At 64.6% G+C, this 55,618-nt stretch carries 55 protein-coding genes, 3 tRNA genes and 1 pseudogene (1 of these 59 cut by a window edge); 22 read left to right on the forward strand and 37 right to left on the reverse strand.

Going from position 1 to position 55,618, the window contains the following annotated elements; all coding sequences use genetic code 11:
* Position 1: 1 nt before the first annotated feature.
* From AWB72_RS15605 to uvrC, 3 genes are all read right to left on the reverse strand, one after another.
* Positions 2-77, reverse strand: a tRNA-Gly gene (locus AWB72_RS15605).
* Positions 78-241: 164 nt separating this feature from the next.
* Positions 242-838 carry a CDP-diacylglycerol--glycerol-3-phosphate 3-phosphatidyltransferase gene (pgsA, locus tag AWB72_RS15610; protein ID WP_040051419.1) on the reverse strand — a complete coding sequence of 199 codons (597 nt, stop codon included), beginning with the start codon at positions 836-838 and terminating at the stop codon, positions 242-244.
* Between the two features lie 135 nt (positions 839-973).
* On the reverse strand, positions 974-3,067 hold the full coding sequence (uvrC, locus tag AWB72_RS15615; RefSeq protein WP_040051418.1) for an excinuclease ABC subunit UvrC: 2,094 nt from the start codon (positions 3,065-3,067) through the stop codon (positions 974-976).
* 122 nt (positions 3,068-3,189) lie between these two features.
* Between uvrC and earP the strand changes: the two genes are divergently transcribed.
* The 4 genes from earP (at position 3,190) to AWB72_RS15635 (ending at position 7,305) form a co-directional block, all read left to right on the forward strand.
* Positions 3,190-4,368 carry an elongation factor P maturation arginine rhamnosyltransferase EarP gene (earP, locus tag AWB72_RS15620; RefSeq protein WP_052449977.1) on the forward strand — a complete coding sequence of 393 codons (1,179 nt, stop codon included), beginning with the start codon at positions 3,190-3,192 and terminating at the stop codon, positions 4,366-4,368.
* 173 nt (positions 4,369-4,541) lie between these two features.
* Complete coding sequence (gene efp, locus AWB72_RS15625) at positions 4,542-5,099, forward strand: elongation factor P (RefSeq protein ID WP_040051417.1); 558 nt, start codon at positions 4,542-4,544, stop codon at positions 5,097-5,099.
* A 302-nt stretch (positions 5,100-5,401) separates the two neighbouring features.
* Positions 5,402-5,734: a BON domain-containing protein gene (locus AWB72_RS15630; RefSeq protein WP_040051416.1), complete on the forward strand. Its 333-nt coding sequence runs from the start codon at positions 5,402-5,404 to the stop codon at positions 5,732-5,734.
* A gap of 185 nt (positions 5,735-5,919) precedes the next feature.
* On the forward strand, positions 5,920-7,305 hold the full coding sequence (locus AWB72_RS15635) for a sigma-54-dependent transcriptional regulator (protein WP_040051415.1): 1,386 nt from the start codon (positions 5,920-5,922) through the stop codon (positions 7,303-7,305).
* 78 nt (positions 7,306-7,383) lie between these two features.
* Here AWB72_RS15635 and nagZ read toward each other — a convergent pair whose 3' ends face one another.
* From nagZ to AWB72_RS15745, 22 genes are all read right to left on the reverse strand, one after another.
* Complete coding sequence (gene nagZ / locus AWB72_RS15640; protein ID WP_040051414.1) at positions 7,384-8,412, reverse strand: beta-N-acetylhexosaminidase; 1,029 nt, start codon at positions 8,410-8,412, stop codon at positions 7,384-7,386.
* A gap of 47 nt (positions 8,413-8,459) precedes the next feature.
* Positions 8,460-8,864: a holo-ACP synthase gene (acpS, locus tag AWB72_RS15645; protein WP_040051413.1), complete on the reverse strand. Its 405-nt coding sequence runs from the start codon at positions 8,862-8,864 to the stop codon at positions 8,460-8,462.
* 10 nt (positions 8,865-8,874) lie between these two features.
* Positions 8,875-9,648: a pyridoxine 5'-phosphate synthase gene (gene pdxJ, locus AWB72_RS15650; RefSeq protein ID WP_040051412.1), complete on the reverse strand. Its 774-nt coding sequence runs from the start codon at positions 9,646-9,648 to the stop codon at positions 8,875-8,877.
* The gene (recO, locus tag AWB72_RS15655) at positions 9,645-10,550 is read right to left on the reverse strand and encodes a DNA repair protein RecO (protein ID WP_040051411.1); all 906 of its coding nucleotides are present in this window, start codon (positions 10,548-10,550) and stop codon (positions 9,645-9,647) included. The genes pdxJ and recO overlap by 4 nt, the downstream gene beginning before the upstream one ends.
* Positions 10,551-10,566: 16 nt before the next feature.
* Complete coding sequence (gene era, locus AWB72_RS15660; protein WP_052449976.1) at positions 10,567-11,466, reverse strand: GTPase Era; 900 nt, start codon at positions 11,464-11,466, stop codon at positions 10,567-10,569.
* 60 nt (positions 11,467-11,526) lie between these two features.
* Positions 11,527-12,594, reverse strand: coding sequence for a ribonuclease III (gene rnc, locus AWB72_RS15665; protein WP_087128179.1), 1,068 nt, complete (start codon positions 12,592-12,594; stop codon positions 11,527-11,529).
* 141 nt (positions 12,595-12,735) lie between these two features.
* The gene (gene lepB, locus AWB72_RS15670) at positions 12,736-13,629 is read right to left on the reverse strand and encodes a signal peptidase I (RefSeq protein WP_040051409.1); all 894 of its coding nucleotides are present in this window, start codon (positions 13,627-13,629) and stop codon (positions 12,736-12,738) included.
* A 63-nt stretch (positions 13,630-13,692) separates the two neighbouring features.
* Positions 13,693-15,483: a translation elongation factor 4 gene (gene lepA, locus AWB72_RS15675; protein ID WP_040051408.1), complete on the reverse strand. Its 1,791-nt coding sequence runs from the start codon at positions 15,481-15,483 to the stop codon at positions 13,693-13,695.
* Positions 15,484-15,606: 123 nt separating this feature from the next.
* Positions 15,607-15,864 (reverse strand): glutaredoxin family protein, encoded by a 258-nt coding sequence (locus tag AWB72_RS15680; protein WP_087128180.1) that lies wholly within the window; start codon positions 15,862-15,864, stop codon positions 15,607-15,609.
* Positions 15,865-15,873: 9 nt separating this feature from the next.
* A complete protein-coding gene (locus AWB72_RS15685) occupies positions 15,874-17,409 on the reverse strand; it encodes a DegQ family serine endoprotease (RefSeq protein ID WP_040051406.1) in 1,536 nt (511 codons plus the stop codon).
* Between the two features lie 22 nt (positions 17,410-17,431).
* Entirely contained in the window at positions 17,432-18,418 is a 987-nt protein-coding gene (locus AWB72_RS15690; RefSeq protein WP_052449975.1) for a MucB/RseB family sigma factor regulatory protein, read from the reverse strand.
* 57 nt (positions 18,419-18,475) lie between these two features.
* Entirely contained in the window at positions 18,476-19,126 is a 651-nt protein-coding gene (locus AWB72_RS15695; RefSeq protein ID WP_040051404.1) for a sigma-E factor negative regulatory protein, read from the reverse strand.
* Positions 19,127-19,210: 84 nt separating this feature from the next.
* A complete protein-coding gene (rpoE, locus tag AWB72_RS15700; RefSeq protein WP_040051403.1) occupies positions 19,211-19,810 on the reverse strand; it encodes an RNA polymerase sigma factor RpoE in 600 nt (199 codons plus the stop codon).
* 95 nt (positions 19,811-19,905) lie between these two features.
* Positions 19,906-20,310 (reverse strand): protein YgfX, encoded by a 405-nt coding sequence (locus AWB72_RS15705; RefSeq protein ID WP_244285647.1) that lies wholly within the window; start codon positions 20,308-20,310, stop codon positions 19,906-19,908.
* 91 nt (positions 20,311-20,401) lie between these two features.
* Positions 20,402-21,640 (reverse strand): beta-ketoacyl-ACP synthase II, encoded by a 1,239-nt coding sequence (fabF, locus tag AWB72_RS15710; protein WP_040051402.1) that lies wholly within the window; start codon positions 21,638-21,640, stop codon positions 20,402-20,404.
* Between the two features lie 146 nt (positions 21,641-21,786).
* Positions 21,787-22,026: an acyl carrier protein gene (gene acpP, locus AWB72_RS15715; protein WP_004197638.1), complete on the reverse strand. Its 240-nt coding sequence runs from the start codon at positions 22,024-22,026 to the stop codon at positions 21,787-21,789.
* Between the two features lie 239 nt (positions 22,027-22,265).
* Positions 22,266-23,006 (reverse strand): 3-oxoacyl-ACP reductase FabG, encoded by a 741-nt coding sequence (fabG, locus tag AWB72_RS15720; protein ID WP_040051401.1) that lies wholly within the window; start codon positions 23,004-23,006, stop codon positions 22,266-22,268.
* A 17-nt stretch (positions 23,007-23,023) separates the two neighbouring features.
* Positions 23,024-23,956: an ACP S-malonyltransferase gene (fabD, locus tag AWB72_RS15725; RefSeq protein ID WP_040051400.1), complete on the reverse strand. Its 933-nt coding sequence runs from the start codon at positions 23,954-23,956 to the stop codon at positions 23,024-23,026.
* Between the two features lie 130 nt (positions 23,957-24,086).
* The gene (locus AWB72_RS15730; protein WP_040051399.1) at positions 24,087-25,076 is read right to left on the reverse strand and encodes a beta-ketoacyl-ACP synthase III; all 990 of its coding nucleotides are present in this window, start codon (positions 25,074-25,076) and stop codon (positions 24,087-24,089) included.
* Positions 25,076-26,224, reverse strand: coding sequence for a phosphate acyltransferase PlsX (gene plsX / locus AWB72_RS15735; protein WP_040051398.1), 1,149 nt, complete (start codon positions 26,222-26,224; stop codon positions 25,076-25,078). Before plsX ends, AWB72_RS15730 begins: the two co-directional genes overlap by 1 nt.
* Positions 26,225-26,362: 138 nt before the next feature.
* On the reverse strand, positions 26,363-26,542 hold the full coding sequence (rpmF, locus tag AWB72_RS15740; RefSeq protein ID WP_040051397.1) for a 50S ribosomal protein L32: 180 nt from the start codon (positions 26,540-26,542) through the stop codon (positions 26,363-26,365).
* Between the two features lie 133 nt (positions 26,543-26,675).
* Positions 26,676-27,293, reverse strand: a complete 618-nt coding sequence (locus tag AWB72_RS15745; RefSeq protein WP_040051396.1) for a DUF177 domain-containing protein — start codon at positions 27,291-27,293, stop codon at positions 26,676-26,678.
* A gap of 324 nt (positions 27,294-27,617) precedes the next feature.
* Between AWB72_RS15745 and AWB72_RS15750 the strand changes: the two genes are divergently transcribed.
* Positions 27,618-28,229 carry a Maf-like protein gene (locus tag AWB72_RS15750; protein WP_087128182.1) on the forward strand — a complete coding sequence of 204 codons (612 nt, stop codon included), beginning with the start codon at positions 27,618-27,620 and terminating at the stop codon, positions 28,227-28,229.
* Positions 28,226-28,945, forward strand: a complete 720-nt coding sequence (locus tag AWB72_RS15755) for an SAM-dependent methyltransferase (RefSeq protein WP_040051394.1) — start codon at positions 28,226-28,228, stop codon at positions 28,943-28,945. The genes AWB72_RS15750 and AWB72_RS15755 overlap by 4 nt, the downstream gene beginning before the upstream one ends.
* A gap of 3 nt (positions 28,946-28,948) precedes the next feature.
* Here AWB72_RS15755 and AWB72_RS15760 read toward each other — a convergent pair whose 3' ends face one another.
* From AWB72_RS15760 to rluC, 4 genes are read right to left on the reverse strand one after another with little or no spacing between them, the layout of a single operon-like run.
* Positions 28,949-29,917 (reverse strand): S49 family peptidase, encoded by a 969-nt coding sequence (locus AWB72_RS15760; protein WP_087128184.1) that lies wholly within the window; start codon positions 29,915-29,917, stop codon positions 28,949-28,951.
* A gap of 45 nt (positions 29,918-29,962) precedes the next feature.
* Positions 29,963-30,358, reverse strand: a complete 396-nt coding sequence (locus AWB72_RS15765; RefSeq protein WP_087128186.1) for a Rieske (2Fe-2S) protein — start codon at positions 30,356-30,358, stop codon at positions 29,963-29,965.
* The gene (locus tag AWB72_RS15770) at positions 30,355-31,014 is read right to left on the reverse strand and encodes an HAD-IIIA family hydrolase (RefSeq protein ID WP_087128187.1); all 660 of its coding nucleotides are present in this window, start codon (positions 31,012-31,014) and stop codon (positions 30,355-30,357) included. Before AWB72_RS15770 ends, AWB72_RS15765 begins: the two co-directional genes overlap by 4 nt.
* The gene (gene rluC / locus AWB72_RS15775) at positions 31,015-32,010 is read right to left on the reverse strand and encodes a 23S rRNA pseudouridine(955/2504/2580) synthase RluC (RefSeq protein WP_087128189.1); all 996 of its coding nucleotides are present in this window, start codon (positions 32,008-32,010) and stop codon (positions 31,015-31,017) included.
* A gap of 893 nt (positions 32,011-32,903) precedes the next feature.
* On the opposite strand from rluC, the gene AWB72_RS15780 reads away from it, so the two are divergent.
* The 6 genes from AWB72_RS15780 (at position 32,904) to AWB72_RS15805 (ending at position 40,502) form a co-directional block, all read left to right on the forward strand.
* Positions 32,904-36,281, forward strand: a complete 3,378-nt coding sequence (locus AWB72_RS15780; protein ID WP_087128190.1) for an Rne/Rng family ribonuclease — start codon at positions 32,904-32,906, stop codon at positions 36,279-36,281.
* Between the two features lie 220 nt (positions 36,282-36,501).
* Positions 36,502-37,608: a GTP 3',8-cyclase MoaA gene (gene moaA, locus AWB72_RS15785; RefSeq protein ID WP_087128192.1), complete on the forward strand. Its 1,107-nt coding sequence runs from the start codon at positions 36,502-36,504 to the stop codon at positions 37,606-37,608.
* Between the two features lie 14 nt (positions 37,609-37,622).
* Positions 37,623-38,243 carry a molybdenum cofactor guanylyltransferase MobA gene (gene mobA, locus AWB72_RS15790; protein ID WP_087128193.1) on the forward strand — a complete coding sequence of 207 codons (621 nt, stop codon included), beginning with the start codon at positions 37,623-37,625 and terminating at the stop codon, positions 38,241-38,243.
* Between the two features lie 112 nt (positions 38,244-38,355).
* A complete protein-coding gene (gene moeA, locus AWB72_RS15795) occupies positions 38,356-39,672 on the forward strand; it encodes a molybdopterin molybdotransferase MoeA (protein ID WP_087128195.1) in 1,317 nt (438 codons plus the stop codon).
* A 69-nt stretch (positions 39,673-39,741) separates the two neighbouring features.
* Positions 39,742-40,017 (forward strand): hypothetical protein, encoded by a 276-nt coding sequence (locus AWB72_RS15800; protein WP_040051385.1) that lies wholly within the window; start codon positions 39,742-39,744, stop codon positions 40,015-40,017.
* A gap of 56 nt (positions 40,018-40,073) precedes the next feature.
* On the forward strand, positions 40,074-40,502 hold the full coding sequence (locus AWB72_RS15805) for a GNAT family N-acetyltransferase (RefSeq protein WP_052449994.1): 429 nt from the start codon (positions 40,074-40,076) through the stop codon (positions 40,500-40,502).
* Between the two features lie 7 nt (positions 40,503-40,509).
* Here the strand turns inward: AWB72_RS15805 and AWB72_RS15810 are convergent, their stop codons facing one another.
* The 5 genes from AWB72_RS15810 to pncB all read right to left on the reverse strand — a co-directional run bounded on the left by AWB72_RS15810 (position 40,510) and on the right by pncB (position 46,353).
* A complete protein-coding gene (locus AWB72_RS15810) occupies positions 40,510-41,967 on the reverse strand; it encodes a DNA recombination protein RmuC (protein ID WP_087128197.1) in 1,458 nt (485 codons plus the stop codon).
* Positions 41,964-42,944: a 2-hydroxyacid dehydrogenase gene (locus AWB72_RS15815; protein WP_087128198.1), complete on the reverse strand. Its 981-nt coding sequence runs from the start codon at positions 42,942-42,944 to the stop codon at positions 41,964-41,966. Before AWB72_RS15815 ends, AWB72_RS15810 begins: the two co-directional genes overlap by 4 nt.
* A 9-nt stretch (positions 42,945-42,953) precedes the next feature.
* Positions 42,954-44,321, reverse strand: a complete 1,368-nt coding sequence (locus AWB72_RS15820) for a sodium:proton antiporter (protein ID WP_087128378.1) — start codon at positions 44,319-44,321, stop codon at positions 42,954-42,956.
* A 47-nt stretch (positions 44,322-44,368) separates the two neighbouring features.
* Entirely contained in the window at positions 44,369-45,040 is a 672-nt protein-coding gene (locus tag AWB72_RS15825; RefSeq protein ID WP_087128200.1) for a LutC/YkgG family protein, read from the reverse strand.
* Between the two features lie 122 nt (positions 45,041-45,162).
* Positions 45,163-46,353, reverse strand: a complete 1,191-nt coding sequence (gene pncB / locus AWB72_RS15830) for a nicotinate phosphoribosyltransferase (protein WP_040051380.1) — start codon at positions 46,351-46,353, stop codon at positions 45,163-45,165.
* A 269-nt stretch (positions 46,354-46,622) separates the two neighbouring features.
* On the opposite strand from pncB, the gene fdxA reads away from it, so the two are divergent.
* The 4 genes and pseudogenes from fdxA to lpxO all read left to right on the forward strand — a co-directional run bounded on the left by fdxA (position 46,623) and on the right by lpxO (position 48,396).
* Positions 46,623-46,946 carry a ferredoxin FdxA gene (gene fdxA / locus AWB72_RS15835; RefSeq protein ID WP_040051379.1) on the forward strand — a complete coding sequence of 108 codons (324 nt, stop codon included), beginning with the start codon at positions 46,623-46,625 and terminating at the stop codon, positions 46,944-46,946.
* A gap of 137 nt (positions 46,947-47,083) precedes the next feature.
* Positions 47,084-47,159 (forward strand) — tRNA-Asn (locus tag AWB72_RS15840).
* A 75-nt stretch (positions 47,160-47,234) separates the two neighbouring features.
* A tRNA-Asn gene (locus tag AWB72_RS15845) sits at positions 47,235-47,310 on the forward strand.
* Positions 47,311-47,494: 184 nt separating this feature from the next.
* Positions 47,495-48,396: pseudogene (gene lpxO / locus AWB72_RS15850) on the forward strand (lipid A hydroxylase LpxO).
* A gap of 3 nt (positions 48,397-48,399) precedes the next feature.
* Here the strand turns inward: lpxO and AWB72_RS15855 are convergent.
* The 3 genes from AWB72_RS15855 to AWB72_RS15865 are packed head-to-tail and all read right to left on the reverse strand — an operon-like array spanning position 48,400 to position 51,112.
* Positions 48,400-48,984 carry a LutC/YkgG family protein gene (locus tag AWB72_RS15855; protein WP_087128201.1) on the reverse strand — a complete coding sequence of 195 codons (585 nt, stop codon included), beginning with the start codon at positions 48,982-48,984 and terminating at the stop codon, positions 48,400-48,402.
* On the reverse strand, positions 48,981-50,372 hold the full coding sequence (locus AWB72_RS15860) for a lactate utilization protein B (RefSeq protein ID WP_087128203.1): 1,392 nt from the start codon (positions 50,370-50,372) through the stop codon (positions 48,981-48,983). The genes AWB72_RS15855 and AWB72_RS15860 overlap by 4 nt, the downstream gene beginning before the upstream one ends.
* A complete protein-coding gene (locus tag AWB72_RS15865) occupies positions 50,369-51,112 on the reverse strand; it encodes a (Fe-S)-binding protein (RefSeq protein ID WP_087128205.1) in 744 nt (247 codons plus the stop codon). The genes AWB72_RS15860 and AWB72_RS15865 overlap by 4 nt, the downstream gene beginning before the upstream one ends.
* Positions 51,113-51,236: 124 nt before the next feature.
* Here AWB72_RS15865 and AWB72_RS15870 point away from each other — a divergent pair, with 124 nt between their 5' ends.
* The 6 genes from AWB72_RS15870 to AWB72_RS15895 form a co-directional block, all read left to right on the forward strand.
* Positions 51,237-52,007 (forward strand): FadR/GntR family transcriptional regulator, encoded by a 771-nt coding sequence (locus AWB72_RS15870; RefSeq protein WP_087128207.1) that lies wholly within the window; start codon positions 51,237-51,239, stop codon positions 52,005-52,007.
* Between the two features lie 286 nt (positions 52,008-52,293).
* Complete coding sequence (locus tag AWB72_RS15875; protein ID WP_040051373.1) at positions 52,294-52,773, forward strand: CreA family protein; 480 nt, start codon at positions 52,294-52,296, stop codon at positions 52,771-52,773.
* A 61-nt stretch (positions 52,774-52,834) separates the two neighbouring features.
* The gene (locus AWB72_RS15880) at positions 52,835-53,662 is read left to right on the forward strand and encodes a helix-turn-helix transcriptional regulator (protein WP_040051372.1); all 828 of its coding nucleotides are present in this window, start codon (positions 52,835-52,837) and stop codon (positions 53,660-53,662) included.
* 169 nt (positions 53,663-53,831) lie between these two features.
* Entirely contained in the window at positions 53,832-54,503 is a 672-nt protein-coding gene (locus tag AWB72_RS15885; RefSeq protein WP_244285657.1) for an AzlC family ABC transporter permease, read from the forward strand.
* Positions 54,500-54,823 (forward strand): branched-chain amino acid transport AzlD family protein, encoded by a 324-nt coding sequence (locus AWB72_RS15890; protein ID WP_087128209.1) that lies wholly within the window; start codon positions 54,500-54,502, stop codon positions 54,821-54,823. The genes AWB72_RS15885 and AWB72_RS15890 overlap by 4 nt, the downstream gene beginning before the upstream one ends.
* A 152-nt stretch (positions 54,824-54,975) precedes the next feature.
* A protein-coding gene (locus tag AWB72_RS15895; RefSeq protein ID WP_087128211.1) for a DUF4088 family protein crosses the window boundary here: on the forward strand, positions 54,976-55,618 show its 5' portion. It continues 122 nt past the right edge of the window; 643 of the gene's 765 nt are visible here — the first part of the coding sequence; the start codon lies at positions 54,976-54,978; its stop codon lies beyond the right edge, outside the window.

Here is a 55,618-nt window from a genome sequence, read left to right on the forward strand (position 1 = left end):
CTGGAGCGGGAGACGAGTCTCGAACTCGCGACCTCAACCTTGGCAAGGTTGCGCTCTACCAACTGAGCTACTCCCGCATGTACTGCTTTTCTGAATTGCTTCGCTTTGCTGCTTTGTTCGCTGCTTCGTGTCGCGCATCAGAGAAACGAGATTATGTAGAAGCCAAAGCGAGCTGTCAACTGTTTTGTCTGCGGTTTTTTCGGGTATGACGCAATTTTTTGCGTTTATGGTCGGGGCCGTTTCAAAGCATGCCGCCGCGTTCCCGAATCTGCGGCCAAGCGAGCTTCATGTAGTAGAACATCGACCAGACGGTGAGGAACGCCGCCACGTTGATGAGCCACAAGCCCCACACGCGCGAATCGAGCACCCAGTGCGTGCCGGCGATGGGCAGGCGCCCGTAGAACAGCAGCATCGGGATGGCGACCATCTGACAGACCGTCTTGAACTTGCCGAGCGAATTCACCGCCACGCTCTTCGATGCGCCGATCTGCGCCATCCATTCGCGCAGCGCCGAAATGGTGATTTCGCGTCCGACGATCACGAGCGCGATCACCGCGTTGAGCCGCGCCAGTTGCACGAGCACGAGCAGCGCGGCCGTGACCATCAGCTTGTCGGCGACGGGATCGAGAAACGCGCCGAACGCGGACGTCTGGTTGAGCTTGCGCGCGAGAAAGCCGTCGAACCAATCGGTGAGCGCGGCGAGCACGAAGATGATCATCGCGAGCAGATTGCGATGCTCGAGGCTCAGCATCATGTCCGGCAAATAGAACACGCCCACGACGAGTGGAATCAGCACGATTCGCAGCCACGTCAGGAAGATCGGTAGATTGAACGGCATGGGCGAAAGTGATTGCGAGAGCGAGATGTAAGGGAGGTGCCATTGTGCCGCGTCGGTTCAACGCTCACAAGGCGCGGACTCACGCGCCGCGCGGCTTGCAGCGGGCCGCGCGGCAGGCCCTGACGCCGATGCGCGTCAGTGCAACTGCCGGTAAATCTGCTGTGCGAGCGCAAGAGAAATGCCCTCGACGCTCGCGAGGTCCTCGACGCTCGCCGCCTGCACGCCGCGCAATCCGCCAAAGCGCGACAACAGCCGCTGACGACGCTTCGCGCCGACGCCCTCCAGTTCTTCCAGCCGCGACGTCTGGCGCGCCTTCGCCCGCTTCGCACGCATGCCGGTGATCGCGAAGCGGTGCGCTTCGTCGCGGATCTGCGCGACGAGCATCAGCGCCGCACTTTCCTTGCCAAGCTCGAGCGCGGGACGGCCGTCCGCGAAAATCAGCGTTTCGAGGCCGACCTTGCGCCCCTCGCCCTTCGCGACGCCCACCAGCATGCCGTGATCGAGCCCGAGTTCCGCGAACACCTGCCGCGCGATCTCCACTTGTCCCTTGCCGCCGTCGATCAGCACGATGTTCGGCAGCGTTCCGCCCGCCGCCACGGCCGGCGCGGCATCGGGCGTGACGTTGGGGTCGGCGGCGTCATCCGGCTGCAAGGTCGTGGCTTCCTCGTTCGCGTTCGCCGCCGCCTGCGCGACCATCTTCTCGTAGCGGCGAGTGAGCACCTGACGCATGGCGGCGTAATCGTCGCCGGGCGTGATGCCGGTGATGTTGTACCGCCGATATTCGCCCGACTGCATCTTGTGATGGTGATACACGACGCACGACGCCTGCGTCGCTTCGCCCATCGTATGACTGATGTCGAAGCACTCGATGCGCATCAGCGCGAGATCGTCCATCTCCAGCCCGAGCGTTTCGGCGAGCGAGCGCGTGCGCGCCTGCTGCGAGCCTTGTTCCGACAACAAACGCGCGAGCGCGAGCTTCGCGTTCTGCTCGGCCATCGAGAGCCAGACGCGCTTCTGCCCTTGCGGCTGACGCAGCAGCGTGACCTTGTGCCCGGCCTGCTCCATCAGAAGATCGACGAGTTCGCGGCTCGCCGGCGCGTGGCTCACCACGAGCACCGGCGGCACGCGATTGCCGATGTAATGCTGCGCCATGAACGCTTCGAGCACTTCGGCTTCGAGCGCGCCTTCGCGGGGTTCGGGCTCGGTGCCGGCGTTCGTGATTGCGACGGTCGCTTCGATCGCAACACCGGCGTCGGCCACGGCTTCCACGACGTCCGCGTCCGTAAGAGTCTCGCCCGGCTCGCCGTCCTCGATTTCGTCGTCGTCCGCGCCGAGCGCCATCGCGCTTTCGAGATGCGCCGGGAAATACGCCTTGTCGCCGAGATGCCGGCCGCCGCGCACCATCGCCAGATTCACGCACACCTTGCCGCCGAGCGCGACGACCGCGAGGATATCGACATCGCTTTCGCTGCCGACTTCGATCGCCTGCTGATGCAGCACGGTCGACAGCGAGCTCATCTGGTTGCGCACCGCCGCCGCCTGCTCGAACTTGAGATCGGCGGCGAACGCGTGCATCTTTTCTTCCAGCTCCTTCATCACTTCGCCCTGCCGCCCGAGCAGAAAGCGCGATGCGTTCGACACGTCGCGCGCGTAATCTTCCTCGCTGATGAGGCCGGTGCACGGCGCGGTGCATCGCCCGATCTGATGCAGCAGGCACGGCCGCGTGCGATTGCTGAACACCGAGTCCTCGCAGGTGCGCAACTGGAACACGCGCTGCAGGATCTGGATGCTCTCGCGCACCGCCCATGCGCTCGGAAACGGCCCGAAATACTGGTTCTTCTTGTCGACCGCGCCGCGGTAATACGCCATGCGCGGGAACGCGTGCCCGGTGAGCTTGAGAAACGGATACGACTTGTCGTCGCGAAACAGGATGTTGTAGCGCGGCGCGAGCGCCTTGATGAGATTGTTTTCGAGCAGCAGCGCTTCCGCTTCCGATCGCGTGACGGTCGTCTCGATCTTGCGGATGCGCGTGACCATCATCGCGATGCGCGGCGAATGCAGCGTCTTCGTGAAATAGCTCGACACGCGCTTCTTGAGGTTGCGCGCCTTGCCGACGTAGAGCACGTTGCCGTCGCCGTCGTAATAGCGGTATACGCCCGGCAGATGCGGCAACTGCGTGAGCGTCTTTTTCGGATCGAAAGCGGAATCGGGGGCGTCGGTCTGGGTCATGCAGCGAATATCGTGACGATGCGCGCAAGGGTCAGGGCAGGCGGCACCGCGCGGCGGACGGTGTCATAGAATCGCCAGTTTAGATCATTACGACGCGGTCCCGCCGGCCGCGTTCCACGCCCATGTCCACGCCTTCGACGTCCATCACCGGTCCTGAACTCGCCTGCGACATCTTCTGCGCGGTCGTCGACAACTTCGGCGACATCGGCGTGTGCTGGCGGCTCGCGCGTCAGCTTCGCGCGGAGCACGGCTGGCGCGTGCGGCTCTTCGTCGACGATCTCGAGGTCTTCCATGCGCTGTGTCCTGCCGTCGATGCATCGCTCGCGCGGCAGGAAGCGGCGGGCGTCGTGATCGAGCACTGGCGGGAACCTGCGCACGCGGGTGACGTGCTCGATATCGCCGATGTCGTCATCGAAGCGTTCGCCTGCGAGATTCCGCATGCGTATATCGCGGCGATGGCGCGTCGCGAGCGCAAGCCCGTCTGGGTCAATCTCGAGTACCTGAGCGGCGAAGACTGGGTCGCGGATTTTCATACGCGGCCGTCGCCGCATCCGCGCTATCCGCTCGAGAAAAGCTTCTTCTTCCCCGGCCTCGGTCCGGGCACGGGCGGCGTGCTGAAGGAGCGCGGCCTCGACGCGGCGCGCGAGCAATTCGATGCGGCTTCGTGGTGGCGCGAGCGCGTCGGCATCGAACGGCCGGACGCGGCGTCCACGGTGGTGTCGCTCTTCGCGTACGAAAACCCGGCCGTCGATGCGCTCCTCGCGCAATGGCGCGATGGCGCTTCGCCCGTCGTTCTGCTCGTGCCCGAAGGACGCATTTCCGGCGCGGTCGCGCGCTTTTTCGGGCGGCCGAACTTCGCGGCGGGCGCATCGGCGCGCGCGGGCGCGCTAACAGCGCATGCGCTCGGCTTCGTCGAGCAGCCGCGTTTCGACGAATTGCTCTGGACCGCCGACATCAACTTCGTGCGCGGCGAAGACTCGTTCGTGCGCGCGCAATGGGCGCGCAAGCCGTTCGTCTGGCACATCTACCCGCAAGCGGACGACGCCCATTTGCCGAAGCTCGATGCCGCCCTCGCCCACTACACGCGCGGACTTTCGCACGCGGCGCGAGACGCGATCGGCCGCTTCTGGCACGCATGGAACGGCGCGGGCGCGCCCGACTGGGCGGACTTCTGGCGGCATCGGCGGGAATTCGAGGCGCGCGCATCGCGATGGGCGGACGAACTCGCGGGCATCGGCGATCTGGCGGGCAATCTCGCGGCGCACGTGGACGCGCGGATGGCCCCGCGCCTCATCGCGTGAAGCGGCTGCAGGCCGCCGGCCGACTGGTCAAAGAGGCAAAAACTCAGTTAAAATAAGCGGTTATCCGAGCGGCGGGCCGCGGTCATCGCGACTTCAGCGGCGCTCCGGGCAGAATCATCCGATCAGCAATCCGCAACATACAAGCCAAATTCATTTGTAAGGACCCAGTTTTTATGAAGACCGCACAAGAACTCCGCGTCGGCAACGTCGTCATGATCGGCAACGATGCCATGGTCGTGCAGCGTGCCGAATACAACAAGTCCGGCCGTAACGCAGCGGTCGTCAAGATGAAGTTCAAGAACCTGCTGACGAACGCCGGCATGGAAACGGTCTACAAGGCCGACGACAAGTTCGACGTCGTCGTGCTGGACCGCAAGGAAGTGAGCTACTCGTACTTCGCCGACCCGATGTACGTCTTCATGGACGCCGACTACAACCAGTACGAAGTCGAAGCCGAAATGATGGGCGACGCGCTCAACTACCTCGAAGACGGCATGGCGTGCGAAGTCGTGTTCTACAACGAGAAGGCCATCTCGGTCGAACTGCCGACCACGCTGGTTCGCGAGATCGTCTACACGGAACCGGCCGTCAAGGGCGACACGTCGTCGGGCAAGGTGCTGAAGACCGCGAAGCTGAACACCGGCTTCGAACTGCAAGTGCCGCTCTTCTGCAACATCGGCGACAAGATCGAAATCGACACCCGCACGAACGAATACCGCAGCCGCGCGTAAGCGGCTTGCGTAAGCCTTACGCCGGGTCTTCCGGCGACGGGCGACGGTTACGCAACCGTCTGTCAAGGCTGTCACAAAAAAGCGCCCCATCGCGGGCGCTTTTTCTTTTGCATGAATTTTTTGACAAATTCAGGCAAACTTTACCGCTTGAGAGCAATGCTTTTTGACGCTGCAAGCCGGCCGACTCTTCGCTAGTTCCCTGTTTCTGTTGCATTTACATGGCCGTTTAACGCTCCGTACGTGTATTGCATGAATTGGCACGATTTCTGCTTTTTCTGCGCATCCGGACTGAATTGCACGACATGCGAAACCAGTATTCGATTCTTGGCCGACTGGTGGTCGTCGCGACGCTCGCGTTGCCCGTGGCTTTCGTCGCGGGCTGCAAGTCGACTCCGGCCGGCGAATCGGCTGGGGATTACGCATCGGATGCCTCGGTGACCGCGCGTGTCAAAGCCGCGCTTCTCGCCGATCCGGGCTTGAAATCGCTCGCCGTGAGCGTCGCGACTTATCGCGGCGTCGTGCAGTTGTCCGGTAACGTGAATTCGGAGGAAGAGATTCAGAAGGCCGTCGCCGTATCCCGAAGCGTGTCGGGCGTGCAATCCATCAACAACGATCTGCACATCAAGCCGCAATGACGCAATAGTCGATAACCGCAAGCGCAGGACAAGAACAAACAACAGCGGGACGAGGCGCCGCGTCATCGAAGCAGGATGAAGCGTCCTTGCCCGCCCACGAGCGCCCGAGTTCCAAGCGTCGCCCTTTGCCCGGCGACGCATGCGGCAACGGTGATTACAGTCTATTTTGATACGTTGTGTCTGCCATGCCACACGCACTGATTGTCGAAGACGATCCCAACAGCCTGTCTGGCCTGTCCGCGATTCTGTCCGCGGATGGCTTCTCCGTCGATACCGCGACGACGCTCGCCGAAGCGCGTTCCGCGTTGACGCGTTTCATCCCCGATGTCGTGCTGATCGACCTGAACCTGCCCGACGGCAGCGGCCTCGATCTGTTGCCGAGCCTGCCGGCGCAACCGCCCGACGGCGCGCTGCCCGTCATCGTGATGACCGGCAATGCGACAGTGGAAAGCGCGATCGAAGGCTTGCGACACGGCATCTGGGACTACTTGCTCAAGCCGGTGAACATCCCGCGCCTGCGCAGCCTGCTCGCGCGCATTCCGCGTCCGTACGAGCTGACCGAGGAAGTGCAGTCGCTGCGCTCGACCCTGCGCGAGCTGGGTCATTTCGGCGAGATGCTCGGCCGCAGCGCGGTCATGCAGCAGGTCTACGATCAGATCGAGCACACCGCGCCGACCGAAGCCGCCGTGCTGATCTGCGGTGAGCCGGGCACGGGCAAGAAGCTGGCCGCGCGCACGATTCACCAGCTGAGCCGCCGCCGCAAGGGACCGTTCGTCAGCTTCGATTGCTCGACCGCGCGCGACGACGGCCCGCTTCGTTCGATGGAAAGCATTCTCTTCGGCCACGAGCGCAACGCGTTCGCGGGCGCGGAGAATCGCGAGCCGGGTTTGCTTGAGCAATCGGGCGGCGGCACGCTGTTCCTCGATCAGATCGATTCGTTGCCCGCCGCGCAACAGGAAGCGCTGCTGCGCGCGCTCGATTCGCAGACGTTCATGCGCGTGGGCGGCAGCAATCGCATCATGACCGACTTCCGCCTGATCGCGGCGTCGCGCACGCCCGCACGCGATGCGGTCACGAGCGGCGCGCTGCGCGAGGACTTGTTCCAGCGGCTGTCGGCGTCGTCGATCATGTTGCCGCCGCTGCGCGAACGCGACGACGACATCGCGCTGATGGCCGAGCAGTTCGTCGATGAACTCAACCGCGAGAACCATATCGCCGGCATCACGAGCGGATCGCCGAAGCGCATCAGCCCGTCGTTCCTGCGCGAGTGCATCGCGAACGAATGGCCGGGCAACGTGCGCGAGATGCGCGATCGCGTGCGGCGCGCGTATCACGCGTCGGGCGAGACGATCGAAACGCTGCGTGTGGACGAGCAAGGCGGCCCCGGCGGGCGCGGTCTGAACGGCAGCAGCGTGCAGGTGACGGTCGGCACCGCGCTCGCGGATGTCGAAGACATGCTGATTCGCGCGACGCTCGAAGCGGTCGGCGGCACGCGGCACCGCGCGGCGACGCTGCTCGGCATCAGCCCGAAGACGCTCTACAACAAGCTGCAGCGCATGAAACTCGAATAGTAAGCAAAGGCTCGCCTCAACGAAAAAACGCCACGGCAGTTTCAATGCCGTGGCGTTTCTTTTTGCGGCCTGCGAACGTCAGCCCAGCGTCTTCGCGATCAGCGCCCGCGCCGCCTGATAGTCCGGCTGATTCTGCAGCTTGCTCCAGCGCAACGCCTTGCCGCGCGGACGCATGCGCGAGATGCGCTGCTGCGACGACTTCGAAGGCGTGAAGCGCAATTGCTCCAGCACCTTGCCCGCCTCTTCCGGCTGATTGCAGATCAGCACCATGTCGCAGCCCGCCGTCAGCGCGGCCGTCGCGGCTTCGGTGAGCGTGCCGCCCGCGCGCGCGGCTTCCATCGAAAGATCGTCGCTGAAGATCGCGCCGTTGAAGCCGAGCTTGCCGCGCAGAATGTCCTGCAGCCAGATGCGCGAGAAGCCGGCGGGCTTGTCGTCGACTTGCGTGTAGATCACGTGCGCCGGAATCACCGATGCGAGCGACATGCCCAGCCAGTCGTACGGACGCACGTCGGCGGCAAGGATGTCGTCGAGCGGGCGATCGTCCGTCGGCAGCGCAACGTGCGAATCCGCCGATGCGAAACCGTGCCCCGGAAAGTGCTTGCCGCAGTTCGCCATGCCCGCGAGCGCGAGCCCGTGATTCAGGCTCTTGGCGAGCATCGTGACGACGCGCGGATCGCTGTGCAGCGCGCGATCGCCGATCACTTGCGACTGCCCGTAATTCAGATCGAGCACCGGCGTGAAGCTCATGTCGATGCCGCACGCGCGCAGTTCCGCCGCGAGCACGTAGCCGAACGCGGTGGCCGTCTTGGTGGCGAGGAGCACGTCCTTGTCCCACAGCGCGCCGAGCGTGCCCGGCGCGGGCAGCACCGTGAAGCCATCGGTGCGAAAGCGCTGCACGCGCCCGCCTTCGTGATCGACGGCGATCAGGATGTCGTCGCGCACCGCGCGAATCGCATCGGTCAGCGCGACGAGCTGCGCGCGATCCGTGAAATGGCGCTTGAAAAGAATGACGCCGCCCGTCATCGGATGCGAAAGGCGCTCGATATCCGCGTCGGAGAGCGTCGTGCCGACGACGTCGAGCATGACGGGGCCGGGAGTGCGTTTCATCGGATTCAATTGGCTTCTTGTGATGGTTGGATTGAGATGCGTGCGCTTCAGGCTTGGTCCGCCACTTCCGCGATGACGAAGGTCACCGCGTAATCGCGCTCGTCGGTCACGGTGACTTGCGCGGTGATGCCGCGTTGCGCGAGCCATTTCGCCAGTTCGCCCGATGCGGCGATCACAGGCTTCCCGCTCGGCTCGTTGAGCGTCTGCAGCGCGCGCCAGGTCATCGGCCAGTGCATGCCGAGGCCGATCGCTTTCGAGAACGCTTCCTTCGCGGAAAAGCGCGTCGCGAGGAACGCGAGGCCGCGCACTTCGGAACGCGCGCGCCGCGCGTGATAGATGCGCAGTTCGTCGGGGCCGAGCACCTTCTCGGCGAAGCGTCCCTTGGTGCGCTCCATGACCGCCGCGACGCGGCTGACTTGCACGAGATCCGTGCCGATTCCGTAGATCGCCATGACGCCGCGCTCAGCGTTTGGTCTGCGACGCGAGGCGCGACGCGACCATGATCGCCTTCATCTCGCGCACCGCGTTGTCCCAGCCCGCGAAGATCGCATGCGCGACGATCGCGTGACCGATGTTCAACTCGACGATGCCTTCCAGCGCGGCGATCGGCTGCACGTTGGTGTAATGCAGCCCGTGACCGGCGTTGACCTTGAGCCCGAGCGAATTGCCGAAATCGACGCTCTTCGCGACGCGCTCGAACTCGCGCTGCTGCTCGGCTTCGTCGTGCGCTTCGGCGTAGCGGCCCGTGTGCAATTCGATGACGGGCGCCTGCGCTTCCTTCGCGGCGCGAATCTGCGTCTCGTCCGGATCGATGAACAGCGACACGCGGATGCCCGCATCGGCCAACTGCTTGCACGCGGCCTTGACTGCTTCGAACTGGCCGGCGACATCGAGACCGCCTTCGGTCGTCAATTCCTGGCGCTTTTCCGGCACGAGGCAGACATCGTGCGGCTTGATTTCGCACGCGATATCGAGCATCTCGCGCGTCACCGCGCATTCGAGATTCATGCGCGTCTTGAGCAGCGGCCGCAGCGTGCGCACGTCGGCATCGACGATATGACGGCGATCCTCGCGCAGATGCAGCGTGATCGCGTCCGCGCCCGCTTCTTCGGCGGCGAGCGCGGCGCGGATCGGATCGGGATAGGACGTGCCGCGCGCGTTGCGCAGCGTGGCGACATGATCGATGTTCACGCCGAGATCGATCACGCTCGCGGGCGATGAGAGAAAGAAGCTCATAGATTTTGCAGGTCGATCAGAATCTGACGGGTGGCGAGCGGCGCGCCGCCCAGGTGGTAGTTCAGCAGGAAGCGCATCAGCGTCTTGCTTTGCACGGCGGTCTGGCCGCTGCTGTAGTCGTCGCGCTCCATGTCGAGCAGCGTCTGCCCGGCGATGACCGGCCACTGCGCGGGAAGATCGTCGGAGGCTTCGCGCACGCCGCGCTCCGGATCGAACGTGTAGCGGCGTTCGGGCAGCACGTCGTCGCGCGCGACGGTGCGCGTGAGCGCCATCGCATAGCCGGTCTCGCGCAGCAGCACGCGTTCGAAGGACCGCAGCACCTGCACGGCCGGCTCGCCGTGCGCGAGGCGCGAGAGCGTCAGCACGTAATGATTGAAGAGCGCGGGATGCGCGTCCTCGCGCGCGCAGAACTTGACGAGCAGTTCGTTGACGTAGAAGCCGCAAAGAAGCGCATCGCCGGTCAAAGGCAGCATGCCGCCGACCCATTCCGCCGTGGTCAGCGTGCGGACTTCGCCTTTGCCGGTCCACGAAAGGCCGAGCGGCTGGAACGTCTGCAACACGCCGCGCAGCGCCGAATGCGGACGCTTCGCGCCTTTCGCGACGAGCGCGATGCGCCCGTGATCGCGCGAGAAGACATCGATGACGAGACTGGTTTCGCGATACGGATGACTGTGCAGCACGAAGCCCGGCTGCTCGCTGACGCGGAAATCGGAGCGCGGCGCGGCGCGCGGCGGTCTGGCTTTCTCCGCGCCGCCGGCAGCGGACGATGACGACGACGGCGCGCGCCGCCGCTTCGGAGCCGGCCGTACGGGACGCTCGGGCGCGTCGAAGTCGTCGTCAGGACGATCGTCGGCGGGCGGCGACATCCACGCGTCGTTCGTGCCGGCGTCGATGGCGTTCATGGCTTCGTTCCATGCGTCATTCGTAGCCGTAAGCGCGCAAGCCTGCTTCGTTGTCCGCCCAGCCGCTCTTCACCTTGACGAAGGTTTCGAGATACACGGGGCCGTCGAAGAGCTTCTCCATGTCGAGCCGCGCCTCGGTGCTGATCTGCTTCAGCTTCGCGCCTTTCTGGCCGATGATCATCGCCTTGTGGCCGTCGCGATCGACGAGAATCGTCGCAAAGACGCGGCGCAGGCGCCCTTCCGTCTCGAACTTGTCGATGAGCACCGTGCTCGTATACGGCAACTCGTCGCCGGTCCAGCGGAACACTTTCTCGCGCAGGATTTCGGCGGCGAGAAAGCGCTCGCTGCGGTCGGTGAGATCGTCTTCGCCGTAAATCGGCTCGCCTTCCGGCAGATACGGCTTCACGACCGACATCAATCGCTTGATGTCTTCGGGATGCTTCGCCGACAGCGGCACGATCTCGCGGAAGTCGCGCAGCGCGGACATCTGCTGCATGAACGGGAAGAGCGAATCCTTGTCGCCCACGCGGTCGAGCTTGTTCGCGATCAGGAGCGTGGGCGTGCCGGTCGGGATCAGGTCGAGCACCTTCTGGTCGTCGGGGCCGAAGCGGCCGGCTTCGATCACGAAAAGAATGGCATCGACCGATGTGAGCGTGGACGTCACCGCGCGATTCAGCGAGCGGTTGAGCGCGCCGCTGTGGCGCGTCTGGAAACCGGGGGTATCGACGAAGATGTACTGCGCGTCGTCGAACGTGTTGATGCCGGTGATGCGATGACGCGTCGTCTGCGCCTTGCGCGACGTGATGCTCACCTTCTGGCCGACGAGCGCGTTCATGAGCGTCGATTTGCCGACGTTTGGCCTGCCGACGATGGCGACCATGCCGCAGCGGAAACCGGAAGATGTGGGAGCGTTCATAGTGGTGTGCAGCCTGAATTCGTTGGGCGCGTTTAAGCGGATGCGCGTGGAGCGTGCGCGTCAGTGGCCGGCGTCGGCGGCGCGCACGACGCGGTTCGCCGGGGCGTCGCCGCTCGCGCTGCTGTTAGTTTCCGGTCCTTCGTCGCGTTCGGCGGATGGCTGGGGCGCATCGCTTTTCGCCGCCTTCTCCGGCCGATGAATCACGTGCCGTTCGGGCTTGTCGGCGGCGGCGTATGCGCCCGCGGACGGTTCGACGTGCGTCGCGCGGATCACCGCGAGCGGCGCGGCTTCGTGCACCTCTTCCGCTGCATGGCTGCGCTGACGATCCCGCTCCCGCCGATCCGGCGAGCGCAAATCCAGCGCGGCCTGCACGCCGATGCCGCCCGGCATCGCTTCGGCCTCCGCCAGCTTCGCCGCCCGCGCGCCCTTGCGCTTCGGCTTCACGCCGAGCGTCGGCGCGGCAGCCACGACTTCGTCGAGCGCCTTTTTCGCCGCAGCCTGTTCCGCCGCGCGACGGCTCGCGCCCGAACCCGACACTTTCACGTCGAGCTTCGGCACCGAGCATTCCACTTCGAACTGCTGGTTGTGCGCGGCGCCGTGCGTGGCCACGACCGTGTAAGTCGGCAGCGCGATCTTGTGGCCCTGGAGATATTCCTGCAGCAGCGTCTTCGCGTCCTTGCCGATGGTGCGCGGATCGATGTGATCGAGCACCGGGGTGTAGAGACGCTTGATGACGGTGTGCGCGGCGTCGAAACCGCCGTCGAGGAAGATGGCGCCGAAGATGGCTTCGAGCGTGTCCGCGAGAATCGACGGACGGCGGAAGCCGCCGCTGCGCAGTTCGCCTTCGCCGAGCCGCAGCCCTTCGGACACGTTCAGCGCCTGCGCGATTTCATAAAGCGACTGCTGTTTGACCAGATTCGCCCGGACGCGAGACAGATCGCCTTCGTCGAGTTTGCCGAATCGCTGGAACAAAAGCGCAGCTACCACGCAATTTAGAACGGAATCGCCGAGAAATTCGAGCCGTTCGTTGTGCGTGGCGCTGTGACTGCGGTGGGTCATCGCCTGGCGCAGCAATTCCGCATTGCGGAATTCGTACCGCAGCCGGCTTTCCAACGGAGAAGAGGGCATGGACAGAGTATAACGCGCCCGCCAAGGCGGCTGATTCCGCCCGGCGGGCCGGGAAAACGCGTGGCGAGACGGTGTTAGCCGCGCTTCTTCACGCCGTTTCGAAGCGCGCGCCGGCACGTTCCCGGCGGCGCGCGCGAATCATCACTGGAACGAGCCGATGCGCTTCAGGTTGCTGAAGTTCATCCAGATGAAGAACGCTCGTCCGACGATGTTCTTGTCCGGCACGAAGCCCCAGTAGCGGCTGTCGGCGCTGTTGTCGCGGTTGTCGCCCATCATGAAGTAATGGCCCGGCGGCACCTTGCAGGTCACGCCTTGCGCGTTGTAGACGCAGTTGTCGCGAAAGGGGAAATCGTCCGCGCCCATGACGAACGGCGGCACTTGCGGGTTGTTCAGGATGGCGTTCTTGCGGCCATCGAGGTCTTCGACGAACTGCTTCGCATAACCGATGCGCTCTTCGTCGAAGTAATCCGGCTGGGGCGCTTCGGGCACCGGCTTGCCGTTGATCGTGAGTTGCTTGTTCTCGTACGCGACGGTGTCGCCCGGCAGGCCGATGACGCGCTTGATGTAATCGACCGATTCGTCCTTCGGATAGCGGAACACCACGACGTCGCCGCGCGTGAGCGGCTTGCCGTTGGTCAGCTTCGTGTTGCTGATCGGCATACGCAGACCGTATTCGTACTTGTTCACGAGGATGAAGTCGCCGACGAGCAGCGTCGGCACCATCGAGCCCGACGGAATCTTGAACGGCTCGACGATGAACGAGCGCACCACGAACACCGCGAGAATCACCGGGAAGAAGCTCGCCGTGTACTCGAGCCACCACGGCTGGCGCAGGCGCTCGTTGCGCAGACGGGCGCGCGTTTCGGCCGCGTTTTCGTCGGCGAAACGCTCGCCGACGCGTTCCTGCTGGCGGTCGAATTCGGCCGCGGCTTCATCCGCCGCGCGGCGGCGTTGCGGCGCGAACACCAACTTGTCGAGCACCCATGCAATACCCGTCACCACGACGAGGATCAAAAGAATCAGTGCGAAATTCATCAAACGCTTCCGGTTGTTATCGTCGGTTGTTGTTGTTCTGCGCCGGGTTGCGGCGCGCGAACGTCATTCGTCCACGCGCAGGATGGCGAGGAAGGCTTCCTGCGGAATCTCGACCGATCCGACCTGCTTCATGCGCTTTTTGCCCGCCTTCTGCTTTTCGAGCAGCTTCTTCTTCCGGCTGATGTCGCCGCCGTAACACTTCGCGAGCACGTTCTTGCGCAATGCCTTGATGTTTTCACGCGCGATGATGTTCGAGCCGATGGTCGCCTGGATCGCCACGTCGTACATCTGACGCGGGATCAGCTCGCGCATCTTCGACGCCACTTCGCGGCCGCGATGCTGGCTCTGCGAACGGTGGACGATGACGGACAGCGCATCCACCTTGTCGCCGTTGATGAGCATGTCCACCTTCACGACATCCGCCGCGCGGTATTCCTTGAACTCGTAGTCCATCGACGCGTACCCGCGCGACGTCGACTTCAGGCGGTCGAAGAAATCGAGCACGATTTCCGCCATCGGAATTTCGTAGGTGAGCTGCACCTGGCGGCCGTGGTACTGCATGTTGATCTGCTGGCCGCGCTTGTTCGTACACAGCGTGATGACCGAGCCGACATATTCCTGCGGCATGTACAGGTTCACGGTGACGATCGGCTCGCGCACTTCCTCGATCTTCTGCGGCTCCGGCATCTTCGCCGGATTCTCGACGGAGATCGTCGTTCCGTCGCGCTGGACGACCTCGTAGATCACGGTCGGCGCCGTGGTAATGAGGTCCATGTCGAATTCGCGCTCGAGCCGTTCCTGCACGATTTCCATGTGCAGAAGGCCGAGGAAGCCGCAACGGAAACCGAAGCCGAGCGCTTGTGACACTTCCGGTTCGAATTGCAGCGAAGCGTCGTTCAGCTTCAGCTTTTCGAGCGATTCGCGCAGCGCGTCGTACTGGTTCGCTTCGACCGGATAAAGCCCCGCGAACACCTGCGGCTTCACTTCCTTGAAGCCCGGCAGCGGCTCTTGCGCCGGACGATTCGCGACGGTCACCGTATCGCCGACCTTGGCAGCGGTCAGTTCCTTGATGCCCGCGATCACGAAGCCCACCTGCCCCGCCGACAACTGCGCGAGGTTCGTCGACTTCGGCGCGAACACGCCGAGATGCTCGACCGGATACTGCGCGCCGGTCGCCATCATCTTGATCTTGTCCTTCGGCTTGAGCGTGCCGTTGACGATACGCACGAGCATCACGACGCCGACGTAGTTGTCGAACCACGAATCGATGATCAGCGCCTGCACCGGCGCGTCCGGATCGCCCTTGGGCGGCGGCACTTTTGCGATCAGCGATTCGAGCACGTCCTCCACGCCCAGGCCGGTTTTGGCGCTGCAATGCACGGCGTCGGTCGCGTCGATGCCGATCACGTCTTCGATCTCGGCAATCGCGTTCTCGGGGTTCGCGGCGGGCAGGTCGATCTTGTTCAGCACCGGCACCACTTCCACGCCGAGTTCGATCGCCGTGTAGCAATTGGCGACGGTTTGCGCTTCGACGCCCTGGCTCGCATCGACGACGAGCAGCGCGCCTTCGCACGCCGACAGCGAGCGGCTGACTTCGTAGGAGAAGTCGACGTGCCCGGGCGTGTCGATCAGATTGAGGTTGTAGACCTGGCCGTCGCGCGCCTTGTAGGACAGCGCGGCCGTCTGCGCCTTGATCGTGATGCCGCGCTCGCGTTCCAGGTCCATCGAATCGAGCACCTGCGCTTCCATCTCGCGATCCGACAGGCCGCCGCACAACTGGATGATGCGGTCCGCGAGCGTCGATTTACCGTGATCGATGTGCGCGATGATCGAAAAGTTACGAATATGATTCATTCAGTGCCGATCAAGCGAAAAAGGCGCGCCCTCACACACGCGGAGCACGCCTTGAAAATTTGGGGAAAACTTCTGCATTTTAGCCGAAAAGGGGGTGTACAGGCGTTTTCGGCGTCGGACGGCTCATGGGCGGCGCTGGCGGAGCGCCGCGTGCACGGCGTCCCGGTCCAGCCGGTAGTGACACAACTCGATGCCGTCGAGCATCAGCACCGGCACGCGCTCGTTGTACCGCGCGTCGAGCAGCGGATCTTCGTCGATGTCGATCCATTGAATCCCGACGCCGAACCGCTTTGCGATGGGCTCGAGTTCGGCGCGCATGTCCTCGCACAGATGACACCAGGCGCGCCCGTACAGGACAAAAGGCGCGCCTTCTTCGGTCATCGCCGGACGTTACTTCTGCGCCGGCACGCGCGGGCGCAACGGCACGAACTGCGTGTTGTCGCCACGGCGCACGAGAACCGCGACCATCTTGCTCGCATCGAGATTCTGCGCGACCGCTTCGAACTGCTTCGCGCTCGTGATGTCCGTATCGCCGATGCGCATGATGATGTCGCCCTTCTGGAAGCCCGCGCGCGCGGCCGGCCCTTCGACCGCATCGACCAGCACGCCGGTCGTGAGCTTCAGCGCCTTTTTCTGCTCGGCGGGAATATCGCTCACGGCGAGACCCAGCGAATTGCTCGCGCGCTCCTTCGGCTGCGGCGCGCGGCGCTGCTCGGTCTTCGCGACCTTGTCCGGCTGCATTTCGGCAATGGTGATCGGCAGATCGCGCGACTGGCCCTTGCGCCAGATCGTGATGGTCGCCTTCGTGCCGGGCTTGCTGTCGCCGACCATGCGCGGCAGATCCGTCGCCGTTTCGACATTCGTCCCGTTGAATTTCAGGATGATGTCGCCCGGCTGCACGCCGGCCTTGTCGGCGGGACCGCCCGACTCCACGCTGCTGACGAGCGCGCCCTGCGCCTTCGCCAGCCCGAGCGAATCCGCGACGTCCTTCGTCACTTCGCCGATGGCCACCGCGATGCGCCCGCGCACGACCTTGCCCGACGTCTTCAGCTGATCGGCGACGCGCATGGCTTCGTCGATCGGAATGGCGAACGAGATGCCCATGAAGCCGCCGGTGCGGCTGTAAATTTGCGAATTGATGCCGATGACTTCGCCCGCCATGTTGATGAGCGGACCGCCCGAGTTGCCGGGATTGACCGCCACATCGGTCTGGATGAACGGCAGGTAGTCGCCCGTATCGCGCCCCTTCGCGCTGACGATGCCCGCGGTCACGGTGTTGTCGAGGCCGAACGGCGAGCCGATCGCCAGCACCCATTCGCCGACGCGCACCTTGTTCGAATCGCCGATGGTGATGGCCGGCAAGTTCGCCGCGCTGATCTTCACGACCGCCACGTCCGTGCGTTCGTCCACGCCGACGAGCCGTGCCTTGAATTCGCGCTTGTCGGTGAGCGTGACGTAGATGGTGTCCGCGTCGTCCACGACGTGCGCGTTGGTCATCACGTAGCCGTCCGTCGACAGGATGAAGCCCGAGCCGACGCCGCTGCTTTGCTCCGAGTTGTCCTGGCTGTCGTCGGGCGGAAGGCTGCGGCTGCCGCCCTTGCCCTGATCGCCGCCGCCGCCACCGCCGCCTCCACCGCCGCCGCGCGGCGAGCCCGGCTGTCCGGGCATCGGAATGCCGAAGAAGCGTCGGAAGAACTCGGACATGTCGCCTTCATCGAGGCCGGGCGGCAGGCCGCGCAGATCGTTCGCGGTGCCGACGCGCGATGTCGTGCGGATATTCACGACCGACGGCCCGACCTTGTCGACGAGCGACGTGAAATCCGGCAGGTTCACCGTGGGCACCGCCGCCGCCGTCTGCGAGACGAACGGCAGGCACACGGCGAGCGCCGCGGCCGCGATGAACTTGCGCAGCGAGTAGTGGCTCATAGGCTGAAGGCGAGGGATTCGATTACCGGGAAGGCTTGTATTCTATGGTAGAGGCAAATTGCTGCAAGGTGGCTTGCGGCACTTCCCCAAGCAAGGTAATCCAGAAATCGCCACGGCGCTTCACGAGCACATGCGTCGCGCCGCTATTGCCCGCGCCTTCCTTGCGCGCACTCTTCTCGACCGGTTCCACGAACACCGAAATGGCGGCGAGGCCATCCGAGAACACGGCCTGATCGACGGGAATCGGCGCCTGACCTTGCTGGCTCGACGCCATCGGCCGGCGCAATTCGCGAATCTTTTTGAAGCCCGGGATGGTCGGCTTCAGTTGCCAGCCTTGCGCTTCCATGTCGACCGGCTGCACCGGCGGCCGCACGACGGTCCAGCCTGACGTGCTGCGCATGCCGTTCGCAATCGACGCCTTGTCGATCGCCCCGCCAATGCGCACCTGCGAGAACGAAAGCTGTTCGAGCACCTGGCCGTCCGGATCGAGCGTTTGCGCGCGCAGCAGCAGGCCGGTTTTGGCATCGGCCCAGAGCTTGTAGGCGAAACGATAGGAATCTTTGGGATCGAGTTCGATGACCTCGCTGTCCACGCCCGCCACGCGGTCGTTGCCGAGCAGCTTCGGCTCGTACACGGACAAGACCTGATCGCCGCTCGTGGCGAGTAGCGCGGGGAACGAGTCCCGGCTCTGCCGATGCTCCATCACGAGCAGATGCCGCTCCGGAACGAACGTCATCATGTCGTCGTCGTGACGCAGCATGCGGCGCGGGGCGCCGTCGAGGCTTTCGAGCGATTCGTATTCGCCGTCGCCGCGCGCCGCGACGTGCGTGATGCGCGACGACTGCACGGTCGTGCCGCGCTGGTAGACGAAGGTGCCCTCGTAATTCTGCTGCAGGGCCGCTTCGTGGATGCGGTTGAGCAGGCTGGCCGCTGTCTTGCGCTGCGCGGAGTCGTTGCCGTCAGCAAACGAACCCGATGCCGCCGACAACAACGCGGCTGCGCAGAACATCAATGCCGGCAGCCGCCCCCAAGATCTAGTTTTGTTCAACCGCACATCCGCCCTCGGTTATTGGCCTTGCGAAGTCACGGCCGCGCGAATCAGAGGCATGGAGCCGGGCATCGCAGGCTGCTGCGAGAACTGCTGATGCGCTTCGAGATATTGATCGAGATTCGCGTCTCGAATGATGTTCGCCTCGACGACCGGCGACCCCGTGCTCACCGCCGGCACCGACGCCAGCGCCACGCGCTGCACCGAATCCGGCTGCGCGACGCTCGCCACCTGCGCGCCCGAATGACTGCCGATGCCCTGCATCTGCGGCACGACGATCCACGTCAGCGTAGCCGCCGCGGCCGCCACCGCGAACGCCGGCACCACGCGCCGGCGCAGCAAGCCGCCGCGCGCCTTCGACGACGCCGGAAGCGCGGCGGGCGCGAGCACATGCGCTTCGGCCTCGAAACGCGCGGAGAACGAAGCCATGAATGCGCTGCTCCGCACCGGGCTTTCGGCGAGATCGTCGGAACGCAGCGCGTCGCCGATCAGGTGATAGTCGGACCACGCCGCGCGGTCCTGGCTCGTCAGTCCCGCGAGGAACTGGCTGATGTTTTGAATTTCGTCGAACGATTCACCGTCGACGAACGCCGACATGCGCTCGCCGCGCGTGCCCGCCTGAGAATTTGTCTGCGAATTTCCGTGCGCTTGCATCGAGACCGACCCCATGATGCTCCCCAATCCTCTGATACCACCCCGTAGTGACACCAACTAACCCAGATATCGCTTCCCTGTCCCGTGGAATTTCGCCGCCTACCAGCGCTTGCCTTCGGGAGTGTCCAACAAAGGACGCAATTTTGCCGCAATGGCTTCGCGAGCACGGAAAATTCTCGATCTGACGGTGCCGATCGGGCAATCCATCATTTCAGCGATTTCTTCGTAGCTCATCCCTTCTATTTCCCGGAGCGTGATGGCGGTGCGCAGTTCTTCCGGCAGCATGGCCATCGCAGCATTGACCGTTTGCGCGATCTGCTTGCTCATCAACATCGACTCGGGCGTGTTGATATCCCTTAGTTGGTCGGCGTCGGAGAAAGTTTCCGCCTCTTCGGCATCTGCTTCGGTAGAAGTGGGAGCGCGGCGGCCCTGCGTTGCAAGGTAGTTCTTTGCCGTGTTGACGGCAATCCGGTACAGCCAGGTATAGAACGCGGATTCGCCCCGAAATTGCGGCAGGGCGCGGTAAGCCTTGATGAAGGCGTCCTGCGCGACGTCCTCGACCTCGGCGGGGTCGCGCACGAGGCGCGAGATCAGTCGAATGATCTTGCGGTGGTATTTGGCGACCAGCAGTTCGAACGCGGCTTTGTCACCCTTCTGCACGCGTTCGACCAGCACTTGGTCGATTTCTTTTTCGCTCACCTGGGAATCCGTTTGACATGGGGGCTGTTCGCGGACGGCTATTGTAGCGTTACCGACTTCGCGTTATCCCCGATGCTCATGCACCGTTACAGTCGTTACAGGAATGCGCTCGCGGCGCGGCGGGCGCGCACTGCAAGTTGGCGGAAGGCGTCGGGGTCGATGGAATCGGCGGCGACGAAAAGCGTGCGCGGACGGCATTTTCCCGACGACACGGTCAGCGCGAGCAGCCGCCCGCTCCATTGCGCGCAGCCGGTGATGGCGAGATATTGCGCCCCGCCTGCGCGATCCCAGACGGTGACGCCGTCCGCGTGCAGGCCGATCGCGGCCGGTTGGCGGCGGAGCCATCGCAACGCTGGGATTCCGAGCAGCGCGACGGCGACGAACGCCGCCACCGCGCCGTGCAACGCCCCGAAATGGTCGGCGGCGCAATCGAAGACCGCCGCGCCCGCCAATGCGACGAACGCACCGAGCGCGACAAGCAGAAAGCGAGACGGCCGCATCGGGACGCGCGGCGGTGTGCCTGCTTCCCAATGCGGCCGATTTTCATGCGCGCCCGACATCACGTTCTCAGTTCCGGCGAGCGCGTTCGGCTCAGTGACGCTTGAAGACGAGCGAGCCGTTCGTGCCGCCGAAGCCGAACGAGTTCTTCACCGCGACATCGATCTTCATTTCCCGCGCGGTGTTCGCGCAGTAGTCCAGGTCGCACTGCGGGTCCTGGTCGAAGATGTTGATGGTCGGCGGCGAGATCTGGTTGTGGATCGCGAGCACCGTGAACACCGACTCCAGGCCGCCCGCGCCGCCCAGCAGGTGGCCGGTCATCGACTTGGTGGAATTCACGACGACGTTCTTCGCCTGATCGCCAAGCGCGCGCTTGATGCCGATGGTTTCCGCGATATCGCCGAGCGGCGTGGACGTGCCATGCGCGTTCACGTAGTTCACTTCGTCGGCGTTGACCTTCGCGTTCTTCAGCGCGTTGACCATCGCGCGGCGGCCGCCGTCGCCGTCTTCGGGCGGTGCGGTCATGTGGTACGCATCGCCGCTCATGCCATAGCCGAGCACTTCCGCGTAGATCTTCGCGCCGCGCGCCTTCGCGTGCTCGTACTCTTCGAGCACCATCACACCCGCACCTTCGCCGAGCACGAAGCCGTCGCGATCCTTGTCCCACGGGCGGCTGGCGGTGGCGGGATCGTCGTTGCGCTGCGAAAGCGCGCGCGCCGCCGCGAAACCGCCGATGCCGAGCGGCGACACCGTCGCTTCGGCGCCGCCCGCGATCATCACGTCGGCGTCGCCGTATTCGATGAGACGCGACGCCTCGCCAATGCAGTGCAGACCGGTGGTGCACGCGGTGACCATCGAGAGATTCGGGCCCTTGAGGCCAAAGCGAATCGACAGATGGCCGGAGATCATGTTGATGATCGACGCCGGCACGAAGAACGGCGAAATGCGGCGCGGACCGCGATTGAGCAGTTCGGTCTGCGTGACTTCGATCATCGGCAGACCGCCGATGCCCGAGCCGACCACCACGCCCACGCGCTCGGCGTTGTCTTCGGTGATCTCGAGGCCGCTGTCCTGCATTGCCTGGACGCCCGCAGCGAAGCCGTAATGGATGAAGGTATCCATGTGGCGCGCTTCTTTCGCGGGCATGTAGTCCTCGATGTTGAAGCCCTTCACCTCGCCCGCGAAACGGGTCGAGAAGTTCGTGGCATCGAACTTCGTGATATTGGCAATGCCCGACTTGCCCGCCACCAGATTGGCCCAGCCGTCGGCAACGGTATTGCCGACAGGCGAAACGAGCCCAAGGCCTGTAACAACAACTCGACGACGGCTCACGGTAACCCCTTATCCATAGAATGACAAAAAGCAAAAGCCACAGCGGCCACAGGAAACCGCCCTGTGTGCCCTGTGGCTGTTAAATCGGTTTTCGCAGCGACGATGCTTCAAGCTCGAAGAGCGACGAGTCGCCGGCGCGTCCGGCCTTAGGCCTTGACGTTCGCGCGAGCGTAGTCGATCGCTTGCTGAACCGTGGTGATCTTCTCCGCCTCTTCATCGGGAATTTCCATGCCGAACTCGTCTTCCAGCGCCATCACCAGTTCAACGGTATCGAGCGAGTCAGCGCCCAGATCGTTCACGAACGACGCTTCGTTCTTGATTTCGGCTTCGGCCACGCCCAGTTGTTCGGCGACGATCTTCTTCACGCGCTGTTCGATGTTGTCCATGCAACCCTCCGAGGGAATAAAAGTTCAAAAATACAAGTGCGCGCATTTTATCAGGTTTGGTCCCGCAAAATACGGCGCTTCAGTTCATGCTTCGCCGCCCGCTGCGCTTCATCAAGGGCGCTCGTGACGGGTCGCATCGTTTGTTGCCGCCGCGCTTCCGACGGTGCGCGCATGCCGGTCAAGCATTTCGCGCGCCCGTCTCCGGCGCGGATATTAAGCGAATTTCGGCGAAATGCCTATTACATGTACATGCCGCCGTTCACGTGCAGCGTCGTGCCCGTGATGTAGCCCGCAAAAGGCGACGCCAGGAACGCAACCGCATGCGCGATATCGTCCGGGCTGCCGAGCCGGCCGAGCGGAATCTGCGCGGTCAGCGCGGTGCGCTGCTCTTCCGGCAGAACCTTGGTCATGTCCGTGTCGATGAAGCCCGGCGCGATGCAGTTCACCGTGATCCCGCGGCTGCCGATCTCGCGTGCGAGCGCGCGCGTCATGCCCGCGACGCCGGCCTTCGCCGCCGCGTAGTTGGCCTGGCCGGGATTGCCCGAGCTGCCCACCACCGACGTGATGTTGATGATGCGTCCGCCGCGCGCCTTCATCATCGGGCGCAGCACGGCGCGCGACAGGCGAAACACGGCGCGCAGGTTCGTGTCGATGACGGCGTCGAATTCGTCGTCTTTCATGCGCATCGCGAGCTGATCTTTCGTGATGCCCGCGTTGTTCACGAGAATGTTCAAGCCGCCGAATTCCTTCACGGTCGCGTCGATGAACGCATCGGCGGCTGCCGCGTCGTTCACGTTCAGCACCGCGCCGCGGCCCTTGCCGCCCGCCTGCGCAATCGCTTCGCCGATGCCCGCCGCGCCGCTTTCGCTCGTGGCCGTGCCGATGACCGTCGCGCCCTGGCGCGCCAGTTCCAGCGCGATCGCGCGTCCGATGCCGCGCGATGCGCCCGTGACGATGGCTACCTGATTGTCCAAGTTCATGTCGTTCTCTCTCTTGCTTATCCAGCGATCAGTTTGCGCGTTTCTTCGAGCGACGCCGGATCGAAGATCGAGCCGCCGACCAGATTCCCGTCGATACGCTTCGTCAGACCCGCGAGCACCTTGCCCGGCCCGCATTCGACGACGTGCGTGACGCCTTCGCGCGCCATCGCCTGAACGCATTCGACCCAGCGCACGGGACCGGCCGCCTGTCGCACGAGCGCGTCCTTGATGGCGGCGGGATCGGAGACGATCGCGACATCGACGTTATTGATCAGCGGAATGCTCGGCGCCTTGATTTCGACCTTCGCGAGATACTCGCGCAACTGGTCCGATGCGGGCTTCAGCAGCGACGAATGGAACGGCGCCGACACCGGCAGCGGCAACGCCCGCTTCGCGCCCTTCGCCTTCGCTACTTCGCACGCCTTTTCGACCGCCGCCTTCGCGCCGGCGATCACCACCTGCGCGGGCGCATTGAAGTTGACCGCTTCGACCACGCCCGCCGACGCCGCTTCCGCGCACACCGCGCGCACCGTGTCGTCGTCGAGGCCGAGGATCGCCGCCATGCCGCCTTCACCGACCGGCACCGCGTTTTGCATTGCCTGGGCGCGGAATCGCACGAGCGGGACGGCATCGGCGAAAGCGAGCGCGCCCGCCGCGACGAGCGCCGTGTACTCGCCCAGGCTATGGCCGGCGACGATCGCGGGCTTGAGACCCGTTTCCTTTTCCCACACGCGATAGATCGCGTAGGCCGCGGTCAGCATCACGGGCTGCGTGTTCGTCGTGAGATTGAGCTCTTCCGCCGGGCCTTCCGCGATCAGCTTGCCCAGATCCTGCCCGAGCGCATGGGATGCCTGTTGCACGGTCTCGCGCACCACGGCGTGATCGGCGAATGCGTTGAGCATGCCGATCGACTGCGAGCCTTGGCCCGGAAAAACGAACGCAAATTTCATATCGTCCTCGTTGATTGGAATGATCCGGAGGCCTTCACGGGCTGTCGCGCGGGCCGCGCGCGCGTGCGGCGCGCGGCGGCTGTCGTGAAGAGGATCAGTTGCAGATGAGTAGAGGGGATGGATGAACGGATCAGTAGCGGAAGACCGACGCGCCCCAGGTGAAGCCGCCGCCCACGCCTTCGATCAGCACGTTCTGTCCGCGCTTGATCCGGCCGTCGCGCACCGCGACGTCGAGCGCGAGCGGAATCGATGCCGCCGACGTATTGCCGTGATCGCCGACCGTCACCACCATGCGCTCTTGCGGCAAGTGCAGCTTGCGGCACGTACTCTGCATGATGCGGATGTTGGCCTGATGAGGAATCAGCCAGTCGATTTCCTGCGGCGTGAGCTTCGCCTTTTGCAGCGCCTCGATCGCGACCTTCTCCAGCACGTTGACCGCGAGCTTGAATACCGCCTGGCCGTCCATGTGCAGGAACGCGCTGCCCGCGACCACGCCGCCGTTCACGTTGCCCGGCGTGCAGAGAATGTCCGCGTAGCTGCCGTCCGCGTGCAGCGCGCTCGCCAGCACGCCCGGTTCTTCGGACGCCTGCAGCACGACCGCGCCCGCGCCGTCGCCGAACAGCACACACGTGGTGCGGTCCTTGAAATCGAGAATGCGCGAGAACGTTTCCGCGCCGACGACGAGCGCCGTGCGATGCATCCCGCTGCGAATGAAGCTGTCCGCCGTCGCCATGCCGTACGCGAAGCCGGAGCACACGGCCTGCACGTCGAAGGCCGCGCCGTTGTTCTTGATGCCGAGCTTGTTCTGCAGCAGGCACGCGGTGCTCGGGAACACGAAGTCCGGCGTGGACGTCGCGACGATGATGAGGTCGATCGACTGCGGATCGATGCCCGCGGCCTCGATGGCCTTCTGCGATGCGATCAGCGCGAGATCGCTCGTGGTCTGATCCGGCGCCGCGAAGTGGCGTGCATGGATGCCGGTGCGCGCGACGATCCACTCGTCGCTCGTCTCGACACCTTGCGACGCGAGACGGTCCGCCAATGCCTGATTCGTGATGCGCTCGGACGGCAGATAGCTGCCGGTGCCCAGCACGCGAGCGTAAAGATTGGATTGAGCCATTATGCCTTCGTGGGTAGCGCGGTGCCGGACGCATCCGGCGGGTTTGGCAGGGAATTCGGCTGAGCGGCCGCGTCGCCGTTTGCTGCATCGGCGGAACCGGCGGCATCGGCAGCCGCTGCGCTCGGACCGGCGTCGCGCGCGGGCTGAGCATTCTCTTCCATCGCGCGGACGAGGCGTTCGAGCACGCCATTTTTGACGGCATCATACCCGCGTTTGATCGCCCACTCAAAGCCGTAGGCTTCCGCCGAACCGTGACTCTTGATGACGAGCCCGCGCAGGCCGAGCAGCGCGGCGCCGTTGTATTGCGCCGGATCGACGCGCTTTCTGAAGCGCTTGAGCACGGGCATGGCGACGAGCGCCATCAGCTTGCTGGACAGCGAACGCGTGAACTCTTCCTTGATCATGTCGGAGAGCATCTTCGCGAGACCTTCGGAGGTCTTTAGCGCGACATTGCCGACGAAACCGTCGCACACGACGACATCGGTGGTGCCTTTATAGATGTCGTTGCCTTCCACGTTGCCGTAGAAGTTGAGCGTGCTCGCGCGCAGCAGTTCGCCCGCGCGCTTGATCGTCTCGTTGCCCTTGATGACTTCTTCGCCGATATTGAGCAGCCCGATGGTGGGCCGCTCGCGCCCTTCGATCGCCGAGACGAGCGCGTGGCCCATCTCCGCGAACTGCAGCAGATGCTCCGGCTCGCAGTCGACATTCGCGCCCAAGTCGAGCACGGTGGTGTAACCCTTCTGGCTCGGCATGGCGAACGCGATGGCCGGGCGCTCGATGCCCGACAGCGTCTTCAGCACATAGCGCGACACGGCCATGAGCGCGCCGGTGTTGCCGGCGGAAATGCAGGTCTGCGCCTCGCCGTCCTTGACGAGGTTCAGCGCGACGCGCATCGACGAGTCTTTCTTCTTGCGCAGCGCGACTTCGACGGGATCGTCCATGGCGACCACCTCGGTCGCGGGAACGACCGTCAGACGCGGCTCGTCCTGCGCCTTCGCCTTCTTGAGCTGCGCGCGGATCGCTTGCTCGATGCCGACGAGCATCAGGTGCGCATCGGGATGCGAGCGCACGAAATTGACGGCGGCGGGAACGGTCACGGCCGGTCCGTGGTCGCCTCCCATGCAGTCAATGGTTATCTTTACGGTCATGGAAAGCGACGAATTTCAGGCACAAAAAAGCGGCAGTGAAATGCCGCCTTCTTGTCGTACCGGGAAAGTGTCAAAGCGTGCCAGGCGCGCAAGGCCGCGGAACGGCCACGCGCATGCGGCGAAGCGTTGAACGAACGCTTAGTCGTTCTTCGTCTTGACGACTTTCTTGCCACGATAGTAGCCGTTCGGGCTCACGTGGTGACGCATATGCACTTCACCCGTGCCCGGCTCGACAGCCAGCGGAGCCGTCGGGAGGAAGTCGTGGGAACGGTGCATGCCGCGCTTCGACGGCGACTTCTTGTTTTGCTGAACTGCCATGATTACTCCAGAAAAATTTTGCGAATTCTAACACAGGCCCAACTCCGCGTTCGCGGAGGAACTGCCGGGCCGTCTGGCCCACCGCCTGAAGCGGGAGGTCGCCGCGCGGCCATGACTTCGCCGCGCCGCCACATCAATGCTTCTTGTCGTTCGGATCGCTCGATTTGAGCTTTTCCAGCACGGCAAACGGATTCGGTTTCTCATCGCTCTCGCCGCCCTCAACCGCCTCGTCCTCTTCGCTGCCCGAGAGCAGGCTCTCGTGCACTTCCGGACAGACGCTGTGCTTCGGCACGAGCGGCAGCGACAACAACAACTCTTCTTCGATCAGCTCGACGAGATCGAACTGGCGCGAGCCGACGATCACTTCGACTTCATCGTCGTCGAGCGGATATTCGTCCGCTTCTTCCTCCGTCGCCACGATCCGATACGTCGCGTCGACGTCGAGATGTTGCGAATACGGCGAAAGACAGCGCTGGCACATGAGCCACACCGAACCGTGCACCGCGAGGCGCAGATAAGGCTGCGGCGCTTCCGTGCCGTCGTCCTGCAACTCCGGCTGGGTGGAACCCTCGCCCTGCCAGGTGAACGCGGTGTCGCGCTCTGGCGCATCCGCCGGGACTTCGGCTAACATGCGCGGCAATTGCGAAACGCGCAGCGCGCCCGCCGCCTGCCGCTTGTGTTCGGCGAAATCGTAGAGGTCGAGCGCGCGCAGATCGGCGGGGCTCGCAGGTTTGCCAGGATTCTGAGTCATGTGCGCTCCTGCCTATGCCTTTTTGTTCATCTTGCGTTTCAAGCATGTCCGGCGCGCCGGACATGGCGTGGGCTCAGTATGCACCGTCCGCCGCATATTGGTTGCACGATCGCAGGCGTGACTTGCCCGAATTGCCAACCGCCGCACCAGCGGCACTCGCGTTCATACTGGCGCCCGCGCTTCATCGAACAAGGCTCAACCGGCCAGGCGATGAAAAGCCCAAAATCATATAGGCTTTATTCTTTCGAGTCAAACACTTAAGGGTGCGCCACTGTTGCACGCGCGCCCCGCCGTTTCTTTCCTCATCTTTCACCCATTTCGTTCATGCCGGCTACAGACTCACCGCACCTCGTCCTCGCGTCCAGCTCGCCGTATCGGCGGGAGTTGCTCGAACGCCTGCGCGTTCCGTTCGACGTCGTTTCGCCCGATATCGACGAAACCCCGCTTCCCGGCGAAACGCCCGAGGCGACGGCCGTGCGGCTTTCCATCGCAAAGGCGCGCGCCGCAGCCGGGCGCGTCGGGCATGCGGGCAGCGCGCTCGTCATCGGGTCAGATCAGGTCGCGACCTTCGACGGCCGTCAGATCGGCAAGCCCGGCACGCACGAGAACGCCGTCGCGCAGCTTCAGGCGATGCGCGGCCGCGCGGTCGATTTTCACAGCGCGCTCTGCGTGTTCGATTCCCGCACGGGCGGCCATCAATCCGCCGATATCGTCACGCGCGTGCGTTTTCGCGATTACACCGACGGCGAAATCGAAGTCTATCTGCGCGCCGAAACGCCCTACGACTGCGCGGGCAGCGCGAAATCCGAGGGATTGGGCATCGCGCTGCTGGATGCGATCGAGTCCGACGACCCGACCGCGCTCATCGGCCTGCCGCTCATCGCGCTGACGAAGATGCTGCGCGCCGCCGGTTTTCCGATGCTGGGGGCGGCATGAGCGGCGTTCTCTATCTGATCCCGAACACGCTCGGCGAAGGCGACGCGGACGCGCTCGCCCACGTCCTGCCCGAACCGGTGCGCGCGCAGGCCGCCGCGCTCGGCTACTACATCGGCGAAAACGCGAAGACCACGCGCGCGTTCCTGAAGAAAGTCGGCACCGTGCGGCCGATCCAGGAAATCGAAATTCGCGAGTTGAACGTGAACACGCCGCCCGCCGAAATCGACAAGCTGCTCGCGCCGATTCTCGCGGGCGCGGACGCCGGCCTCGTCTCGGAGGCGGGCTGCCCCGCCGTCGCCGATCCTGGCGCGCTGCTCGTGCGGCGCGCGCATCAGCGTGGCGTGAAAGTGGTGCCGTTCGTTGGTCCGAGTTCGATTCTGCTGGCGCTGATGGCGTCCGGCATGAACGGCCAGAGCTTCGCGTTCAACGGGTATTTGCCGGTGGATGCCGCCGAGCGCGGCAAGCGCCTGCGCGAGCTGGAGCAACTGTCGCGCAAGGCGAACCAGACGCAGATTTTCATCGAAACGCCTTACCGCAATCGGCAGATGCTCGACACGCTCATCGCTTCCTGCGCGCCGTCGACGCTCATTTGCGTGGCCGTCGACCTGACGTTGCCGGGCGAAACCATCGTCACGCGCACGGCGTCGGACTGGAAGAAAGCCGCCGCGCCCGAACTGCACAAGCGCCCGGCGATCTTCCTGCTGCTGGCGTCGTAGGACTCAACGCAGTTGCACCTTGCCGCCGAGCGTCAGCGCGCGCACGGCGGCATCGCCGATCGACGCCCCGAAGCGCCGCACCACGCGCTCGCTGATGCTTTCCTTTTGCGTGTAATCGACGATATCCGGCTGCTTGATGACTTCGCGCGCGACGTAATTCGCGTCGCCGAAGCCATCGGCCAGACCCAGTTGCACACTCTTCTCGCCCGTCCAGAACATGCCGGAGAAAAGGTCCGGATCGTCCTTCAGGCGCTTGCCGCGGCCCTGCTTCACGGCGTCGATGAACTGCGTGTGGATCTGGTCGAGCATGTCCTGCGCGTGCGCGGTCATCTTCGGCGTCTCGGGCGAGAACGGATCGAACGCGCCCTTGTTCGCGCCGGACGTGTGCATGCGGCGCTCGACGCCGAGCTTGTCCATCAGGCCGGTGAAGCCGAAGCCGTCCATCAGCACGCCGATCGACCCGACGATGCTCGCCTTGTCGACATAAATGCGATCCGCCGCCGCCGCGATGTAATAGCCGCCCGACGCGCACATGTCGTCGACGACGACGTAGAGCGGCGTCTTCGGATACTTCGCGCGCAGCCGCCCGATCTCGCGATACACGATGCCCGCCTGCACCGGACTGCCGCCCGGGCTGTTGATGCGCAGGATCACGCCGGCCGTGCCGTCGTCCTCGAACGCGCTTTCGAGCGCGGCGTCGATGTTGTCGGCGCTGGCGTCGCTGTTGGCGGAAATTTCGCCTTGCAGGTCGATGAGCGCGGTGTGCTTCGCCGCCTTCGACACGTGATCGCCCGTGAAATCGAACACGCCCCACGCGATGAAGAGAATGACCGCGAGAAACACGAATCGGAAAAAGATGCGCCAGCGCCGCGCCGCGCGCTGCTCGCGGATGGCGGCGAGCGCAATGCGCTCGAGCGCGTCGCGCTCCCAGTTGTCGTTGCCGCGCGGGTTGGGAGAAAGGTTATCGGACATGCGTGGTCTTTTGGGCGTGCAGCCGCGTCGAGTAGGAAAAGAGGGTCAGGCCGGGCGAAGCGTGTCGTCGGGCAGCCAGAAGACCGCGCGGCCTTCGGGCGTCTCGCGTTCCTCGACGTTCACGGGCCGAAGACGCCCGCCGCGACACGGTCCGCCGACGCATTTGCCGGTGTCGGGCTCGTAGATCGCGCCGTGCGTCGCGCACATCAGATAGAGGCCTGAGCTTTCGAAGAACTGGCCCTCGGCCCAGTCGAGTTCCATCGGCACGTGCGCGCAGCGGTTGAGGTAGCCGTACGGCTTGCCGTCGTATCGCACGAAGAACACGACGGCCTCGCCGCTCGCCTCCTTCGCATCGACGCGCACGCCCGCGCCGCCGTCGGCCAGTTCGTCCGATGCGCACACGCGCACCGCATCCGCCGCTTCTCGCAATGGATCGCTCATGCGTGCTCCCGCAGCCAGCCGGCCAGCGACGCGACGCTATCCGCGCAGAAACGCGGCTGCAACGCCGTGAGCGAATCCGCCGGATGCGCTCCGTACGCGACGCCCACGCCCGCCGCGCCCGCGTTGATGGCCATTTGAAGATCGTGCGTGGTGTCGCCGATCATCACCGTGCGCGACAAGTCCTGCCCGAGCTCGCGCGTCAGTTCGTGCAGCATCGCGGGATGCGGCTTCGAGAAAGTTTCGTCGGCGCAGCGCGTGCCGTCGAAAAGACTCGTCAGCCGCGACTGATCCAGCGCCCGGTTCAGCCCGACGCGGCTCTTGCCCGTCGCGACCGCCAGAAAATAGCCCTCGTCGCGCAGTTCCTGCAGCAGTTCGCGCACGCCCTTGAACAGCTCGGTTTGCTGGCCCGTCGTCAGAAAATGGAAGCGATAACGCTCCGCGAGACGCGGATAGTCCTTCGGATCGAGCGTCGGCGCGCAGATCTGCAGCGCGTCTTTCAGCCCGAGGCCGATGACGTAGCTCGCGGATTCATCGGCGGGAACGGGCAGCCCCAGGTCGCGGCAGGCCGCCTGGATGCTGCGCGTGATGTGGACGGTGGAATCCATCAGCGTGCCGTCCCAGTCGAATACGATCAGATCGAATTGCTGCCGCGCCATTTATGACTCTCGGTTTTTGAGTTGTTCGATGAAGCGCCGGCACTCCGCGGGAAGCGGCGCTTCGAATTGCAGCGGCGCGCCCGTCGCCGGATGCGTGATTTTCAGGCGATACGCGTGCAGAAACATGCGTTTGAGCGAAGGCTTCGCGCTCGGCCGCGCCAGTTCCTTGTTCAGCGCGAAGTCGCCGTATTTGGCGTCGCCCGCGATCGGCAGGCCGATGCTCGCCATGTGCACGCGAATCTGATGCGTGCGGCCGGTCTTCAGTTCGGCCTCGACCCACGCGTAATCCTGCCAGCGCTCGATCAGATTGAAGACCGTATGCGACGGCAAACCGTTCTCCTGAATCCGCACGCGCCGCTCGCCGTCCGCCGCGACGTACTTGTGCAGCGGCGCTTTCACGATGCGCCGCCGTCCCCAGTCGCTTTGCCAGTCGCCGTGGCCGAGCGCGTAATAACGCTTGTCCACGCGATTTTCGCGGATCTGCTCGTGCAGATTGACGAGCGCGGCGCGCTTTTTCGCGAGCATCAGGACGCCCGACGTTTCCCGGTCCAGCCGATGCACCAGTTCGAGGAACTTCGCGTGCGGCCGCGCATTGCGCAATTGCTCGATGACGCCGAACGCCACGCCGCTGCCGCCGTGCACTGCGACGCCCGACGGTTTGTCGATGACGATCAGGTGGTCGTCTTCGAAAATGATCGGGAATTCGGCGGCGGGCGCATTCGACGACACCGGCGCTTCCTCGGCCTGCGCGACGCGAATGGGCGGCACGCGCACTAGATCGCCCAGTTCCAGCCGATACGCGGCATCGATCCGGCCCTTGTTCACGCGCACTTCGCCGCTGCGCAAAATGCGATAAATATGGCTTTTCGGCACGCCCTTGCAGACGCGTAAAAGGAAGTTGTCGATGCGCTGCCCGGCGGCGTTTTCGTCGATTTCGATCATCGACACCTGCTCGCTTGCGACCGGTTTATGGGATGTTTTGCCTAACTCATTCATTCTGAATATAATTTGCGAGCAGCCTGAATGGGCTGCGGTGAATAAGAGCCGCAGCCGCGATTGATCAGACTGTACAGGCGCAAGCAATAAACCATCATTTTACTTGCGCCCAGGGCCGGTTGCTCACCCGGAAAATCGAGCGACGAGTTGCACGCACGGCGATATCACCGGCAGGGACGGAGCCCACAGGCGCGTTCGGTCGGGTCGATCGCCGACGGTAACGGATTTCTGGTCAAAAAGAATTTCATCGGCGAGAAGCGATTGGCGCCCGGCGTAGAACCGGACGCTCGCCCGATTCAGCCCTGCCATCGAGCATCGGGCGAAAACGGCACATCGCGGCTCGCCGGTTTGCGAACAACTGACGACGCAACTCGCTGCTGCGCTGATTCCGGCGAAGCGCGAGACGCTAGATAAGCGTCGCATCGAGGCGAGACACGGCAAGCCGCCGGGAGCACGTGAGCCCGCGGCCGCCGCGCGGCACGACCGCAATGACGAAGAACGGTAACCAGGCATCGCGCCGGTTCGCGCGACACTGCCTGAAGCCCGCTCTTCGCGTCGCGATCGCCGTCGGGAGGACAAGGCTCTGCTTGAAGAGCGCAGCGGGTTCGGCGCGTCCATTCTGAGACGCGGAGCCCCGGCGCCGCCGTTCATCCTCACGCGGGCCGCATCGCCCTCGGCGCCTCTGTTGTCGCATGTGCCCCTTGGCTTCGCCGCCGCTTTCCGCGCCGAAGCCAGCTTTCGGCAATTCTCCCGCCAGAAGTTCCGCTCCAGCGTGCTTTGTGACAACACACAAGAAGCGTGGCATGCCCGCCCTCCCGCTTCGCGCGCCCGATGTCGACTCACGGCGGCGATTCGCAAGACGAGGGACGGCAGAGCTGCTCTGGAGCCGTTCAATGAAACGCATGCTGTTTAATGCGACGCAGCAGGAAGAACTCCGCGTCGCCATCGTCGATGGGCAGAAGCTCATCGATATCGACATCGAAACCGCCGGGCGCGAACAGCGCAAAGGCAACATCTACAAGGGAGTCGTCACCCGCATCGAGCCGTCGCTCGAAGCCTGCTTCGTCAACTACGGCGAAGACCGCCACGGCTTTCTGCCGTTCAAGGAAGTCGCCCGCCAGTATTTCCGCGACGGCGTCGAGATGCGCTCCGCGCGCATCCAGGACGCGCTGCGCGAAGGCCAGGAACTCATCGTCCAGGTCGAAAAGGAAGAGCGCGGCAACAAGGGCGCGGCGCTGACCACGTTCATTTCGCTGGCCGGCCGTTACCTCGTGCTGATGCCGAACAACCCGCGCGGCGGCGGCGTGTCGCGCCGGATCGAAGGCGACGAGCGGCAGGAACTGCGCGAAACCATGGCGCAGCTCGAACTGCCGGAAGGCATGAGCATCATCGCGCGCACGGCGGGTATCGGCCGTTCGGCGGAAGAGCTCCAGTGGGACCTGAACTACCTGATGCAACTGTGGCGCGCGATCGAAGCCGCGTCGCAGAGCGGCGTCGCCGGCCAGCCGATGCTCATTTATCTCGAATCGAGCCTCGTCATCCGCGCGATTCGCGACTACTTCCAGCCGGATATCGGCGAAATTCTCATCGACACGACCGAAATCCATGACCAGGCGCGCGCCTTCATGGACATCGTGATGCCCGACAACCTCTCGAAGGTGAAGCGCTATCACGACGACGTGCCGCTCTTCTCGCGCTTCCAGATCGAGCATCAGATCGAAACCGCGTACTCGCGCACGGTGCCGCTGCCGTCGGGCGGCGCGATCGTCATCGATCACACCGAGGCGCTCGTCGCCATCGACGTGAACTCGGCGCGCGCGACCAAGGGCGCGGACATCGAGGAAACGGCCACGCGCACCAACCTCGAAGCCGCCGACGAAGTCGCGCGCCAGTTGCGTCTGCGCGATCTGGGCGGCCTGATCGTGATCGATTTCATCGACATGGAATCGGCCAAGAGCCAGCGCGAAGTCGAGCAGCGCCTGAAAGACGCGTTGAAGCACGACCGCGCACGCGTGCAGATGGGCAAGATTTCGCGCTTCGGCCTGATGGAACTGTCGCGTCAGCGTCTGCGTCCGGCGCTGTCGGAAGGCAGCCACGTGACGTGCCCGCGCTGTAACGGCACGGGCCATATTCGCGATACCGAATCGTCCGCGCTGCAAGTGCTGCGGATCATTCAGGAAGAAGCGATGAAGGAAAACACCGCGGCGATCCATTGCCAGGTGCCGGTCGAGGTGACCGCCTTCCTGCTGAACGAAAAGCGCTCGGAAATCAACAAGATCGAGTCGCGCTTCAAGGTCAACGTCGTTCTGATCCCGAACAAGCATCTCGAAACGCCGCACTACAAGCTGGAACGTCTGCGTCACGACGATGCACGCCTCGACGATCCGCGCGCGTCGTGGAAGATGGCCGTCGAAGCGGCGAGCGAACTGGAATCGGAGACCGGTTACAGCAAGCGCACCGAAGAAGTGAAGCCGAAGCAGGAAGCGGCGGTCAAGGGCATCACGCCCGAGAAGCCGGCGCCGAGCGCGCCGGTGAAGCCCGCGCCGGTCGAGGCCGCGCCCGCTCCGGCACCGGCTCCGGTGGCGGCGAGCGGCGGTTTCATCGCGTGGATCAAGAATCTGTTCGGCATTCAGCCCGAAGTGAAACCGGCTCCGGCGCCCGTCGAGGCACAGCCGGCGGCGCGTCCGCAACGCGAGCGCACCGAACGCACGGAGCGCGGCGAGCGCGCGGGCGGTGGCGATCGCAATCGCAATCGTCGTGGCGGCGCGGGGCGTGAAGGCGCGGCGGCGGCGGGTACTACGGGTGCTGCAACCGGCGCCAACGGTGCGGGCCGTCAGGGCGCGCGTCGTGAAGATCGCGAGGCGCGTGGCGGCCGCGAAGGTCGTGAATTGCGCGAAGTGCGTGAGCCGCGTGAAGCTCGCGAGCCGCGTGAAACCCGTGAACCGCGCGAAGCACGTGAACCGCGTGAGGCTCGTGAAGCACGCGAGCCGCGCGAGGGCCGTGAGCCGCGTGAGGCACGCGAACGCAACCAGGATCGCAACGCCGAGCGCGCGCCGCGTCCGGAACGTGCGGAACGCGGTGAGCGCGTCGAGCGTCCGGAGCGTGCCGAGCGCCCAGAACGTGCAGAACGTTCGGAACGCGCCGAGCGTCCGGAACGCGGCGAACGCCGCAAGCAGCCGCAACCCGACGCAGCCGTCGAGGCGCTGACGGCAGCGGAGCCGGTTGAATCCGATATCGTCGACGCAGCGCAGCTCAACGCCGATGCCGAGCAGCAAGGCATCGACGCCGCTTCCGCCGATCAGGCCGCCGCGCGCGATGGCGAAGAGCGCCGTCGCCGCCGCCGTGGCCGTCGTGGCGGCCGGCGCGATCGCGACGAAGAAGGCATCACGGTGAATCACGCCGCCGATGTCGCCGAAGCGGAAGGCGCAGCCGACAGCATGTCCGCGCAAGCCGGCGTGTTCGACACCGAAGCCGCCCAGGAAGCCGCCGCACGCCGCGAAACGCGCCCCGCCGCTGCCGAGCAGCCGGCAGCCGCCGAAAGCGACGTGAAGCCGGTGGAATCCACGCCGGTCGCGGCGGAAGTTCCGCCCGCGCAAGCCGAGCCGCTGGAAACGAAGGCTGAAGTCAAGCCCGAGACGGTGGAAACGCCGCAGGCAGCCGCGCCGACGCCGGATATCTTCGCGAAGCCCGCACCCGCGGCGCCGGTCGAGAATCCGTTCGGCCCGACGCCGAAGGTCGGCGAGACGAAGATGGCCGATCCGTTCGCGCCCGCCCCGGCCCCGGTGGAAACGTCGAAGCCGGCTCAGACGGCTGCCGAAGTCGAAGCAGCGGAGCTGTCCGCGCCGCTGAAGCCCGCGGCGATCGCCAGCACGCCGGAAGCAACCGCCGTCGAGCCGATCAAGTCGGCCGAACCGGTCGCGACGGCCAGCACGGAGCCGCTCGCGGTCGAATCGGAGCCGGTGAAGACCGAAGCGGTCGCGCCGACGCCCGAGGCAACGGCGGTATCGACGGTATCGGCGGTATCGGTGGATAAGCCGGCATCGACGGTGACGACGGCAAAGGCATCGTCGGCGGGAACGGACGCGCTCAAGCCGATGCTCGAAACCGCCGGCCTCGTCTGGGTCAACACCGACGCCGACAAGCTGCGCGAAGCCAGCGCCGCCGCCGCGCGTGAACCGCAGCCGGTGCGCGTGCCGCGCGAGCGCAAGCCGCTCCCGCCGGTCGACACCGCGCCGATGCAGCAGGTGGAAACCGCGAAGAACGAGCATTGAGCGGCATCGCGTAGTCATGTGGCCGGCAAGTCCGGCTGCATGGAAAGTGACGAAAACGCCATCGATTCCGGTCGATGGCGTTTTTTTCGCCCCGCGCGATGGACGTAGTGGAAAGCCCGAGCCGCCGCGCCACGGGCTGCGCCGACTCGTCCGACGCGCTTCCGCTAAAATGGGACGATTCAGCATTGTCCGAACGAGTCCAACGCCTCGTCAACGCCCTATGTCCCGACGCATCATCCCCTTAGCCGATGTCAGCGCGATTCCGGATTTCTCCGGCGGCGTGTCGTCGCCATCCGGGCTGCTGACGGACACGCTCGCGCGCCCGCTGCGCGACCTGCGCATTTCGGTGACGGATCGCTGCAACTTCCGCTGCGTCTACTGCATGCCGCGCGAGGTGTTCGACAAGAATTACCAGTTCCTTCCGCATTCCGCGCTGCTCTCGTTCGAGGAAATCGAGCGGCTCGCGCGCGTGTTCGTCGCGCATGGCGTCGAAAAAATCCGGCTGACGGGCGGCGAGCCGCTCCTGCGCAAGAACATCGAATTCCTGATCGAGCGCCTCGCGCTGCTGCGCACGCCTGAAGGCCGCCCGCTCGATGTCACGCTGACGACCAACGGATCGCTGCTCGCGCGCAAGGCGCAATCGCTGAAGGATGCGGGTCTGACGCGTGTCACCGTCAGTCTCGATGCCCTCGACGATGCGTTATTTCGTCGCATGAACGACGCCGATTTCGCCGTCGCCGACGTGCTCGACGGCATCGCCGCCGCGCAGGCCGTGGGGCTCGCGCCGGTCAAGGTCAACATGGTCGTCAAGCGCGGCACGAACGACCAGGAAATCGTGCCGATGGCGCGTCACTTCAAGGGAAGCGGCGCGGTCCTGCGGTTCATCGAATACATGGATGTCGGCGCGTCGAACGGCTGGAACATGAGCGAAGTGCTGCCGTCGGCGCAAGTCGTCGAACGGATCGCGGAATACTTCCCGCTCGCGCCGCTCGAAGCGCACACGGCCGCCGAAACGGCGCAGCGCTGGGGCTATCGCGACGGCAGCGGCGAAATCGGCGTCATTTCGAGCGTCACGCGCGCGTTCTGCGGTTCCTGCACGCGCGCGCGGCTTTCCACCGAAGGCAAGCTGTATCTCTGCCTTTTCGCGACAGCCGGCCACGACTTGCGCGGACTCATCCGTGGCGGCGCGAGCGATGAAGCCGTCGCGACTGCCATCGCGCGAATCTGGGAAGCGCGCGGCGACCGCTATTCGCAATTGCGCGGCAGCGCGTCGGCGGTGTCGCGCGAAGACGGGCCGCGCGTCGAAATGTCGTATATCGGCGGCTGACGGACGCGTCGCTCGTGGCCGCCCCCGCTTCTCCTTCCAGCATCACCGGCCTCGTGCTCGCGGGCGGCCGCGGCTCGCGCATGGGCGGCGTCGACAAGGGCATGCAGCCTTATGGCGGCGAACCGCTCGCGCTGCACGTACTGCGCGGGCTTCAACCGCAAGTCGGCGCGATGCTCGTCAGCGCCAACCGCAACGCCAATGCCTATGCGCAACTGGCCGCGCCGTTCGGCGCACGCGTCATCGCGGATAAGCTCGCTGATTACCCCGGCCCGCTCGCGGGCATCGCGGCGGGCCTGCGCGCCGCGCGGACGCCGTTCGTGCTGACCGCGCCGTGCGACGCCCCTTTCGTCTACGCGCGGCTCGGCGCCGTGCTGGCGCAGGCGCTCGAAGAAGCGCAAGCCGACATCGCCTATGCCGCGACGACGGAGCCTTCGGGCGAGCGCATGCCGCATCCGGTGTTCGCGCTCGTGCGGGCGTCGCTCGCGGACGATCTCGACGCCTGGCTCGCGTCCGGCGAGCGCAAAGTGCGCGCGTGGTACGAACGCCACAAGGCGGTGCAAGTGCCTTTTGACGATGATCGTGCGTTTTACAATATCAATGATTTGCGCCAGCTAGCCGAGCTGGAGCGCCGGTAAGCCGAACCATCGGTCCCCGCTCATCCGCTTGCGCCAGCCGCCCGGCGCGCTGTCATCACACGGCCTCGCGGCCATTCTCTCGCCCGGCGTTCGTCGCGCCTCACTCCGATTCATGACCACGTTGAAGCCACTCTCCGGTTGCGTCGCCCACTACGATCCCAACGCGTTGCCCGTCGAAGCGGCGCGGGAAATCGTGCGTCAATGGGCGATACCGCGAGAGCACGAAGCGCGCGTGGAACGCGTCGGCCTGTTCGACGCGCTCAACCGCGTGCTCGCGGAAGACGTGATTTCGCCCATCGACGTGCCCGCCTTCGACAACTCCGCGATGGACGGCTACGCGTTCGCCGCCGGGTCGCTCACATCGGCGCTCGCCTCGGGGCGCGAGACGGTGGAGCTGAACGTGGCGGGCACCGCGTTCGCCGGCCAGCCGTTCACGGCGCAAGCCGATGCCGGCCAGTGCGTGCGCATCATGACGGGCGCGCTGATGCCGCCCGGTTGCGATACGGTCATCCCGCAGGAACTCGTCACGCGCGAAGGCGACGCCGTCCGCTTCGCCGCCACCGCCGTGCGCGCAGGCCAGAACCGGCGGCTCTCGGGCGAGGACCTCGCGCGCGGCAAGCCGGCGTTGCGCGCGGGACGCATCGTGCGCGCGTCGGATCTCGGGCTGCTCGCGTCGCTCGGCATAGCGGACGTCGCGGTGCGAAAGCGCATCGTTGTCGCATTCTTTTCGACGGGCGATGAACTGCGCTCCATCGGCGAACCGCTGACGCCAGGCAGCCTCTACGACAGCAACCGCTACACGCTCTTCGCGATGCTGCGCCGGCTCGGCGTGGAAACCGTCGATCTCGGCATCGTCCGCGACGACCGCGCATCGCTCGAAAACGCGCTGCGCCGGGCGACGGAAGCGGCGGACGTGGTCATCAGTTCGGGCGGCGTATCGGTCGGCGATGCCGACTTCACGCGCGAACTCATGAATTCGCTCGGCGACGTCGCGTTCTGGAAAATCGCGATGCGCCCCGGCCGGCCGCTCGCGTTCGGCCGCCTCTGGTCGGGCGAGCGCGCGGGCGCGGGCAAATCCGCCCTGTTCTTCGGACTGCCGGGCAATCCCGTCGCGGTCATGGCGACGTTCTACTTCATCGTGCGCGAGGCGCTTCTCGCGATGTCCGGCGCGGCGCTGCAGACGCTCGTCGCCATTCGCGCGCGCGCCGGCGAACCGGTCAAGAAGCGCGCGGGCCGCACCGAGTTCCAGCGCGGCATTGCCACGCGCGACGACGCGGGCCAATGGCACGTCGTCACGACCGGCCCGCAAGGCTCGGGCGTGTTGAGTTCGATGAGCGACGCGAACTGCTTCATCGTGCTCGAACACGCGCGCGGGAACGTCGAAGCCGGCGACGAAGTGGACATCGTTCCCTTCGATGGCCTCATCTGACGGCGGGCAAGACAGGCACGCGCCGCCGCGGCAACCACTCCAATCATCGACAGACGGGGTTTTCCTTCCATGAAAAAGCAGATTTCATTCATCGCGCCGGGGCAGACCGCGAAGGCGCTGATCCTCGTGTATCTCACTTTCAGCGTGCCGATCGTGCTGCTGGGCGTGGTGGTCGCCTTCGTGCGATACGGCTCCGTCGAATTCTCCACGGTCACGAGTGCGCTGCTTCTGAACGCGATTCTCGGCTTCGTCCTGCTGTGGATCGCGTGCCACGCGTACAACTGGGTGGCGTCGCGTTTCGGCGGCATCGAGATCGTGCTGTCCGACGCGCCGGAGGAAGCGTGAGCGCCGCGTCCGTTCGTGCCGCCACGCCCGCCGATGTCGACGCGATCTTCGCGTTGATGTACGAGCTGGCCGAATTTGAAAAGCTCACGCATCTTTTCGTCGCGACGGAAAGCGCCCTGCACGAAGCGCTCTTCGGCGCGCGGCCCGCTGCGGAAGCGCTCGTCGCGGAGCAGGCGGGCGAGATCGTCGGCTATGCGCTCTTCTTCCACAACTTCTCGACGTTCCTCGCGAGGCGCGGTCTGTATCTCGAAGACCTGTACGTGCGTCCGGCGATGCGCGGCAGCGGCCTCGGCACCATGCTCCTGAAGAAGCTCGCCGCGCTCGCGGTCGAACGCCAGTGCGGGCGATTCGAATGGTCGGTGCTCGACTGGAATCAGAACGCAATCGACTTTTACGAGAAGATGGGCGCGACGGTGCTGCCGGACTGGCGCGTGGTGCGCGTGACGGGCGATTCGCTCGACCGCCTCGCCAACGGCGCCGCCTGACGTTTCATCACACCTCGTCGTCGCTTTCGGGCGACGACGCATCCCCCAGCAATCCCGCCGCCTGTTCATGCGGCAACGCCTCGACGTCGCGCAGGCGCTTGCCCATCTGACGCGTGCGCGTCTGCGCCGCCTCGATGGATCGCGTGACGGTCTCCAGTTGCGCCTTCGTTTTCGCGAGCACGTCGCCGAACTTGCCGAACTCCGTCTTCACCGCGCCGAGCACCTGCCACACCTCGCTCGACCGCTTCTCGATGGCGAGTGTCCTGAAACCCATCTGCAGGCTGTTGAGCAGCGCGGTCAGCGTCGTCGGCCCGGCCACGCTCACGCGATATTCACGCTGCAGAAAGTCGCTCAAGCCCGGACGACGCAGCACTTCCGCGTACAGACCCTCGGTCGGCAGGAACAGCAACGCGAAGTCAGTGGTATGCGGCGGCGCGACGTATTTCTGCGCGATGGCTTTCGCCTCGGCGCGCAACCGCCCTTCCAGCGCACGCGATGCGTCTTCCACCGCGACGGGGTCCGCCCGCTCCTGCGCATCGATGAGGCGTTCGTAGTCCTCGCGCGGAAACTTGGCGTCGATGGGCAGCCACACGGGCGTGGCGACATCGCCCGATGATCCGGCCACGCCCGGCGCGTCGTGTCGGCCCGGCAGCTTGATCGCGAACTCCACGCGCTCGCTGCTCTTCGGAATGGTCGCGACGTTCTTCGCGTATTGATCGGGCGTGAGCAACTGCTCCAGCAACGATTCGAGTTGCACTTCGCCCCAGATGCCGCGCGTCTTGACGTTGGTGAGCACCTTCTTCAGATCGCCGACACCCGCCGCCAGCGATTGCATCTCGCCCAACCCGCGATGCACCTGCTCCAGCCTCTCAGACACCAGCCTGAACGATTCGCCGAGCCGCTGCTCCAGCGTGGCATGCAGCTTTTCGTCGACGGTGCGGCGCATTTCCTCGAGCTTCGCGGCGTTGTTCGCTTCGATGTCCTTGAGACGCGCTTCGAGCGTCGCGCGCACTTCGGCGAGCCGACGGTCGTTGGTCTCGGACAGTTGCGCGAGATGCAGCGTCATCGAATCGGCGAAGCGCTTCAGCGCGTTGCCCTGATCCTCGCGCGCCTGCTGGCTTTGCTGCGCGAGTTGCTGCGCGAGCGCGTCGAACTGCGCGTTCTGCACGCTCGACGTGCTGGCGAGTTGCGCCGAAAGCGTCTGGTGGAACTGCGCGAAGCCGCCCTGCGATTCCATCCGCGACACGCGCGCGCTCTCGGCAATGTCGCCGCGCAAGCCGCGTTCGAGCCGCTCCTGCGCGCGCGCGTGCGCTTCGCCCATGTCGTTCACGCGATCAGTGAGCGCCGCGAATTCCTCTTCGAGATCGACGTTCGATTCGCGCCGCATCGTCGAGAGCAGCGCGAACAGCACGATGACCAGCGCGACCGCGAGCACTGCGACCGCGCCGTACAGCAATTCGATCATTTCGCGAGCACGCCAGGGTTGATCGGATTCGGCGGATTGCCAGCGCGCGGTCCTTCGCCGAGCGCGGCGATCAGGTTGTCGGCGGCGAGGTTCGCCATCGCGCGGCGCGTGGATTCGGTCGCGCTCGCGATATGCGGCGTCAGCACGACGTTTTCCAGCGTCAGAAAATCCGGATTCAGATTCGGCTCGCCTTCGAACACATCGAGGCCCGCCGCCGCGATACGCTTTTCGCGCAGAGCCGCGATCAACGCAGCGTCATCGACGATTCCGCCGCGCGCGATATTCGTCAGCGTCGCCGTCGGCTTCATCAGCGCGAGTTCCGCCGCGCCGATCGTGTGATGGCTTTCCTTCGAGTACGGCACCACGAGCACGACATGGTCCGCGCGCTTGAGCAGGTCTTCCTTCGACGCGTACTCCGCGTTCAGTTCGGCCTCGATCTCGGGCGCAACGCGCGAGCGGTTGTGATAGATCACGCGCATGTTGAAGCCGCTTGCCCGCCGCGCGAGCGCCTGACCGATGCGTCCCATGCCGATCACGCCGAGCGTCGAGCCGTAGACATCGGCGCCGAGGAAGGAGTCGAACGACCACTTCTGCCACTTGCCCGCGCGCAAAAAATGCTCCGACTCGGTCACGCGGCGCGCGGCGGCCATCATCAGCGCCCAGCCGAAATCGGCGGTGCTTTCGTTCAGCACGTTCGGCGTGTTGGTGCCGAGCACCTTGTGCGCGTCGAACGCCTGCATGTCGAAGTTGTTGTAGCCGACCGCCATGTTCGCGACGACCTTCAGGTTCGGCGCGCCCGCCAGTTGCTTCTCGCCGACCATCTCGCCCGCCGTGAACGCGCCGTCCTTGTCGGCGAGACGCCGGGCGAACTCGTCTTGCGGGAGCACGTCGCCCGGGTTCAGATCGACTTCGAAATACTGCTTCAGGCGCTCGATCACATCGGGAAAAGTGGGACGTGCGACAAGTACCTTCTTCATCGATTGCTCCTAGAAAAAAAGCCAGCCGGAAACGGCGAAAAGCGGCAGCAGGACGACGCAAGACCAGCCCATATAGCCGAAGAAACCCGGCATGCGAATGCCGCGCGATTCCGCGATCGCCTTCACCATGAAATTCGGCGCATTGCCGATATACGTGTTCGCGCCCATGAATACCGCGCCCGCCGAGATCGCGGCGAGCGTCGTCGCGCCGGTGGTCATCAGCGTTTGTGCATCCCCGCCGGCGAGATTGAAGAACACAAGATAGGTCGGCGCGTTGTCGAGAAACGAGGACAAGAGTCCGGTCGCCCAGAAATACGCGAGATCGACCGGCTTGCCGTTCGCATCCGATACCGCGTGCACGATGCCCGCGAATGCGCCCGCCTCGCCCGCGCGCAGGATCATGATGACCGGCGCGATGGTCACGAAGATGGCCGCGAAGAGTTTGGCGACTTCCTGGATCGGCGCCCAGCCGAATGCGTTGCCCGCGCGCGCGCTTTTCGGCGTGAGCGCGAGCGATGCGAACAGCACGATCACGAGCGCCGCGTCCCGCACGATGTTCTGCAGCGCAACGTGTGTCCCGAACACGCTGAACTCGACGCCCGGCTTCCAGAGGCCGCTCATCAGCACGAGCGCGACGATCGCCGCGAGCAGCGCGAAGTTGATCTTGCCGTCGATGCCTAAGCCATGCGTGTCCGGCGTCGGATCGAGAAAGGCGGATCGCGCTTCCTCCTTCCTGCGCCAGTAGTAGCGGTCAACCGCATAGAACAGCGCGAGCAGGATGCCGCAGATGAAGAGCATCGGCAGCGCGAGATGCAGCGTGGTCCAGAAGAACCCGACGCCGTTCAGAAAGCCGAGAAAGAGCGGCGGATCGCCGAGCGGCGACAGCGAACCGCCCGCGTTCGCCACCAGAAAAATGAAGAACACGACGACATGCACGACGTGCTTGCGGTTGTCGTTCGCGCGCAAGAGCGGACGGATGAGCAGCATGGCCGCGCCCGTCGTTCCCATGATGCTCGCGAGCGCGGTGCCGAGCGCCAGCAGCGCCGTGTTGACGGCAGGCGAGCCGTGCAGATTGCCGCGCACGCAGATGCCGCCCGCCACCGTGTAAAGCGACGCCAGCAGAATGATGAAGGGCACGTACTCTTCGAGCATGGCGTGGACGAGCACGCCGAACGCCGCGCCGAAGCCGAACGCGGCGGCGAAGGGAATCAGCAGCGCAAGCGCCCACGCCGCCGCGATCTTGCCGAAATGGTGATGCCACAGCCGATGCGCGACGAGCGGCATCACCGCGATGGAAAGCAGGATGCCGACGAACGGAATGCCCCAGGCCGCCGAAAGCGATGCGCCATCGAGCGTGGCGGCCGTTGCATCGGACATCGCGAAAAGCAGCGGAAGAAAGCCGAAAACGAAACCCCGCACGCTGCTCACGCTCCCCGCACGACGATTACATGCACGCGATACGGCCCATGCGCGCCCAGCACGATGGTCTGCTCGATATCGCCCGTGCGCGACGGTCCCGACACGAAATTCACGGCGCGCGGCAATTCGCCCCGCTCGGCGCGGATCAGCGCGAACGCGTCTTCGTGCGAAGCCACGATGCGCGACGCCGGCACGATCGCGATATGCGTCTGCGGCAGCAGCGCTCCCGATGCAGGCGTTTCGGCGCCCGAGAGCAACACGAGCGAACCGGTTTCGGCGGTCGCGCAAAAGCAGCCGGTGATGCCGACGAGATCCGCATCCGCCGGTTTGCGCAGCGACGCCTGAATGCCCGCGTTCGCCCACGGCAGACCGGCGAGCGCGGGCCACGCGACGACATCCGATGAAAGATCGAGCGCGTGCAGATAGCGCGCGGCTTCGGCGGGCGCGTCGTCCAGAGAATCGACTTCGGCGACGGTCGTGGCGAGCCGTTCGGCCTCGAGACTGAAACGCGCGATCAGTTCGTCGCGCGTGACGGGAAGCGGCGGACGCGGGCCAGCGGGATGCCGCGTCAGATAATCTTCGGCGGCGGCGCGCTCGGCGTCCGTCGGCGCTCCTCGCCTGCCCTGCGCGCTGCGAATGCGCGCGAGAATATTGCGGCGCGCGGCCGATGTGTCCATGGTGCCGTCCTCATATTGCCTGCGGGGAAACGTTCGCGGCGATCAATCCGCGACGCGAAGCAAATTATATCGACCGGTCCGCGCGCACGGACCTCATCCGAACGGCATAGGCCGAGTCTGAATCAGCCTTCTTCGACAGGCTGCTCGATGCCGAAAACCTGACGCAGATAGGCGAGATACGCCTTGTCGTCGCACATGTTCTTGCCCGGCGAATCCGAGAGCTTGGCCACCGGCTGGCCGTTGCAGCGAACCATCTTGATGACGATCTGCAGCGGCTGATAGCCGAGATCGTTGGTGAGATTCGTGCCGACGCCGAACGCGAGCTGGCAGCGTCCGCGAAAGCGTTCGTAGAGTTGCAGCACCTTCGGGATATCGAGCGCGTCCGAGAACACGAGCACCTTCGTGCGCGGATCGCAGCGATTCTCCTCGTAATGCCTGAGAAGACGCTCGCCCCAGTCGAAGGGATCGCCGGAATCGTGACGCGCGCCGTCGAAAAGCTTGCAGAAGTACATGTCGAAATCGCGCAGGAACGCCTTCATGCCGTACACATCCGACAGCGCGATCCCCAAATCCCCGCGATATTCCTTCGCCCACATCTCGAAGCCGAAGATTTGCGAATCGCGCAGGCGCGGACCGAGCGCCTGACACGCCTGAAGATATTCATGCGCCATGGTGCCGAGCGGACGCAGACCGTGTTTCATCGCGTAGAAGACGTTGCTCGTGCCGGCGAACTGCTCGCCAAGCTTTTCTTTCAGCGTCAGCACCACTTCTTCGTGCCACTGCTTCGAAAAGCGGCGGCGCGTGCCGTAATCGGCGATCTTGCAATCCGAATATTCGGGCGGCGTGGCGAGCAGCTTGATCTTGTCGCGCAGACGCTCGCGGCCGGTTTCATACTCGGGCTTGCGCTGCGTGTTGCGGAAGTAGACCTCATTGACGATCGCGAGCACCGGAATCTCGAAGAGGATCGTGTGCAGCCACGGCCCTTCGATCATGATGTCGATCTCGCCGTTGTTCTTCTTCGACGGCGCGATGCTGATGGACTTTTCGTTGAGATGAAAAAGCGCCAGAAAGTCGATGAAATCGCTCTTCATGAAGCGCATGCGCCGCAGATAGTCGAGCTCTTCTTCCTTGAAGCGCAGGCTGCAGAGGTGGCGCACTTCATCGCGGATCTCGTCGATGTACGGCACGAGATCGGCCTGCGGCGTGCGGCACCGGAAGCGATATTCGACATGCGCGGCCGGGAAGTGATGCAGCACCACCTGCATCATCGTGAACTTGTAGAGATCGGTATCGAGCAGCGAATTGATGATCATGGTTCTGACTGGGACAGCGAAGCGAGCAGACCGCGCGACAATGCGCTGCGGGCCTTTGGGCCATGTTACCCGAATGCGCGCCCGGGCATGGCCATGCGTGCCCTTTAAAGAAACCGCGCATACATACATTGCAAATCGATATAAGCCATGCCCGCTGGCCTTCGCGCCGGTTTTTATCGTTAAGCTACAATATGCGTTTTGGCGAAGACTCGCCGCGCCATGCAGCGCGCCGGGCGCCTCCCCCACGAATTCCGCATGCAGGAGCCTGAATGACTCACGTTGTGACCGAAAGCTGCATCAAGTGCCGCTACACCGACTGTGTGGATGTGTGCCCGGTGGATTGCTTCCGTGAAGGTCCCAACTTTCTCGCGATCGATCCGGACGAGTGCATCGACTGCGCCGTCTGCGTGGCCGAGTGTCCGGTGAACGCCATTTACGCCGAGGAAGACGTTCCGAGCGATCAGCAACACTTCACCGAGCTGAACGCCGAACTCGCACGCAATTGGCCGAGCATCACCAAGACCAAGGCGCCGCTGCCCGAAGCCGAAGAGTTCAAGGACGTGAAGGACAAGCTGAATCTTCTCGAACGCTAATCCGTAACGGTGTTTCGGCAGCGCGTTTGTCCGTTTAGAACAAGTTCGATGCAATGAAACAAGTTGTGTTGAGTCAGAATTCGGCGTTGACAGGCTAAAAGTCGCTCCTTATAATTCCGCTTCTCTGCTGTAGATGTTCCCCGATAGCTCAGTCGGTAGAGCGCCGGACTGTTAATCCGTAGGTCCCTGGTTCGAGCCCAGGTCGGGGAGCCAACACTTCAGCAACGCAGTTTCTTGAAAAACCCAGTCGGATTGCTGGGTTTTTTAATCAGTTTTAGTGGTAGATGTTCCCCGATAGCTCAGTCGGTAGAGCGCCGGACTGTTAATCCGTAGGTCCCTGGTTCGAGCCCAGGTCGGGGAGCCAAAGCATTGAAAGCCCAGTCATTCGACTGGGCTTTTTGCTTTTCCGCGCTCAAGTTGCGTCGTTCCCGCCCCTGCTCCGCCGCACTGCAGTACGCGTTTCAAGCGGAGTTTCTGTTTCCATTTGATAATTTGGTCACCTTCCACGGGTGGCAAAACTGCCCTTGGCGTCGGAAACGGGGGCACACATGCGCTGGGTGTTTCTTCTCGTCTTCATCGCGTGCGCCGCTTACACCCATTGGCGCGGCAAGGTCCGTCACGGCTTTTTCCGGCAACTGTCGGATCACTCGACGTTCATGTCGCCGATCAACGGCTTCGTTTATCTGTTCTCGCGCGTGCCGTCCACGCCGTATCTGAAGCCGTCGCTTTTCCCCGAACTCGCGCCGATCAAGGCGCAATGGCAAACGATCCGCGCCGAAGCCGTCGCGCTGCACGAGGCGAGCAAGATCCAGGCGGCGGAAAAGTACAACGACATCGGCTTCAACTCGTTCTTCCGACGCGGCTGGCGGCGCTTTACCTCAAGTGGTACGACCGGCCGCATCCGTCCGCGCAGGCCGCTTGCCCGCGAACGCTCGCGATCCTCCAAGCTATCCCGACCGTCAAGGCCGCGATGTTCGCCATGCTCCCGCCCGGCGGCACGCTCACGCTGCATCGCGATCCGTACGCCGGGTCGCTGCGCTATCACCTCGGCCTTGCGACGCCGATCGACGACGGCTGCGCGATCATCGTCGATGGCGAGCGTTATTCGTGGCGCGACGGCGAGGAAGTCGTGTTCGACGAAACCTACCTGCACTGGGCCGAGAACAGGACGGACAAGGACCGCATCATTCTGTTCTGCGACATCGAGCGGCCGATGAAATACCGCTGGGCGCAGGCCGTGAACAACGCAGTCGGCGGCTTTCTGATGCGCGCGGCGGCGTCGCCGAACGAAACCGGCGACCGCACCGGCGGCCTGAATCGCGCGTTCAGGTACCTCTATTCGGTCCGGCTCGTCGGCAAACGCCTGAAGGCGTGGAACCGGACCGTCTATTACATCGTGAAGTGGCTACTGTTCGGCGGCATCGCGGTCGCCATTTTTTGGCGATATTGAGCCTTATTGGGCCAGCCACACGACCGTCAGCGAACGCACGCCCTGCGCGCCGCGAATCAGCACGCCTTCGATATCCGCCGTAGCCGATGGTCCCGTGACGAGCGCCGCGTAGCGCGCGGACCGGAAATCGGGCCGTCGATAAACCTGCTGCAAGCCGTCGACGAGTTGCGCCGGATCGAGCAGCACGACGAGATGCTGCGCGAGATAGCCGATCGAATTGACGACATACTCCGCTTCGCTGAACCACACGGAGCCGGTTTCCGCGACGCCGAAGCGCCCGCGCACGACGCCCACGTCGACGTCCTGCAACGACGCCGGCACGGTTTCCGGCGACAGCGTGCGCGTCGCCGCGATGCCTTCCACCGCCGACGCGACCACCGCGCCTTCACCGAAGCGCGCGGCGATCATCGCGTTGACTTCGTCGATGCCGTGCGCGTGCGCGCAGGTGCCGCCCATCGCGGTGAGCGCGGTGATGAAGCGCGTCATGAGATCGCCTTCGGGCGACGGGAACACGGGCACTTCCGGGCGCGGGCGCGATGCGGGCTGCGCCGCGCGAATCTTCGATATGAACGCTTCGCGAGTCGTCATTTGGCGGGCTTCCTGTTTTTCTTGTACCACTCGTGAAAGGTCTCGGCGGGCGCTTCGGGGAGATCGCGCTGACGCCCCCAGATGTTGAGCGGGTTGTACAGCACGAAGTTGGGCAAGCGCTTCAACGCGCCGCCAAGCGATGCCACCGTCGCGCGATAAAGCGTCGGGCTCGCGAGCAGGCGCCCCGCCATCTTCAGCACTTCCTTCTTCACGAACGGCACTTCGTGTTTCTCCGCGATCACCTCGCGCCACTTGTAGATTTGCTCGTGGATGTTCACCTTCGTCGGGCAGACGTTGGTGCAACTGCCGTTCATCGTCGAGGCGAACGGCAGGCTGCTGTAGCGCTTGAGGTCGTGAGTCGGGTTGATGATCGCGCCGATCGGCCCGGAATACGTGCCGCCATACGACAGTCCCCCGCTTCGGCGATACACCGGACAAGTATTCATGCACGCGCCGCAGCGGATGCACTTGAGCGAATACCAGAAGTCGTCGAGCGCGAGCCGCTCCGAGCGTCCGTTATCGACGAGGATGTAGTGCATCTCCGTGCCCGGACGCGGCGCGCGAAAGTGCGACGTGTATTGCGTGATCGGCGAGCCGAGCGCGCTGCGCGACAGCATGCGCACGAACACGCCGAGATCGGCGATCGTCGGAATGAGCTTTTCGATGCCGATCGACGCGATATGCAGCGGCGGCACGTTCGCCGACAAGTCCGCGTTGCCCTCGTTCGTGCACACGACGACCGTGCCCGTTTCCGCGACCGCGAAGTTGCAGCCCGTCATGCCCGCCGTCTTCTCGCGCACGAAGTACGGCCGCGTGTTCATGCGCTGGCTTTCGGCGAGATAGTGGATGTCGCTGTTGGCGGGATCGGTGCCGATGGTGCGGCCGAACAGTTCGGCCACGTCCGCGCGCAGCTTGTGCACGGCCGGCACGACCATGTGGCTCGGGTCCTGATGATCGAGCTGCTGGATGCGCTCGCCGAGATCGGTTTCCATCACCGTGATGCCGCGCGGCTCCAGATAGTCGCGCATGTAGCATTCGTCGGTGAGCATCGACTTGCTCTTGACGAGCGTGGTCATGCCGCGCTCGCTCATCAGCTTGTGGACGAGCGCGTTGTGCTCTTCCGCGTTCGCCGCGAAATGCACGACGACGCCGTTCTTCTCCGCCTGATCCACGAACTGCGTGATGTAATCGGCGAGATTCGAAAGCGTGTGTTCCTTGATGCCCGAGGCGAGTTCGCGCATCGCTTCCCATTCGGGGATGCCGTGCGCCTGCGCATCGCGCTTGCTGCGCAAGTCCCAGAGCCGCTTGTCGTGGAACGCGACGTGATCCGTCTTCTGCAGGAACGCGCCCGCCGCCTTCGCGTGGTCGATCTTCACGGTCTTGCTCATGCGCGCGCTCCATTCAAGACCTGCGCGATGTGGATGAACCGCGCGTCGAGCTTCATGCGTTCCGAGCAGCCTTGCTGATGCATGAGGCACGACATGTCGCCGGACACGATGTACTCCGCGCCCGCGCCGATGTGATCGCGCACCTTGTCCTGCCCCATTCGCACGGACACCGCTTCCTCGGTCACGGAGAACGTGCCGCCGAAGCCGCAGCATTCGTCGGGACGCGCGGGCGTGACGAACTCGATGCCCTTCACGCCTTCGAGCAGCGCGCGCGGCTTCGAATAAGGCGTTCCGGCGACTTCCGTGTTCGACGTTTCGCGCAGATGCCGCACCGCGCTGCAACTGTTGTGCAGCCCGACGCGATGCGGAAACTCGGCCCACGGAAACTCGCGGACCTTCAGCACGTCGTGCAGGAATTCGACGAGTTCGTACGTGTTGCGCCGAACCTTCTGCACGTCGCTCGTCTGCTCGATCGCCGTGAAATGCTCGCGCACGTGATGCGTGCAGCTCGCCGACGGCCCGACCACGTAGTCGTAATCCGCGAAATTGCGCGCGAAGACGCGCTCCGCGCCGGCGGCCTCCTTGTGCGCGCCGCTGTTGGCCATCGGCTGGCCGCAGCACGTCTGATCTTGCGGGTAATCGACATCCACACCGAGCCGCTCCAGCAATTCGAGCGTGGCGATGCCGACTTGGGGATAGAACGCATCGATGAAACAGGGGACGAACAGGGCAACTTTCATGGGCATCGTGGGGGAAGAAAACTGCGTCTTGGTCAGCTTGGTCTGACCAAGACTTTAAGGATGCGCGGCTTTCGTGTCAAACTAGGTTAATCCAGCGTCCCTGCAATTGCGTTTCAACCGAACGATGACTTTTCAGCCCGTCCACTCCCATTCGTACTCCCGCGTGCGCCTGTCCGATGTCGTGTCCGGCCAGATCCGGGAACTGATCTCGAACGGCACGCTGCTGCCCGGCCAGCGCCTGCCCGCCGAGCGCGATCTGGCCGAGCAGTTGAACGTGTCGCGGCCATCGTTGCGGGAGGCGCTCATCCGGCTCGAATCCGATGGATTCATCCGCGCGGTGGCGCGCGGCGGCTTCGTCGTGTCGGATGTGACGGCGCCGCTTGTGTCGCTGCCGCTCGCGGCCTTGCTCGAACAGCAGCCGAACGCGAGCGCCGACGTGCTCGAACTGCGTCACGGCCTCGAAACGCTCGCGACCGCCTACGCCGCCGAGCGCGCGACCGAAACCGATCTCGCGCGCATCGCCGCTGCGTTCGATGCGCTGCACGCCGCCGTCGCCGAGAAAAGCGCGCGCATCGCGGAGAAGGACGCGGCGTTCCATCTCGCCATCGCGGACGCGACGCACAACATCGCGCTCACGCATGTGATGCACGGCCTCAACGAACTCGTGCGCGAATCGATGCTGAGCTCGCATCGTCTCGTCGATTACGACGATGAAGTCGAAGCCGACCTGCTCGCCCAGCATCGCGCGATGCTCGATGCGATCGTCGCCCGCGATCCCGCGCGCGCCCGCGACTGCGCCGGCGCGCATCTGGACTACGTGCGCGCGCTTTATCGCGACCAGCCGGCCAGAAGAACACGCAGCCGCCTTTCTCACGATGACATGACCAATCCGTAAGCCCGCGTAATAGACGATAGGACTTCACCTACACGCATTTCGGACGCACACGGCTAACGCGCGCTTCGCGGCTCCGCGATACTGGAACCGTCTAAAACAACATGCGCAAGGAGGACAACATGCCTTATCTTCTCGGATGGCTGCTCGGTGTGCCGGTCGTGGTGCTCGTGATTCTGTATCTGATCTTCCATTGAAGGTTGGACGGCGGACGCGCAAGACCGCATCAAAGCGAACGAAGGGCGTCGTTACAATACGACGCCCTTTTATTTTTTCCTGAAGGATTGCGATGAACCGCGCCGCCTATTTTGCAGCAACCGCATCGCTCGTTCTTTCGCTTGGCGCGACCGTCGCGCACGGCGAGGAGATCGCGAGCGTCAACACGAACTTTCGCATCACCGGATCGGACCGCGTGAGCGTCGAGGCTTACGACGATCCGCTGGTCGGCGGCGTTACGTGCTATGTCTCGCGGGCGCGCACGGGCGGTGTGAAGGGCACGCTCGGCATCGCCGAAGATCCGACGGAAGCGTCCATCGCGTGCCGCCAGGTCGGGCCGGTGAAGTTCGCCGGACCGCTCAAGCAGAAAAGCGATGTGTTCACGGATCGCATGTCGTTCATCTTCAAGACGCTGCATGTGGTGCGCATCGTCGATGCCAAACGCAACACGCTCGTGTATCTCACGTACAGCGACCGCATCGCGAGCGGCAGCGCGAAGAACAGCGTGACGGCCGTGCCGGTGCCGGAAGGAACGGCGATCCCGGTGAAGTGAGCGCGGCTCGCGGGCCGGCGAAGTTGTAGACTGATCGATCCGCCTTCGACCGAGCCACGCCATGAACGCCCCGCGCTTTTCCAACGCCGCACGCTACTGGCGCTCGCCGCTCGTGCCGGACGCGGACATGGTCACCGCCGAGTACTACGACCACGCATTCACGCCGCACTGGCACGACGCGTACACGGTGCCCGTCATCGAAGCGGGCGCGGAATGCTACGACTATCGCGGCTCGCGCTACGTGGCGGAAGCGGGCTCGGTGCCGGTCATCAATCCGGGCGAGCTGCATACGGGCGCGCGTGCCGTCGATGCCGGATGGCGGTATCGCGTGTTCTATCTGCCGGTGCCGTTCGTGGAAGGGATCGCGCGCGAGATGTCGCCACGCGCCGCGTCGCCGTGGTTCGCCGCCGAGATCATCCGCGATGCCGATCTGGCGCGGCGGCTCGTGATCGCGCATCGGGCGCTGGAAAGCGCAGGCAGCCGCGCCGATCCGCTCGCCGCCGAAACCGCGCTCGTCGATGCCGTCAGCACGCTGCTCGCGCGCCATGCGCTCGAGAGGCCATCGGCCGCGCCGCCCGCCGCCGACGCCGTGCGCGTCGCCACGATGAAAGCCCGCCTCGCCGACGATATCCTCGAGCCGGTCACGCTCGCGGAACTCGCGCGCACGGTCGGGCTATCGACATTCCATGCGGCACGCCTTTTCACGCGCGAGACGGGACTTGCGCCGCACGCGTGGCGCAATCAGTTGCGCATCGTGCGGGCGTTGCCGGCGTTGCGCGCGGGGGCGTCCATCGCCGATGTCGCGGCCGCCAGCGGCTTCACCGATCAAAGCCATTTCACGCGACATTTCAAGCGCGCGTTCGGCGTCGCGCCGGGGCGCTGGCGCTAAATCACGACCGCAAGAACGTACAAGCCAGCAAGGGCGGCGTTGGCTTATGCTCCGCGATCACGTCGTATCGGCCGGAACGGTTTCCGGCCAGCAGGAGGAAACGATCTTGACCGCAGCATCGCCCAACGCCCTCAACGAATTCGCCGCCGGCGCACGCGACACCATTCCGATGATGATCGGCGCCGCGCCCTTCGGCGTCATCTTCGGCACGCTCGTCACCGCGAGTCCGCTCGCGCTGTGGCACGGCCAGCTCATGTCGCTCGCCGTGTTCGCGGGATCGGCGCAATTCATCGCGGCCGGCATGATCGCGGGCAACGCGAGCTTCGCCGTGATCTGGGCGACCACGTTCGTCGTCAATCTGCGGCACGTTCTCTATTCGGCGACGCTCGCGCCCTACGTCGCGCATCTGCCCGCGCGCTGGCGCTGGGCGCTCGCGGGCCTCATGACCGACGAAGTCTTCGCCGTCGCGTACGCGCATTACCAAAAGCGTGCGGCGGGCGAGATCGGCCCGCATTACTTCTTCGGCTCCGGCGTCGCGATGTACCTCAACTGGCAGGCGTGGACGCTCGTCGGCCTCTTCTTCGGCGCGGCGTTTCCGGGGCTGAAATCGCTCGGACTCGACTTCGCGATGGTCGCCACGTTCATCGCGATCATCGTGCCGCAACTCGTCGCGCTGCGCTTCGTGGCGGCGGCGCTCGCGTCGGGCGTGCTGTCGTTCGCGTGGCAGGACTGGCCGTACAAGCTCGGGCTGCTGGCTGCGGTGCTCGTGGGCGTCGCGGTCGGCATGATGCTGACGATGCTCGAAGCGAAACCTCGGCTCGACAAGGAGCGCGCGCAATGAACTATGTCGTGCTGATTCTCGGGATGGCGCTCGTCACCTATCTGATCCGCGCCGCCGTGTTCGTGCTCGGCGAGCGGCTAGCGTTTCCGCCTGTCGTGCGGACCGCGCTCGGCTTCGTGCCGGTGACGGTTCTGACCGCGATCATCGTGCCGATGACCGTTTCGCCGCACGGCAACGGCGCGGAAGTCACGTGGCGCAATCCGCAGCTCGTGGCGGCGGCTGTCGCCGTCGTCGTGTGCGCGTTGACGCGGCGCGCGCTGGTGACGATCGCCGTGTCGCTCGCGGTGTTCTTCTTCTGGCAGCTGGTCGTGCTGCGCTAGGCACCGCGAAGTCAACACAGCTTCGCGCCTTTCAAACACCCCTCAAGTTTCCGGCTCGCGCGCCGATATCAGAAACGAATGGCCTTCCGCTTTTGCGGCGGGCCGACAGCATTTCCCGCCAAGGCCACCCCAGCGCGGAACCGGAAACCAACATGCGTCAAATCACCCTTTCGCTTCGCGACGAGACGATCGCTTCGCTGCAGCGCGACTTCGAGGCGTTCCTGCGTCTTTCGCTCAAGCTCGATCCGCAGTTCATCACGCCGTCGTTCGAGGACTATCTGCGCGCGAAGCTGCTCGACAACGACACGCCGCTCACCGAGCAAGCCGTGCAGCGCATGCTCACGCACGGCCAGTACGCGTGGGCGAAGCGCGCGCTCGACAAGGAGTTTCCGGATGTCGTCGAGATTCTGATCCGTCAGGCGGCGGAGCACGGCTTCGCGTTCGCGATCCGTTCCGACTGGAGCGCCGAGGATCTGCTGAAGGCATCGCGTGCGTGGGCGACGGCGATCGTCACCGAGGCAAAGGGCGACGAATCGCAAGTGGACGTGCTCGCGTCGCAGATCAAGTCGGCGGCGATGGATATCCGCGAGGTCGAGGAAAAGATGCACACGCCCGCATGGCGTCTTGCCGATTCGCTGCGTCAGCGCGTGTACGAAGGGAAGATCGCGGTGGAGACAAACGTCGGCTCGGCGGCGCGCGAAAAGCTCGGCGAACTGCGCGCGCTGCTGCGGCTCGCGATTTTCTATGGATCGGTGCAGAAACAGGAAGCGCAGCAATTGCTCGAATACTTGCGAT

It is taken from the genome of Caballeronia concitans (assembly GCF_001544615.1).
In the GTDB taxonomy this organism is placed as follows: domain Bacteria; phylum Pseudomonadota; class Gammaproteobacteria; order Burkholderiales; family Burkholderiaceae; genus Caballeronia; species Caballeronia concitans.

Excerpts from the sequence above, each read along its gene's own strand:
- AWB72_RS15690 (WP_052449975.1), bottom strand. The coding sequence starts at position 18,418 with ATGTTCTGCGCAGCCGCGTTGTTGTCGGCGGCATCGGGTTCGTTTGCT.
- AWB72_RS15885 (WP_244285657.1), top strand. The coding sequence starts at position 53,832 with ATGATGATCGGCGCCGCGCCCTTCGGCGTCATCTTCGGCACGCTCGTC.
- AWB72_RS15760 (WP_087128184.1), bottom strand. The coding sequence starts at position 29,917 with ATGTCCGATAACCTTTCTCCCAACCCGCGCGGCAACGACAACTGGGAG.
- AWB72_RS15820 (WP_087128378.1), bottom strand. The coding sequence starts at position 44,321 with ATGTCCGATGCAACGGCCGCCACGCTCGATGGCGCATCGCTTTCGGCG.
- uvrC (WP_040051418.1), bottom strand. The coding sequence starts at position 3,067 with ATGACCCAGACCGACGCCCCCGATTCCGCTTTCGATCCGAAAAAGACG.
- AWB72_RS15880 (WP_040051372.1), top strand. The coding sequence starts at position 52,835 with ATGAACGCCCCGCGCTTTTCCAACGCCGCACGCTACTGGCGCTCGCCG.
- AWB72_RS15800 (WP_040051385.1), top strand. The coding sequence starts at position 39,742 with ATGAAAAAGCAGATTTCATTCATCGCGCCGGGGCAGACCGCGAAGGCG.
- AWB72_RS15685 (WP_040051406.1), bottom strand. The coding sequence starts at position 17,409 with ATGAGCCACTACTCGCTGCGCAAGTTCATCGCGGCCGCGGCGCTCGCC.
- AWB72_RS15865 (WP_087128205.1), bottom strand. The coding sequence starts at position 51,112 with ATGAAAGTTGCCCTGTTCGTCCCCTGTTTCATCGATGCGTTCTATCCC.
- AWB72_RS15635 (WP_040051415.1), top strand. The coding sequence starts at position 5,920 with ATGCCACACGCACTGATTGTCGAAGACGATCCCAACAGCCTGTCTGGC.
- AWB72_RS15860 (WP_087128203.1), bottom strand. The coding sequence starts at position 50,372 with ATGAGCAAGACCGTGAAGATCGACCACGCGAAGGCGGCGGGCGCGTTC.
- AWB72_RS15805 (WP_052449994.1), top strand. The coding sequence starts at position 40,074 with ATGTACGAGCTGGCCGAATTTGAAAAGCTCACGCATCTTTTCGTCGCG.
- AWB72_RS15765 (WP_087128186.1), bottom strand. The coding sequence starts at position 30,358 with ATGAGCGATCCATTGCGAGAAGCGGCGGATGCGGTGCGCGTGTGCGCA.
- AWB72_RS15755 (WP_040051394.1), top strand. The coding sequence starts at position 28,226 with ATGAGCGGCGTTCTCTATCTGATCCCGAACACGCTCGGCGAAGGCGAC.
- pdxJ (WP_040051412.1), bottom strand. The coding sequence starts at position 9,648 with ATGAGCTTCTTTCTCTCATCGCCCGCGAGCGTGATCGATCTCGGCGTG.
- rnc (WP_087128179.1), bottom strand. The coding sequence starts at position 12,594 with ATGCCCTCTTCTCCGTTGGAAAGCCGGCTGCGGTACGAATTCCGCAAT.
- AWB72_RS15680 (WP_087128180.1), bottom strand. The coding sequence starts at position 15,864 with ATGACCGAAGAAGGCGCGCCTTTTGTCCTGTACGGGCGCGCCTGGTGT.
- AWB72_RS15875 (WP_040051373.1), top strand. The coding sequence starts at position 52,294 with ATGAACCGCGCCGCCTATTTTGCAGCAACCGCATCGCTCGTTCTTTCG.
- plsX (WP_040051398.1), bottom strand. The coding sequence starts at position 26,224 with ATGACCGTAAAGATAACCATTGACTGCATGGGAGGCGACCACGGACCG.
- AWB72_RS15750 (WP_087128182.1), top strand. The coding sequence starts at position 27,618 with ATGCCGGCTACAGACTCACCGCACCTCGTCCTCGCGTCCAGCTCGCCG.
- AWB72_RS15730 (WP_040051399.1), bottom strand. The coding sequence starts at position 25,076 with ATGGCTCAATCCAATCTTTACGCTCGCGTGCTGGGCACCGGCAGCTAT.
- moaA (WP_087128192.1), top strand. The coding sequence starts at position 36,502 with ATGTCCCGACGCATCATCCCCTTAGCCGATGTCAGCGCGATTCCGGAT.
- era (WP_052449976.1), bottom strand. The coding sequence starts at position 11,466 with ATGAACGCTCCCACATCTTCCGGTTTCCGCTGCGGCATGGTCGCCATC.
- acpP (WP_004197638.1), bottom strand. The coding sequence starts at position 22,026 with ATGGACAACATCGAACAGCGCGTGAAGAAGATCGTCGCCGAACAACTG.
- AWB72_RS15810 (WP_087128197.1), bottom strand. The coding sequence starts at position 41,967 with ATGATCGAATTGCTGTACGGCGCGGTCGCAGTGCTCGCGGTCGCGCTG.
- recO (WP_040051411.1), bottom strand. The coding sequence starts at position 10,550 with ATGAACGCCATCGACGCCGGCACGAACGACGCGTGGATGTCGCCGCCC.
- lepB (WP_040051409.1), bottom strand. The coding sequence starts at position 13,629 with ATGAATTTCGCACTGATTCTTTTGATCCTCGTCGTGGTGACGGGTATT.
- acpS (WP_040051413.1), bottom strand. The coding sequence starts at position 8,864 with ATGGCGATCTACGGAATCGGCACGGATCTCGTGCAAGTCAGCCGCGTC.
- rluC (WP_087128189.1), bottom strand. The coding sequence starts at position 32,010 with ATGAATGAGTTAGGCAAAACATCCCATAAACCGGTCGCAAGCGAGCAG.
- fdxA (WP_040051379.1), top strand. The coding sequence starts at position 46,623 with ATGACTCACGTTGTGACCGAAAGCTGCATCAAGTGCCGCTACACCGAC.
- nagZ (WP_040051414.1), bottom strand. The coding sequence starts at position 8,412 with ATGAAACGCACTCCCGGCCCCGTCATGCTCGACGTCGTCGGCACGACG.
- AWB72_RS15890 (WP_087128209.1), top strand. The coding sequence starts at position 54,500 with ATGAACTATGTCGTGCTGATTCTCGGGATGGCGCTCGTCACCTATCTG.
- AWB72_RS15695 (WP_040051404.1), bottom strand. The coding sequence starts at position 19,126 with ATGGGGTCGGTCTCGATGCAAGCGCACGGAAATTCGCAGACAAATTCT.
- moeA (WP_087128195.1), top strand. The coding sequence starts at position 38,356 with ATGACCACGTTGAAGCCACTCTCCGGTTGCGTCGCCCACTACGATCCC.
- AWB72_RS15780 (WP_087128190.1), top strand. The coding sequence starts at position 32,904 with ATGAAACGCATGCTGTTTAATGCGACGCAGCAGGAAGAACTCCGCGTC.
- earP (WP_052449977.1), top strand. The coding sequence starts at position 3,190 with ATGTCCACGCCTTCGACGTCCATCACCGGTCCTGAACTCGCCTGCGAC.
- efp (WP_040051417.1), top strand. The coding sequence starts at position 4,542 with ATGAAGACCGCACAAGAACTCCGCGTCGGCAACGTCGTCATGATCGGC.
- lepA (WP_040051408.1), bottom strand. The coding sequence starts at position 15,483 with ATGAATCATATTCGTAACTTTTCGATCATCGCGCACATCGATCACGGT.
- fabD (WP_040051400.1), bottom strand. The coding sequence starts at position 23,956 with ATGAAATTTGCGTTCGTTTTTCCGGGCCAAGGCTCGCAGTCGATCGGC.
- fabG (WP_040051401.1), bottom strand. The coding sequence starts at position 23,006 with ATGAACTTGGACAATCAGGTAGCCATCGTCACGGGCGCATCGCGCGGC.
- pncB (WP_040051380.1), bottom strand. The coding sequence starts at position 46,353 with ATGATCATCAATTCGCTGCTCGATACCGATCTCTACAAGTTCACGATG.
- AWB72_RS15825 (WP_087128200.1), bottom strand. The coding sequence starts at position 45,040 with ATGGACACATCGGCCGCGCGCCGCAATATTCTCGCGCGCATTCGCAGC.
- AWB72_RS15745 (WP_040051396.1), bottom strand. The coding sequence starts at position 27,293 with ATGACTCAGAATCCTGGCAAACCTGCGAGCCCCGCCGATCTGCGCGCG.
- pgsA (WP_040051419.1), bottom strand. The coding sequence starts at position 838 with ATGCCGTTCAATCTACCGATCTTCCTGACGTGGCTGCGAATCGTGCTG.
- AWB72_RS15770 (WP_087128187.1), bottom strand. The coding sequence starts at position 31,014 with ATGGCGCGGCAGCAATTCGATCTGATCGTATTCGACTGGGACGGCACG.
- AWB72_RS15855 (WP_087128201.1), bottom strand. The coding sequence starts at position 48,984 with ATGACGACTCGCGAAGCGTTCATATCGAAGATTCGCGCGGCGCAGCCC.
- AWB72_RS15705 (WP_244285647.1), bottom strand. The coding sequence starts at position 20,310 with ATGCGGCCGTCTCGCTTTCTGCTTGTCGCGCTCGGTGCGTTCGTCGCA.
- AWB72_RS15630 (WP_040051416.1), top strand. The coding sequence starts at position 5,402 with ATGCGAAACCAGTATTCGATTCTTGGCCGACTGGTGGTCGTCGCGACG.
- rpmF (WP_040051397.1), bottom strand. The coding sequence starts at position 26,542 with ATGGCAGTTCAGCAAAACAAGAAGTCGCCGTCGAAGCGCGGCATGCAC.
- AWB72_RS15815 (WP_087128198.1), bottom strand. The coding sequence starts at position 42,944 with ATGAAGAAGGTACTTGTCGCACGTCCCACTTTTCCCGATGTGATCGAG.
- AWB72_RS15870 (WP_087128207.1), top strand. The coding sequence starts at position 51,237 with ATGACTTTTCAGCCCGTCCACTCCCATTCGTACTCCCGCGTGCGCCTG.